The organism is Nonomuraea sp. B208 (genome assembly GCF_057536035.1).
Map to the genome: position 1 here is coordinate 227,089 of NZ_BAAJOU010000009.1, position 54,593 is coordinate 281,681.

Annotated in this window: 55 protein-coding genes and 1 pseudogene (2 of these 56 only partly in view); 31 read left to right on the forward strand and 25 right to left on the reverse strand. The window is 73.3% G+C overall.

What is annotated here, in order from left to right; genetic code table 11:
* On the reverse strand, positions 1–242 hold the 5' portion of the coding sequence (locus tag AC27IY_RS05225) for a hypothetical protein (RefSeq protein ID WP_487177259.1). It extends 28 nt beyond the left edge of the window; the window shows 242 of its 270 coding nt (coding positions 1–242); it begins with the start codon at positions 240–242; its stop codon lies beyond the left edge, outside the window.
* Positions 243–318: 76 nt separating this feature from the next.
* Between AC27IY_RS05225 and AC27IY_RS05230 the strand changes: the two genes are divergently transcribed.
* The 12 genes from AC27IY_RS05230 (at position 319) to AC27IY_RS05285 (ending at position 13,153) form a co-directional block, all read left to right on the forward strand.
* Positions 319–528 (forward strand): putative quinol monooxygenase, encoded by a 210-nt coding sequence (locus tag AC27IY_RS05230; RefSeq protein ID WP_487177260.1) that lies wholly within the window; start codon positions 319–321, stop codon positions 526–528.
* Positions 529–574: 46 nt separating this feature from the next.
* On the forward strand, positions 575–1,063 hold the full coding sequence (locus tag AC27IY_RS05235) for a hypothetical protein (protein ID WP_487177261.1): 489 nt from the start codon (positions 575–577) through the stop codon (positions 1,061–1,063).
* 90 nt (positions 1,064–1,153) lie between these two features.
* A complete protein-coding gene (locus AC27IY_RS05240; RefSeq protein ID WP_487177262.1) occupies positions 1,154–2,005 on the forward strand; it encodes a universal stress protein in 852 nt (283 codons plus the stop codon).
* Positions 2,002–2,835, forward strand: coding sequence for a universal stress protein (locus AC27IY_RS05245; protein ID WP_487177263.1), 834 nt, complete (start codon positions 2,002–2,004; stop codon positions 2,833–2,835). The genes AC27IY_RS05240 and AC27IY_RS05245 overlap by 4 nt, the downstream gene beginning before the upstream one ends.
* Positions 2,836–2,926: 91 nt before the next feature.
* Positions 2,927–5,440, forward strand: coding sequence for a cation-translocating P-type ATPase (locus AC27IY_RS05250; protein ID WP_487177264.1), 2,514 nt, complete (start codon positions 2,927–2,929; stop codon positions 5,438–5,440).
* Between the two features lie 91 nt (positions 5,441–5,531).
* Positions 5,532–6,008, forward strand: a complete 477-nt coding sequence (locus tag AC27IY_RS05255; protein ID WP_449945296.1) for a hypothetical protein — start codon at positions 5,532–5,534, stop codon at positions 6,006–6,008.
* Positions 6,005–7,036 carry a peptidoglycan-binding protein gene (locus AC27IY_RS05260; RefSeq protein WP_487177265.1) on the forward strand — a complete coding sequence of 344 codons (1,032 nt, stop codon included), beginning with the start codon at positions 6,005–6,007 and terminating at the stop codon, positions 7,034–7,036. The genes AC27IY_RS05255 and AC27IY_RS05260 overlap by 4 nt, the downstream gene beginning before the upstream one ends.
* Complete coding sequence (locus AC27IY_RS05265; protein WP_423452608.1) at positions 7,029–7,679, forward strand: ABC transporter ATP-binding protein; 651 nt, start codon at positions 7,029–7,031, stop codon at positions 7,677–7,679. The genes AC27IY_RS05260 and AC27IY_RS05265 overlap by 8 nt, the downstream gene beginning before the upstream one ends.
* Positions 7,676–8,845 (forward strand): ABC transporter permease, encoded by a 1,170-nt coding sequence (locus AC27IY_RS05270; RefSeq protein ID WP_487177266.1) that lies wholly within the window; start codon positions 7,676–7,678, stop codon positions 8,843–8,845. The genes AC27IY_RS05265 and AC27IY_RS05270 overlap by 4 nt, the downstream gene beginning before the upstream one ends.
* Positions 8,846–8,880: 35 nt before the next feature.
* A complete protein-coding gene (locus AC27IY_RS05275) occupies positions 8,881–9,534 on the forward strand; it encodes a response regulator transcription factor (RefSeq protein ID WP_487177267.1) in 654 nt (217 codons plus the stop codon).
* 11 nt (positions 9,535–9,545) lie between these two features.
* Entirely contained in the window at positions 9,546–10,658 is a 1,113-nt protein-coding gene (locus AC27IY_RS05280) for a sensor histidine kinase (RefSeq protein ID WP_423472185.1), read from the forward strand.
* 62 nt (positions 10,659–10,720) lie between these two features.
* Positions 10,721–13,153, forward strand: a complete 2,433-nt coding sequence (locus AC27IY_RS05285; protein WP_487177268.1) for a PEP/pyruvate-binding domain-containing protein — start codon at positions 10,721–10,723, stop codon at positions 13,151–13,153.
* Here the strand turns inward: AC27IY_RS05285 and AC27IY_RS05290 are convergent, their stop codons facing one another.
* Positions 13,154–15,415: a glycoside hydrolase family 65 protein gene (locus AC27IY_RS05290; RefSeq protein ID WP_487177269.1), complete on the reverse strand. Its 2,262-nt coding sequence runs from the start codon at positions 15,413–15,415 to the stop codon at positions 13,154–13,156.
* A 203-nt stretch (positions 15,416–15,618) separates the two neighbouring features.
* Between AC27IY_RS05290 and AC27IY_RS05295 the strand changes: the two genes are divergently transcribed.
* From AC27IY_RS05295 to AC27IY_RS05305, 3 genes are all read left to right on the forward strand, one after another.
* The gene (locus AC27IY_RS05295) at positions 15,619–16,344 is read left to right on the forward strand and encodes a universal stress protein (RefSeq protein WP_423452602.1); all 726 of its coding nucleotides are present in this window, start codon (positions 15,619–15,621) and stop codon (positions 16,342–16,344) included.
* A 68-nt stretch (positions 16,345–16,412) separates the two neighbouring features.
* The gene (locus AC27IY_RS05300; protein ID WP_364445337.1) at positions 16,413–16,619 is read left to right on the forward strand and encodes a PLDc N-terminal domain-containing protein; all 207 of its coding nucleotides are present in this window, start codon (positions 16,413–16,415) and stop codon (positions 16,617–16,619) included.
* A gap of 264 nt (positions 16,620–16,883) precedes the next feature.
* Entirely contained in the window at positions 16,884–17,831 is a 948-nt protein-coding gene (locus AC27IY_RS05305; RefSeq protein ID WP_487177270.1) for a helix-turn-helix transcriptional regulator, read from the forward strand.
* On the opposite strand, the gene AC27IY_RS05310 is transcribed toward AC27IY_RS05305, so the two are convergent.
* On the reverse strand, positions 17,809–18,231 hold the full coding sequence (locus tag AC27IY_RS05310; RefSeq protein WP_487177271.1) for a spore-associated protein A: 423 nt from the start codon (positions 18,229–18,231) through the stop codon (positions 17,809–17,811). The two genes, AC27IY_RS05305 and AC27IY_RS05310, sit on opposite strands and share 23 nt — an antisense overlap.
* A gap of 257 nt (positions 18,232–18,488) precedes the next feature.
* On the opposite strand from AC27IY_RS05310, the gene AC27IY_RS05315 reads away from it, so the two are divergent.
* Genes AC27IY_RS05315 through AC27IY_RS05325 form a run of 3 tightly spaced genes read left to right on the forward strand, consistent with a single transcriptional unit; the run spans position 18,489 to position 20,703 of the window.
* Positions 18,489–19,067 carry a dihydrofolate reductase family protein gene (locus tag AC27IY_RS05315; RefSeq protein ID WP_487177272.1) on the forward strand — a complete coding sequence of 193 codons (579 nt, stop codon included), beginning with the start codon at positions 18,489–18,491 and terminating at the stop codon, positions 19,065–19,067.
* A gap of 17 nt (positions 19,068–19,084) precedes the next feature.
* Positions 19,085–19,462, forward strand: a complete 378-nt coding sequence (locus AC27IY_RS05320; protein WP_423452597.1) for a YciI family protein — start codon at positions 19,085–19,087, stop codon at positions 19,460–19,462.
* Complete coding sequence (locus AC27IY_RS05325) at positions 19,444–20,703, forward strand: RNA polymerase sigma factor (protein WP_487177273.1); 1,260 nt, start codon at positions 19,444–19,446, stop codon at positions 20,701–20,703. Before AC27IY_RS05320 ends, AC27IY_RS05325 begins: the two co-directional genes overlap by 19 nt.
* A gap of 6 nt (positions 20,704–20,709) precedes the next feature.
* On the opposite strand, the gene AC27IY_RS05330 is transcribed toward AC27IY_RS05325, so the two are convergent.
* The 3 genes from AC27IY_RS05330 to AC27IY_RS05340 are packed head-to-tail and all read right to left on the reverse strand — an operon-like array spanning position 20,710 to position 23,592.
* A complete protein-coding gene (locus tag AC27IY_RS05330; protein WP_487177274.1) occupies positions 20,710–21,900 on the reverse strand; it encodes a PP2C family protein-serine/threonine phosphatase in 1,191 nt (396 codons plus the stop codon).
* A gap of 22 nt (positions 21,901–21,922) precedes the next feature.
* Positions 21,923–22,624: a glycosyltransferase family 2 protein gene (locus tag AC27IY_RS05335; protein ID WP_487177275.1), complete on the reverse strand. Its 702-nt coding sequence runs from the start codon at positions 22,622–22,624 to the stop codon at positions 21,923–21,925.
* A complete protein-coding gene (locus AC27IY_RS05340) occupies positions 22,621–23,592 on the reverse strand; it encodes an NAD-dependent epimerase/dehydratase family protein (RefSeq protein ID WP_487177299.1) in 972 nt (323 codons plus the stop codon). The genes AC27IY_RS05335 and AC27IY_RS05340 overlap by 4 nt, the downstream gene beginning before the upstream one ends.
* Positions 23,593–23,731: 139 nt before the next feature.
* Here AC27IY_RS05340 and AC27IY_RS05345 point away from each other — a divergent pair, with 139 nt between their 5' ends.
* The 3 genes from AC27IY_RS05345 to AC27IY_RS05355 are packed head-to-tail and all read left to right on the forward strand — an operon-like array spanning position 23,732 to position 26,427.
* Positions 23,732–25,144, forward strand: coding sequence for a glycosyltransferase 87 family protein (locus tag AC27IY_RS05345; RefSeq protein WP_487177276.1), 1,413 nt, complete (start codon positions 23,732–23,734; stop codon positions 25,142–25,144).
* Between the two features lie 12 nt (positions 25,145–25,156).
* Complete coding sequence (locus AC27IY_RS05350) at positions 25,157–25,819, forward strand: TIGR04282 family arsenosugar biosynthesis glycosyltransferase (RefSeq protein ID WP_487177277.1); 663 nt, start codon at positions 25,157–25,159, stop codon at positions 25,817–25,819.
* The gene (locus AC27IY_RS05355; protein ID WP_423452591.1) at positions 25,816–26,427 is read left to right on the forward strand and encodes a class I SAM-dependent methyltransferase; all 612 of its coding nucleotides are present in this window, start codon (positions 25,816–25,818) and stop codon (positions 26,425–26,427) included. Before AC27IY_RS05350 ends, AC27IY_RS05355 begins: the two co-directional genes overlap by 4 nt.
* 45 nt (positions 26,428–26,472) lie before the next feature.
* Here AC27IY_RS05355 and AC27IY_RS05360 read toward each other — a convergent pair whose 3' ends face one another.
* The 5 genes from AC27IY_RS05360 to AC27IY_RS05380 all read right to left on the reverse strand — a co-directional run bounded on the left by AC27IY_RS05360 (position 26,473) and on the right by AC27IY_RS05380 (position 32,606).
* Complete coding sequence (locus tag AC27IY_RS05360; RefSeq protein ID WP_364445327.1) at positions 26,473–27,333, reverse strand: LLM class F420-dependent oxidoreductase; 861 nt, start codon at positions 27,331–27,333, stop codon at positions 26,473–26,475.
* 49 nt (positions 27,334–27,382) lie between these two features.
* On the reverse strand, positions 27,383–29,767 hold the full coding sequence (locus AC27IY_RS05365) for a glycoside hydrolase family 65 protein (protein WP_487177278.1): 2,385 nt from the start codon (positions 29,765–29,767) through the stop codon (positions 27,383–27,385).
* Positions 29,764–30,510 carry a beta-phosphoglucomutase family hydrolase gene (locus AC27IY_RS05370; RefSeq protein WP_487177279.1) on the reverse strand — a complete coding sequence of 249 codons (747 nt, stop codon included), beginning with the start codon at positions 30,508–30,510 and terminating at the stop codon, positions 29,764–29,766. Before AC27IY_RS05370 ends, AC27IY_RS05365 begins: the two co-directional genes overlap by 4 nt.
* A gap of 57 nt (positions 30,511–30,567) precedes the next feature.
* Positions 30,568–32,196 (reverse strand): SulP family inorganic anion transporter, encoded by a 1,629-nt coding sequence (locus tag AC27IY_RS05375; RefSeq protein ID WP_423452877.1) that lies wholly within the window; start codon positions 32,194–32,196, stop codon positions 30,568–30,570.
* A 68-nt stretch (positions 32,197–32,264) separates the two neighbouring features.
* Entirely contained in the window at positions 32,265–32,606 is a 342-nt protein-coding gene (locus AC27IY_RS05380; RefSeq protein WP_329579802.1) for an ArsR/SmtB family transcription factor, read from the reverse strand.
* 100 nt (positions 32,607–32,706) lie between these two features.
* Here AC27IY_RS05380 and AC27IY_RS05385 point away from each other — a divergent pair, with 100 nt between their 5' ends.
* Positions 32,707–33,192, forward strand: a complete 486-nt coding sequence (locus tag AC27IY_RS05385) for an NUDIX domain-containing protein (RefSeq protein WP_423472159.1) — start codon at positions 32,707–32,709, stop codon at positions 33,190–33,192.
* Between the two features lie 2 nt (positions 33,193–33,194).
* Here the strand turns inward: AC27IY_RS05385 and AC27IY_RS05390 are convergent, their stop codons facing one another.
* The gene (locus AC27IY_RS05390; RefSeq protein WP_487177280.1) at positions 33,195–34,103 is read right to left on the reverse strand and encodes an SDR family NAD(P)-dependent oxidoreductase; all 909 of its coding nucleotides are present in this window, start codon (positions 34,101–34,103) and stop codon (positions 33,195–33,197) included.
* A gap of 59 nt (positions 34,104–34,162) precedes the next feature.
* On the opposite strand from AC27IY_RS05390, the gene AC27IY_RS05395 reads away from it, so the two are divergent.
* Positions 34,163–35,092, forward strand: a complete 930-nt coding sequence (locus AC27IY_RS05395) for an AraC family transcriptional regulator (protein WP_487177281.1) — start codon at positions 34,163–34,165, stop codon at positions 35,090–35,092.
* A gap of 9 nt (positions 35,093–35,101) precedes the next feature.
* Here AC27IY_RS05395 and AC27IY_RS05400 read toward each other — a convergent pair whose 3' ends face one another.
* Entirely contained in the window at positions 35,102–36,430 is a 1,329-nt protein-coding gene (locus AC27IY_RS05400) for a WD40 repeat domain-containing protein (RefSeq protein ID WP_364445315.1), read from the reverse strand.
* A 250-nt stretch (positions 36,431–36,680) separates the two neighbouring features.
* Here AC27IY_RS05400 and AC27IY_RS05405 point away from each other — a divergent pair, with 250 nt between their 5' ends.
* Positions 36,681–36,818: a hypothetical protein gene (locus AC27IY_RS05405; RefSeq protein ID WP_487177282.1), complete on the forward strand. Its 138-nt coding sequence runs from the start codon at positions 36,681–36,683 to the stop codon at positions 36,816–36,818.
* Between the two features lie 42 nt (positions 36,819–36,860).
* Here the strand turns inward: AC27IY_RS05405 and AC27IY_RS05410 are convergent, their stop codons facing one another.
* Positions 36,861–37,502, reverse strand: a complete 642-nt coding sequence (locus AC27IY_RS05410) for a response regulator (protein ID WP_344205515.1) — start codon at positions 37,500–37,502, stop codon at positions 36,861–36,863.
* Positions 37,499–39,601: a GAF domain-containing sensor histidine kinase gene (locus tag AC27IY_RS05415; protein ID WP_487177283.1), complete on the reverse strand. Its 2,103-nt coding sequence runs from the start codon at positions 39,599–39,601 to the stop codon at positions 37,499–37,501. The genes AC27IY_RS05410 and AC27IY_RS05415 overlap by 4 nt, the downstream gene beginning before the upstream one ends.
* Before the next feature lie 142 nt (positions 39,602–39,743).
* Here AC27IY_RS05415 and AC27IY_RS05420 point away from each other — a divergent pair, with 142 nt between their 5' ends.
* A complete protein-coding gene (locus AC27IY_RS05420; protein ID WP_487177284.1) occupies positions 39,744–40,412 on the forward strand; it encodes a hypothetical protein in 669 nt (222 codons plus the stop codon).
* Here AC27IY_RS05420 and AC27IY_RS05425 read toward each other — a convergent pair.
* From AC27IY_RS05425 to AC27IY_RS05440, 4 genes are all read right to left on the reverse strand, one after another.
* Positions 40,390–42,117: a glycoside hydrolase family 2 protein gene (locus tag AC27IY_RS05425; protein WP_487177285.1), complete on the reverse strand. Its 1,728-nt coding sequence runs from the start codon at positions 42,115–42,117 to the stop codon at positions 40,390–40,392. The genes AC27IY_RS05420 and AC27IY_RS05425 overlap by 23 nt on opposite strands.
* Positions 42,114–43,403, reverse strand: coding sequence for an MFS transporter (locus AC27IY_RS05430; protein WP_487177286.1), 1,290 nt, complete (start codon positions 43,401–43,403; stop codon positions 42,114–42,116). The genes AC27IY_RS05425 and AC27IY_RS05430 overlap by 4 nt, the downstream gene beginning before the upstream one ends.
* Before the next feature lie 72 nt (positions 43,404–43,475).
* Positions 43,476–43,688, reverse strand: coding sequence for a hypothetical protein (locus tag AC27IY_RS05435; protein WP_487177287.1), 213 nt, complete (start codon positions 43,686–43,688; stop codon positions 43,476–43,478).
* Between the two features lie 38 nt (positions 43,689–43,726).
* Positions 43,727–44,059, reverse strand: a complete 333-nt coding sequence (locus AC27IY_RS05440) for a YnfA family protein (protein ID WP_364445307.1) — start codon at positions 44,057–44,059, stop codon at positions 43,727–43,729.
* Positions 44,060–44,168: 109 nt separating this feature from the next.
* On the opposite strand from AC27IY_RS05440, the gene AC27IY_RS05445 reads away from it, so the two are divergent.
* The 3 genes from AC27IY_RS05445 to AC27IY_RS05455 all read left to right on the forward strand — a co-directional run bounded on the left by AC27IY_RS05445 (position 44,169) and on the right by AC27IY_RS05455 (position 46,852).
* Complete coding sequence (locus tag AC27IY_RS05445; RefSeq protein WP_487177288.1) at positions 44,169–44,969, forward strand: SDR family NAD(P)-dependent oxidoreductase; 801 nt, start codon at positions 44,169–44,171, stop codon at positions 44,967–44,969.
* Between the two features lie 98 nt (positions 44,970–45,067).
* Positions 45,068–45,634, forward strand: coding sequence for a TetR/AcrR family transcriptional regulator (locus tag AC27IY_RS05450; RefSeq protein ID WP_344205526.1), 567 nt, complete (start codon positions 45,068–45,070; stop codon positions 45,632–45,634).
* A gap of 3 nt (positions 45,635–45,637) precedes the next feature.
* Positions 45,638–46,852, forward strand: a complete 1,215-nt coding sequence (locus tag AC27IY_RS05455) for an FAD-dependent oxidoreductase (RefSeq protein WP_487177289.1) — start codon at positions 45,638–45,640, stop codon at positions 46,850–46,852.
* A 42-nt stretch (positions 46,853–46,894) separates the two neighbouring features.
* On the opposite strand, the gene AC27IY_RS05460 is transcribed toward AC27IY_RS05455, so the two are convergent.
* The gene (locus tag AC27IY_RS05460; RefSeq protein WP_487177290.1) at positions 46,895–47,398 is read right to left on the reverse strand and encodes a hypothetical protein; all 504 of its coding nucleotides are present in this window, start codon (positions 47,396–47,398) and stop codon (positions 46,895–46,897) included.
* 554 nt (positions 47,399–47,952) lie between these two features.
* Here AC27IY_RS05460 and AC27IY_RS05465 point away from each other — a divergent pair.
* Both AC27IY_RS05465 and AC27IY_RS05470 read left to right on the forward strand, forming a co-directional pair.
* Complete coding sequence (locus tag AC27IY_RS05465) at positions 47,953–48,399, forward strand: ester cyclase (protein WP_449945363.1); 447 nt, start codon at positions 47,953–47,955, stop codon at positions 48,397–48,399.
* 265 nt (positions 48,400–48,664) lie between these two features.
* A complete protein-coding gene (locus tag AC27IY_RS05470; protein ID WP_487177291.1) occupies positions 48,665–50,044 on the forward strand; it encodes an alpha/beta fold hydrolase in 1,380 nt (459 codons plus the stop codon).
* A 655-nt stretch (positions 50,045–50,699) separates the two neighbouring features.
* On the opposite strand, the gene AC27IY_RS05475 is transcribed toward AC27IY_RS05470, so the two are convergent.
* The 5 genes and pseudogenes from AC27IY_RS05475 to AC27IY_RS05495 form a co-directional block, all read right to left on the reverse strand.
* Positions 50,700–50,882 carry a hypothetical protein gene (locus AC27IY_RS05475; RefSeq protein ID WP_423447969.1) on the reverse strand — a complete coding sequence of 61 codons (183 nt, stop codon included), beginning with the start codon at positions 50,880–50,882 and terminating at the stop codon, positions 50,700–50,702.
* A gap of 208 nt (positions 50,883–51,090) precedes the next feature.
* Positions 51,091–51,282: a hypothetical protein gene (locus AC27IY_RS05480; protein ID WP_487177292.1), complete on the reverse strand. Its 192-nt coding sequence runs from the start codon at positions 51,280–51,282 to the stop codon at positions 51,091–51,093.
* 44 nt (positions 51,283–51,326) lie between these two features.
* Positions 51,327–51,680 (reverse strand): annotated as a pseudogene (locus AC27IY_RS05485) (transposase); the annotation flags it as partial.
* Positions 51,681–52,356: 676 nt separating this feature from the next.
* Positions 52,357–53,085, reverse strand: coding sequence for an ABC transporter permease (locus AC27IY_RS05490; protein WP_487177293.1), 729 nt, complete (start codon positions 53,083–53,085; stop codon positions 52,357–52,359).
* The gene (locus AC27IY_RS05495) at positions 53,082–53,795 is read right to left on the reverse strand and encodes an ABC transporter ATP-binding protein (protein WP_449957385.1); all 714 of its coding nucleotides are present in this window, start codon (positions 53,793–53,795) and stop codon (positions 53,082–53,084) included. Before AC27IY_RS05495 ends, AC27IY_RS05490 begins: the two co-directional genes overlap by 4 nt.
* A gap of 130 nt (positions 53,796–53,925) precedes the next feature.
* Here AC27IY_RS05495 and AC27IY_RS05500 point away from each other — a divergent pair, with 130 nt between their 5' ends.
* Positions 53,926–54,593, forward strand: partial view of a sensor histidine kinase gene (locus tag AC27IY_RS05500; protein ID WP_449957387.1) — the 5' portion only. It continues 460 nt past the right edge of the window; 668 of the gene's 1,128 nt are visible here — the first part of the coding sequence; its start codon is at positions 53,926–53,928; its stop codon lies off the right edge, out of view.

Sequence of the window (54,593 nt, forward strand, 5' to 3'; positions counted from 1 at the left end):
CGGGCTTCGTGGCCGGCGTTCTCCGCCTCGACCAGGTCGTATCGCAGGCCGGTGTCCGGGCCGCTGCCGAAGACAACGGCCACCTCGTCGAGGGTGAGTCCCTCACACCAGGTGATGCACAGAGTTTCGGAGAAGTAGCCGGCGATGTCCGAGTAATGCTCTTTCATGTCGTTCAACGGCATCCCCTGTTCGTGAGCGAGCGCCGACCAGCCCGTCCTGGTCGGCACCTTGTCGAGCATCACTCTGGCCGCCGGTTCCGGCTCGGTCGATGGTCACAGTTCAGGACGGTCACGTTCGGGCCTGGCAGAGGAGTGATGAATGGCGATCATCGCGGGGCATGTCGTCGTCGAGCCGCAACAGCGTGAGCGCTATCTCGCGGACTGCGTGGGCGTCATCGAGCTGGCCCGCCGGGCACCCGGCTGCCTGGACTTCGCCGTCAGCGCGGACCCCAGCCGCGCGCAACGTGCTGTGATGCTCGCCGCCTCGGTGGCCGAGTACGAGGTCGGGGCCGTGCGCTCGCTCACGTGAGGAGCGTGCGGCGAACCCGGCGGCCGGGTGAGCAGTCTCATCGATCATGGTAAAACTGACGCCGGCGCTGCTGTGCGCCCTGGCCGCCCCCGTGCTCTACCTGGTGGTCAACCTGGTCGCGATCCAGGCCGCGGCCCACCCGGCCGGGCCGCCTCCCGCCGTCGAGGATCCCTCGAACGACTGGATGCTGGGGTCTTTGGAGAGGGAGCTCGCGGCGGCGCGGGTGTGGGCGTTCAGCATCGCCTTCGTTCTCGCCGCCGAGGCGGCCTTCCTCGGTGCCCTGAACGGCTGGCTGAACCGCCGTCCCAGTGTCGCCCGGATCGTGCCGCGCGCGGTCGTGGGCGTCGGTTATCTGCTGACTCTCGCTCTCGCCATCGAGGTCAACCCCACGAGCCCGCTGTGGGAGCTCAACGACGACAGCGCTCTCGACCGCCTCGTCCCCGCGTGGCACTTTCCCGCGCTGGTCGCCGTCGGGGTGGTGACCCTGGTGGCGGTGGCGGGCTGGTTGGTCGGCGTGGGACGGGGCCGCTCCTGACACGGTGGTGGTTTCTGGTTGATCGTGTCTTCTTGTCCGTTCTGGGAATGGGGAGGTCGTGGGGGAGCCGGTCGGTGAAGGCGAGGGGCGATGCGTGGATCTGTCGTGGTCGGCACGGACGGCTCTCCATCGTCGGCGCCGGCCGTGAAGTGGGCCGCCGCCGACGCCCGCAGGCGGGGGTTGCCGCTGCGGATCGTGCACGTCTGTGAGCAGTGGTCGCATGGCGTGGACACGTCGAGGTACTGCGCGGGCGCGCTGGAGGCGGCGGCGGACAGAGCTCGCGCGCTGAGCACGGATGTCCAGGTCAGTACGGCGATGCTGGCCGGCAACGTGATCGACGTGCTGGTGGCCGAGTCGGCGTCCGCCGACAGCCTGGTGCTCGGCAGCAGGGGCGCGGGCGGGTTCGCCGGGATGCTGCTCGGCTCCGTGGGGCTGGCCGTGGCCGGTCACGCCGCCGGCCCCGTGGTGATCGTCCACGGCGACGCCGGCGGCGAGCACGGTCCGGTCGTGGCCGGTGACGACGGCTCGCCGCACGCCCGGGAGGCCGTGGCGTACGCGATAGAACAGGCCCGCGCGCGCCAGGCCCGCCTGCGGGTGATCTACGCCTGGCGGGTGCCGGTGGTGGAGTCCTCCTGGCCGGTTCAGGGCCCTCAGCTCGCGGCCTACTTCGAGGAGGACGCGCGGGCGGCCCACGAGCGGGCGGACCGCTGGCGGCAGGCGAACCCCGACGTCGTGATCGACGACGAGCAACTGCGCGACCACCCCGTGGCCGCGCTCTCCGACGCCACGGACACGGCGGACCTCGTCGTCGTCGGCTCGCGCGGGCTGGGCGGGTTCTCCTCCGCGGTGCTCGGCTCGGTCAGCCACGGCGTGCTGCACCACGCCAAGTGCCCGGTGGCCGTGGTACGGCCACGCGAAACCACCGGACAGGAGGGACCGTGACCGGCCTGATCGTCGCGGGCGTGGACGGTTCGGCGCCGAGCACCACGGCCGTCGAGTGGGCCGCCGACGACGCGGCCAGGGCCGGCGCGGAGTTGCGGATCGTGCACGTCCTGGACCTGCGGCCGTACGAGATCTTCGCAGGCCAGCAGGAACCCCTGCGGAGGGCGGCGGGCAGGGTGCTGGCGGCCGCGGAGGAGGCCGCCCGCGCCCGGCAGCCGGCCGTGGAGGTGAGCACCCGCCTGGTGGAGGGCGTTCCCGCGGCCGTGCTGCGCGAGCAGGAGGCGAGCGAGATGGTCGTCGGCAACCGTGGCGTGGGCGGGTTCGCCGGCGCCCTGCTCGGCTCGGTCACCATGGAGGTGGCCGCGCAGGCGCGCTGCCCCGTGGTCGTCGTACGCGCCGAGCCGTGCGAGGAGACCGGCGTCATCGGGGTCGGCGTCGACGAGTCCGACACCTGCGAGCCGGCCCTCGGCTACGCCTTCGAACGGGCCAGGTCGTACGGCGTCACACTGCGCCCGATCCACGCCTGGCAGGTGCCCGTGCACGCCTTCGCCCCCGAGATCTCCTACGACCTGGACGAGGTACGCGCCTCCCGGCACCGGCTCGTCAGCACCCGGCTCGCGCCCTGGCGGGCGAAATTTCCGGACGTGGAGGTCGTCGAGGACGTCCAGAACGCGCACCCGATCGACGCGCTCACCGGCGCCGCCTGCGACCTGATCGTGGTCGGCTCGCACGGGCGCGGCGCGCTCGGCTCGCTGTTCCTCGGGTCGGTCAGCCGCGGGGTGCTCCACCACGCGCGCTGCCCGGTCGCCGTGGTACGCCCCCAGGAGTGAACCGAAAGCTCGCCCCCCTCCGCGCAGGACCCCGGCCGAACCCCTCTGACCTGGGAGAATGGCACGACGCCTACGAGGGGGAGCAGGAGAGATGGGCGCTTCGGAGACCGGCCGCCGGTCGGGGTTGTCCTCGCGGGAGGCGGACGCCCGGCTCCGCAGGGACGGCCCGAACCTCCTGCCCTCCCGCCCCCCGGTGGCGCTCTGGCGGCGGGTGGCCGGGCAGCTCCGCGACCCGCTGATCATCGTGCTGCTGGTGGCCGCCGCGCTGACCGCGATCACCGGCGACTGGGCGGACATGGCCGTGATCATGCTGGTGATCGTGGTCAACACCGGCGTCGGCGTGACGCAGGAGGTCCGCGCGGACCGCGCCATCACCGCCCTGACCGAGCTCACCGCGCCCGTCGCCCGCGTCGTACGCGACGGGGCGCAGCGGCAGATCCCCGCGGCCGACGTCGTGACCGGCGACCTGCTGGTGCTGGCCGAAGGGGACATCGTGCCGGCCGACGCCCGCGTGGAGGAGGCCGCCGCGCTGCTGGTGGACGAATCGGCGCTCACCGGCGAGTCGGTCCCCGTGGACAAGGAGCCGGGCGAGAAGGTGTCGGCGGGCACGGTCGTGGCGCGCGGGCGGGGCCGGGCCGAGGTCACGGCCACCGGCTCGGCCAGCGCGGCCGGGCGCATCGCCGCGCTGATGACGAAGGGCTCCGGCCTGACGCCGCTGCAGCATCGCCTGATGGCGGTGGGACGGCTGCTGGCCGGGGTCACCGTGTTCCTGTGCGTGGTGGTCGGGGCGCTCGGCCTGATGCGGGGGCAGCCGGTCGAGCTGATGGTGGTGACCGCGATCAGCCTGGTGGTGGCGGCCGTGCCCGAGTCGCTGCCGGCCGTGGTCACGCTGAGCCTGGCGCTGGGCGCGCGGCGGATGGCCGCGCGGCAGGCTCTCGTACGCCGCCTGCACGCCGTCGAGACGCTCGGCTCCGTCACGGTCCTCGCCACCGACAAGACCGGCACCCTCACCGAGGGCCGCATGGTCGTCCGCCACCTGTGGACCCCCACGGCCGAGGCCACGCTCACCGGCACCGGCTACGATCCCGCCGGGCGGTTCGAGGGCGACCCGCCCGCCGCGTTCGCGGACCTGCTCACCGCCGCCGCCCTCTGCAACGACGCCCGCCTCCTCAAGGACGAGGACGGCCGATGGCAGGCGCTCGGCGATCCCACCGAGGCCGCGCTGCTGGCCGCCGCCGCCAAGGCCGGCCTCGACCGCGCCGACCTGCACGAGCGCTACGACCGCCTGGCCGAACGCCCCTTCGACAGCGTGCGCAAGCGCATGAGCACCCTGCACGCGCGGCCCGGCGGCGGCGGGGTCACGGTGATCTGCAAGGGCGCCCCGGAGGCCCTGCTGCGCCCGCCAGTGCTCACCGGCGACCCCGAATCCCGCCTCCGGGCCGCCGAACAGGCCGAACGCTACGCCCGCGCGGGCTACCGCGTGCTGGCCGTCGCCCGCGCCGACCTCGCGACCGCGCCCCGCGAGGTGCCAGAGGAGAGGCTGGACCTGCTCGGGCTGGTCGCCATCGTCGATCCGCCCCGCCAGGCCGCGGCCGGCGCGGTCGCCGACTGCCGCCGGGCCGGGATCCGGCCGGTGCTCATCACCGGCGACCATCCGGGCACGGCGCGCGCCATCGCCACCGAGCTCGGCATCATCGGCCCCGGCGACCCGGTCGCCGACTGCCGCGACCTGCCCGTTCCGGACGGCGTGGCCGTCTACGCCCGCGCCACCCCCGAGCAGAAGCTCGACCTCATCGAAGGCATGCGCGCGGGCGGCGACGTGGTGGCGATGACCGGCGACGGCGTCAACGACGGGCCCGCGCTGCGCCGCGCCGACATCGGCGTGGCCATGGGCCGGCGCGGCACCGAGGTGGCCCGGCAGGCCGCCGACCTGGTGCTGGCCGACGACGACCTGGACACGGTGGTGGCCGCCGCCGAGGAGGGCCGGCGCGTCTACGCCAACATCCGCCGCTTCCTCGTCTACGGCCTGTCCGGCGGCGCGGCCGAGATCGCCGTCATGCTGCTGGGGCCGCTCTTCGGGCTGGCGCTGCCGCTGCTGCCCGCCCAGATCCTGTGGATCAACCTGCTCACCCACGGCCTGCCGGGCGTCGCGCTCGGGGGCGAGCCCGCCGACCCCGCCGCGATGAACCGACCGCCCCGCCCGCCCGACCAGAGCATCCTGCGCGCCGGTCTGTGGCAGCGCGTCGTCCGCCTCGCCGTCGTGCTGACCGCCGTCACGCTCGGCGTCGCCGTCTGGGCCCTGCACACCGGCCGTCCCTGGCAGAGCATGGCCTTCTTCGCCCTCGGCGCCACCCAGCTCGGCGTGGCGCTCGGCTCGCGCGCCCGCCCCGGCTCGACGGCCAACCTCATGCTGCCGCTCGCCGTGGCGGGGGCCCTCGTGCTGCAGCTCGCGGGCCTGTACGTGCCGCTGCTGCGCGAGCTCCTCGGCACCGAGCCCCTGGCCGCCGGCGACCTGGTCGTCGTGGCCGTCCTGTCGCTCCTCGGCTACGCCGCCGCCCGCCTGGACCGGATCCTGCACCGCGAGCCCGTGCCGCCGGCGCCCTGACCACGGAATCGGCGGGATGTTCAGGGCGATAAACATCGCATAAACATATCCGCTTATCGCATGCTTAACGGCGGCTCGCTACAAATTCAGCATGACGACATGGAAATGTCTGGGCGCTGCCTTTTTCTTGACGTGCGTGGCCGCGTGCGGAGGCGGATCGGCCGCCCCGAGCCCGGCGCGTACGCAGGAGAGCGCGGTCAAGTACGCCCAGTGCCTGCGCGAGCACGGCGTCGAGACGGACGACCCCGGCGCCGAGGGAGGCGTACGCCTGAAAGTGCCCTCGGGCGGCGAGGCGACGTTGAAAAAGGCTCAGGAAGCGTGCAAGCCGTATGCCCCCGTGGCCACCGAAAAGGGCGCCGGTGAAATCCCGGCGGCCGATCAGGCGAAATTCATCGCGTACGCGAAATGCATGCGCGAGCACGGCGTCGATCTGCCCGATCCGCAATTCGACGGCGGGCGGGCCCGGATGGGCCTGCCCCGGCAGGAGGGGATGTCTGCCGACTCGCCGGTGATGAAGAACGCCGAGAAGGCGTGCCGCCCGCTGCTGCCGCAGGGCGGCGGGCAATGAGACGACGCGCCGGCCTGCTGGCCGCCCTGGTGGCCGGCGGCGCCGTGGTGGCCGCCGTCGCCGCCCGGGAGGACGGCCCCGCCGAAGCCGGCTCGGCCGCGCCGCCCGCCAGGACGGCCGCCATCACCCGTTCCGACCTCGTGGACGAGCTCACCGTGCCGGGCACGCTGGGTTACGCCGCCCGCCGCGCCCTGCCCAACCTGGCCCGCGGCGTGATCAGCGACACCCGGCCCGAGGGCGGCGTCGTCCGCAGAGGCGAATGGCTCTACGAGGTCGCCGGCAGGCCCGTGCTGCTCATGTACGGCGAGACGCCCGTCTACCGGCGGCTGTCGCGGGGGTCGCGGGGCAAGGACGTCAAGCAGCTCGAACGCAACCTCAAGGCCCTCGGCCACGACCCCGGAAGGGTCGACGACGTCTTCACCGCCGAGACGGAGAAGGCGGTCGAGTCCTGGCAGGGCGCGAGCGGCCTGCCCAGGACCGGCCAGGTGGACGGCGCGCAGGTGATCGTGGCGCCCGGCCCTGTCCGCGTCGCCGAGGTGACCGGCGCCAAGGGCGCGCCGGCCGGCGCGACGGCCGTCACCGTGACCGACACGACGCTGATCGTGCACATCGACCTGCCGGTCACCAGCCGGCGCCTGGTGACGCCGCGGGCGGAGGTCGGCCTGGAGAGCCCGTCGGGCGAGCGCGCCACCGGCCGCGTCACGTCGATCGGCGGCGTCGCCCGCCGGCCGCGGGAGCAGGGCGGCGTGCCGACCCTCGACGTCGAGGTGACCCTGGACGGCGAGCTCGACGGCTACGACCAGGCGCCGGTCGCTGTGGCGCTACGCGGCGAGACGCGGCCCGGCGTGCTGTCCGTCCCGGTCGAGGCGCTGCTCGCGGTACGCGAAGGAGGGTACGCCGTGCGCGTCGTCGACAACGCGGGCCGGCGCCTCGTCAAGGTGACGACGGGCCTGTTCGCCGCGGGGCGGGTGGAGATCACCGGCGCCGGGCTCCGGGCCGGGACGAACGTCGAGGTGCCCGGTGATTGAGCTGATCGGCGCGGAGAAGACGTACGCGGGCGGGGTCCGCGCGCTGCGCGGCGTGGACCTGCGGGTGGCGGCGGGCGAGCTGGTCGCCATCGTGGGCCCGTCCGGCTCGGGCAAGTCGACCATGCTGCACCTCATCGGCACCCTGGACCGCCCGTCGGCGGGGACGGTGCGCATCGCCGGGAGCGACGTCGCCGCCCTCGACGACGCCGGCCTGGCCGAGCTGCGCGCCCGCCACATCGGCTTCGTCTTCCAGTCCTTCCACCTGTCGGAGCACCTGAGCGCGCTCGGCAACGTGGCCGAGGGCCTGCTCTACGCGGGCGTACGGCGGGGCGAGCGCACTCGCCGCGCGGCCGAGGCGCTGCGGCGCGTGGGACTCGGCCATCGCCTGGACCACCGGCCCGGCCAGTTGTCCGGCGGCGAGAAGCAGCGGGTCGCCGTTGCCAGGGCGATCGTGGGGGAGCCCGCGCTGCTCCTGGCCGACGAGCCCACGGGCAACCTGGACAGCGCGGCGGGGGCCGAGATCCTGGCGATCCTGCGCCGGCTGCACGGCGACGGCACCACGGTCGCCGTCATCACCCATGACAGCGAGGTCGCGGCCGCCGCTCCCCGGCGGATCCGGCTGCGGGACGGGCGGATCGTATGAGGCTCGCGGCGTCCGACGTCGTCCGGGTGGGGGTGGAAGGGTTGCGCTCGCGCCCCGCCCGCGCGCTGCTGTCGGCCTTGGGGGTCGCGATCGGCATCGCGACCATGGTGGCCGTCGTCGGCATCTCCGCCAGCAGCAGGGCGGACCTGCTCGATCAGCTCGACCGGCTCGGCACCGGTCTGCTGCGGGTCGCGCCCGGCGACACCGTGTTCGGCGGGGCCGCCCGGTTGCCGAAGACCGCCACCCGGATGGTCAGGGCTGTCGACGCGGTGGAGGCGGTGGCGTCCACCGGCCTGACCGGCGTGCCCGCCTACCGCACCGGCCACATCCCCCCGGGCAGAACGGCCGGGCTCCTGGTCCAGGCCGCCACGGCCGACCTGCTCAGGACGCTCAAGACCCCGCTGCGGCAGGGGCGGTGGCTGAACGCGGCGACCGAGCGGCAGCGGGCCGTCGTCCTCGGGGCGCTGGCCGCCGGGCGGCTCGGCGCGGGGGCCGGGGATCAGGTGTGGATCGGCGGACAGTGGTGGACCGTCGTCGGCGTCCTGGACAACTCCACGCTGGCGGCGGAGATCGACCGGTCGGTGCTGATGGGCTTCCCGGCGGCGGAGCGATATCTGGCGTTCGACGGCCACCCGACCACCCTCTACACGCGGGCCGCCGACGAGCACGTCCTCGACGTCCGCGCCGTGCTGGCCAGGACGGTGAGTCCGGAGCATCCGGAGGAGGTCAAGGTCAGCCGCCCCTCCGACGCACTGGCCGCGCGGGCCGCGGCCACGGACGCCTTCACCGGCGTCCTGCTCGGCGTCGGGGCGGTCGCGCTGCTGGTCGGCGGCGTCGGCGTGGCCAACACCATGGTCATCTCGGTGCTCGAACGGCGACGGGAGATCGGCCTCCGGCGGGCCCTGGGAGCCACCCGCGGCCAGGTGCGCACGCAGTTCCTGACCGAGTCGCTGCTGCTGTCCGTCCTGGGCGGCGCGGCCGGCGCCGTCTGCGGCGCGGCGGTCACGCTCGGCTTCGCGGCCTGGCGGGACCTCCAGGCCGTGATCCCCTTGTGGGCCTTGGGCGGCGGCCTGGCGGCGACGCTCCTCGTGGGAGCCGTGGCGGGGATCCTCCCGGCGATGCGGGCGGCCAGGCTTCCACCCACCCTGGCCCTCGCGACCGCTTAACCACCTCTTACGCCCTGAGAGAGAACATGTCCGGCATGCGGGTGCTGATTGCCGAAGACGAGCGCGTCCTCGCCGAGGTCGTGGCGAGCGGGCTGCGGAAGGAGGCGATGGCGGTGGACGTCGTCCACGACGGCTCCGCCGCCGTCGAGCGGGCCATGACCCATGACTACGACGTGATCGTCCTGGACCGGGACCTGCCGGCCGTGCACGGCGACGACGTGTGCCGCACGCTCGCCGCCGGACGGGTCCCGGCCCGGATCATCATGCTGACGGCGGCGAGCGACCTGCGCTCCAAGGTCGAGGGGCTGGGCCTGGGCGCCGACGACTACCTGACGAAACCGTTCGACTTCCCGGAGCTCGTGGCCCGTCTGCGCGCGCTCGCCCGCCGCGTCCCGCAGGCCGTGCCGCCCGTCCTGGCGCGGGCCGGGGTCACCCTGGACCCGGGCCGCCGCCAGGTGTTCCGCGACTCCCGGTACGTCGCACTCAGCCCGAAGGAGTTCGCCGTGCTGGAGGTCCTCATGCGGGCCGAGGGCACCGTCGTGAGCGCCGAGGTCCTGCTGGAGAAGGCATGGGACGAGAACGTCAACTACTTCACGAACTCGGTGCGGATGACCGTGATGACCTTGCGGAAGAAGCTCGGCCACCCGCCCGTGATCGAGACCGTGCCCGGCGCGGGCTACCGGCTCTGACCACGGGGCGGATGCCGATCCGCCGGCGGCTGACCCTCACCTACGGAAGCGTGTTCTTCCTCGCCGCCGCCATCCTGGTGGCGATCAACTACGTCGTGGTCGACCAGATCGTCAACCAGCAGGTCCTCGCCGAGGGGGTGATGATGCAGCCGGCGGGGGAGGCCGGCCCCAGGCCCGGCCCGTCCCCGGGCGGCGCGTTCTTCGCCTCGTCGGTGAACGACCAGATCGGCCGCTACCGGGAGCTGGTGATGAGCTGGCTGCTGCGCTGGTCCCTGCTGGCGACCGCCATGGTGGGGCTGGCCGGGCTGGCGACCGGATGGCTCATCGCCCGCAGGGCGCTGAGGCCGCTGCAGACCGTCACCGAGACGGCGAGGAAACTGTCGGGGGAGACGCTGCACCGCCGCATCTCCCTGGGCGGCCCGCCCGACGAGATCAGGGAGCTCGCCGACACCTTCGACTCGATGCTGGAACGACTGGACCGCGCCTTCGACGGCCAGCGCCGGTTCGTCGCCAACGTCTCCCACGAACTCAGGACGCCCCTGGCGATCAACCGGGCGCTGCTGCAGGTGTCCCTCTCCGACGACGCGCTCCCGCGGCCGCTGCGCCCCGTCCGGGACGAACTGCTCGCCGCGAACGGCCGGCAGGAGCGCCTGATCGAAGGGCTGCTCCTGCTGGCCCAGAGCGAGCGGGAGGTGACCGTCCGGGAGCCGGTGGACCTGCGCGACCTCGCCGACCGGCCCGACCTGCCGCCCGCTCCCACGGCCGGCGACCCCGTCCTGCTGGAGCGGATGGTCGCCAACCTGCTGGACAACGCGGCCAAGTACAACGACGAGCGCGGCCTCATCGAGGTCCGCACCGCCGCCTCCGCCGACCAGGTCGCCATCACCGTCGAGAACACGGGGCCCGTGGTGCCGGCCGCGCAGGTCGCCCTGCTGTTCGAGCCCTTCAGCCGGCTCGAACGCGACCGCGTCGGGTCGGCCTCGGGCGCCGGACTCGGGCTGTCGATCGTCCGGGCGATCGTCCGGGCGCACGGCGGCACGGTCGCCGCCGCGCCGCGCGAGGACGGCGGCCTGGCCGTGACCGTCAGGCTCTCTCGCGCGGCGCCCGGCGGAGTTACCGTCTGAAGCGGGTGCGGTGAGGCCCGGTCGGCACGGTCGTGGTGAGGTCGGCTTCGAGGAGATGCGCGATGCAACTGGTCTGGCTGTCCGACGTCGACGCTTCGATGATCGACGTCGTCGGAGGCAAGGGCGCCGGTCTCGGAGAGATGATCAGGGCAGGTGAGCGCGTCCCCGACGGCTTCTGCCTGACCGTCGAGTCCTACCGGTCGGGGGAGGTCCCGGAGCGGGAGCTCGTGGACGCCTACGAGCGGCTGGGCGGCGGGCGGGTGGCGGTCCGCTCCAGCGCCACCGCCGAGGACCTGCCGGAGGCCAGCTTCGCCGGCCAGCAGGACACCTACCTCGGCGTCGAGGGCGCCGGCGAGCTCGTCGACGCGGTACGCCGCTGCTGGGACTCGCTGTTCACCGAGCGGGCGGTCGCCTACCGCGCCGCCGCCGGAGTGGACGACGCCGCCATGGCCGTGGTGGTGCAGCGCATGGTCGAGCCGGTCGCGGCGGGCGTGCTGTTCACGGCCAACCCGATCACGGGCTGCCGTACGGAGATGGTCCTCGACGCCGCCCCCGGACTGGGCACCGCCATCGTCGAGGGCACCGTCGTGCCGGACCACTACGTGCTGCGCGAGGGAACGCCGGCCGCCGCGAACCCCGGCGGCTGCCTGCGCGCGGACCACCTCGAACGGCTGCGCGCGGCCGGCCTGCGGCTGCAGGAGCACTTCGGCTCGCCGCAGGACGTCGAGTGGGCGATCGACGCCGACGACACGGTGTGGCTGCTGCAGTCGCGCCCGGTCACCACGCTCTTCCCGCTGCCGCCCGACACCGGCGACACCCGGCTCTACCTGGAGTTCGGTCACATGCAGGGCATGCTGCGCCCGTGTACGCCGATGGGCGTCTCACTGCTCAAGACGGGCGCGAGCCTGTGGTTCGCGGGCGTCGGGGCCAAGATCGACCAGCGTGACCCGCTGCCCCGGCTGGTGCCCATCGGCGGCCGGATCTTCTATGACATGACGGACTTCCTGCGCAGCAAGGCCATGCGCCGGCGGCTCGGACCCGCCCTGGAGGTCTACGGGCCGCGGGTGCAGACGGCCGTGCTGCGGATGATGGACGATCCGCGGTTCGCGCCGCGGCCCGGCCTGCCGTTCCGCGTCGGCAGCGTGCTCAAGGGCACGGCGCGGCTGCTGCCGCGTACGCTCGCCGGAGTGGTGTCGAGCCTGGCCGACCCGGTACGGGCCCGCGCCCGCGCCCGCCGGGGGCTCGCCGAGATCAGGCGGCTGATCACGCCGCCCGGCCCGTCGGCGACCGCCGCCGAGCGGCTGCGCTGGGTGATCGAGGACTCGCACCGGCCGATCATGAGCCCCGACCTGCACGGCATCCTCGGGCCGCTGGTGGCCGGGATGCTCGCCAGTACGCTCCCGGCCGGGCTGCTCGGCGGCGTCGCCACCCGCGAGGAGCTCGACACCGTGCTCGGCGGCATGCCGCACAACGTGACCACGGAGATGGACCTCGCGCTCTGGGGCCTGGCCGTACGGGCGCGCGAGCACCGCGAGCTGTTCCTGGACACGCCGCCGGAGGCGCTGGCCGCCGCGTACGCCGTGGGTGAGCTCCCGGACATCGGCCTGGCGGGCTTCCTGGCGAAATATGGCATGCGCGCGGCGGCCGAGATCGACGTCGGCGTCCCCCGCTGGGAGGAGGACCCGGCGCCGCTGTTCGCCACGATGGCCAACTACCTGCGCGTGGACGATCCCGGGCAGGCGCCCGACGTGCGGTTCGAGGCGGCGGCGGCCAGGGCCGAGCGGATGGTCGGGACGCTGGCGCGGCGCGCGCGGGCCAGGCGGCCGGTGCGCGGACGGCTCGCGGTGTTCCTCATGCGCCGCTCGCGTGAGCTGACCGGGCTGCGGGAGATCGGCAAGTTCGCCTGGCTGCCGACCCTCCAGGCGGCCCGGCGCCAGCTCCTCCTCGTCGGCGCGGACCTGGTGAGGGAGGGCCGGCTGGAGCAGGCCGGCGACATCATGTTCCTGACGCTCCAGGAGGCCCGAGCCGCCGTGGACGGGCTCGACGTCCGGGCGACGGTCGCGACCCGGCGCGCCGAACACGAGCGGGAGGCGAGGCGCCGTACCGTTCCCGGAGCGCTGCTGTCCGACGGGACCGACGTGGAGACGCTCGCCCCCGCGCCACCGGCCCGGGACGGCGTGCTGACCGGCATGTCGGGGGCCGCCGGCCAGGCGACCGGCCCGGCGCGGGTGATCCGCGACCCGATGGGCGCGCATCTCGAACCGGGCGAGATCCTGGTGGCGCCGACCACGGATCCGGGCTGGACGCCGCTGTTCATGACGGCGGCCGGACTGGTGACCGAGACCGGCTCGCCGGTGGCGCACGGCCCCACCGTCGCCCGCGAGTACGGCATCCCCGCCGTCATCTGCGTCCGCGACGCCACCTCCCATATCAGGACGGGCCAGGTGATCACGGTGGACGGCACGGCGGGGACGGTGCGCGTGGAACCCGGATGATCAGGGCGGGAAGGGGATCCTGGCGGCGGCGCCGCGCGGCAGGGTGAGGCCGTCCACGCGCGTCCGCTCGTGGTCGGCCTCGACGAGGAGCCGGCGGCCCCGGAACTCGATCGGCATCGACAGCGACCCGAGCCGTTCCGGCAGGCACGGGTCGAGCCGCAGGCCGTCGGGGCGCGGCTCCAGGCCCAGGTAGCAGCGTTGCAGCATGTCGAGGGTGCCGCCCATGGCGCCCAGGTGGATGCCCTCGGCCGTGGTGCCGCCCTGCACGTCCTTGATGTCGCTGAGCGCCGCCTCGGCGAAGAACTGCCAGGAGCGGGCCCGGTCGGCGCGGGCCAGGACCCAGGCGTGGACGACGGCGCTGAGTGTGGAGCCGTGGCTGGTCCGGTCCAGGTAGTAGGAGATCGTGCGGGGGATCAGCTCGGGATCGGCGGGGTAGCCGAGCCGGCGCAGCAGGTCCAGCAGCTCGTCGGCGGTGAGCAGGTAGCACAGCATCAGCGTGTCGGCCTGCTTGGACGCCTTGTAGCGGTTGACGTCGTCGCCGTCCGCCTCCAGTGCCCGGTCCAGCCGCCGTACGCCCCGGTAGCGGCCCCAGTCGAGCTCGGCCAGGCCGGCGTAGCCGGTGAACTGGCTGATGACGCCGTCGTGGAAGTCGACCCGCATGCGCCGGGTGATGTCCGCCCAGCGGGCGCTCTCTCCGGGCCGGGCGAGGCCGAGCTCCAGGGCGCGGGCCAGCAGCCACACGGTCATGACGTTGGTGTAGGCGTTGTTGTCCAGGCCGGGGGCGGCGGCGCCGGGAAGGGCGGTGTGGTACTCGTCCGGTCCCATGACGCCGCGGATCTCGTACCTGCCTGAGACCGGGTCGAGCACGGCGAGCGAGGCGAAGAAGCGGGCGATGTCCGTCAGCAGCTCCGCGCACCACGACGCCATGGAGCCGGTCGCCAGGTGGTGCTGCCACACGTTGTAGGCGATGGCCAGGCCGACGTGGCGTTGCAGGTGGGAGACGTCCGGCAGCCAGCGGCCCGAGGCGGGGTTGAGGTGGAAGGTCTGGGTCTCCTCGCGGCCGTCGCTGCCGCTCTGCCAGGGGAACATCGCGCCGTCGAACCCGGCCGCCCGCGCGGCGGCCCGCGCCTCCGGCAGCCGCCGCCAGCGGTAGCGCAGCAGGCCGAGCGAGATGTCGGGGAAGCGCAGGTTCAGCCACGGCAGCACGAACAGCTCGTCCCAGAACACGTGACCGCGGTACGCCTCGCCGTGCAGGCCGCGGGCGGGCACGCCGGTGTCCAGGTCGAAGGTGTGCGGGCTGAGCGTCTGCAGGAGGTGGAAGACGTGCAGGTGCACGAGCTGCGCCAGCTCCGGGCCGCCCACCTCCAGCCGGGCCCGTTCCCACAGCCGCTCCCATGCGGCCTCGTGCGCGGCCAGCAGCTCCCCGAAGCCGGGGGCCTGCCCGGCCCGGCGCAGCGCGGCCGAGCGCGGGTCGTGGACGGCGGGGTCGCGGGACGTCACCAGCGCGACGATCTTCGTGACCGTCACCGGCACGCCCTCCTCCAGGCGCGGCACGTGCTCGGTGCCGATCCGGCCGCCCTCGCGCTCGGGCCGGCCGGGAACCGGGGCGTCGATCCGGGCGGCGAGCGCGGCGGTGATCCGGGAGGAGCGGGTCGTCGCCGTCAGCCAGGTCAGCCCGTCCCCGTCCCCGGCCGCGTGGTCGGTCAGGTGGTCGCCGCGCAGGTCGCGGTAGCGGGCGACGCCGTGGTTGGTGACCGTCCCGTCCAGCGTGGCGCGGACGCGGAGCGGACCCGACCAGTTCTCGGCCGTGAAGGTGGTCTCCAGCGCGGCCAGGGCCGGATCGGCCATGGAGACCAGGCGGCGCTGCCGTACCCGGGTGACCCGGCCGGCGTCGTCGCGCCAGGCCAGCTCCCGCAGCAGCACCCCGCGCCGCAGGTCGAGCTCCTGGCGGTAGTCCAGCAGCTCGGCCGCGTCCGGGTGGAACCAGTCCGACCCCGGCGTGGCGAAGGTCAGCGGCAGCCAGTCGGGCAGGTTGACCAGGTCCTCGTTGACGACCGTACGGCCCGCGACCCGCGAGGCGAGCCGGTCGTAACAGCCCGCCCGGTAGGTGCCGGGCGTGCGGTGCAGGCCGTCGGGCGTGGCGCCCCGGGTGGCGAAGCGGCCGTTGCCGAGCGTGCACAACGCCTCCCGCAGCCCCTCGGCGGCGGGATCGTAGCCCTCGTAGACGAGCGTCCAGGGGTTGGCCGGAGCGAGAGTGGCCATGGCGGTGACGCTACCCACGCGCCGCCGGCCCAGACAGGGGACGAAGGTCCTGGCGGCGGAGGGCGTACGGCACTGCCGCCGCACTCGCGCGACTGGTGTGCTGGGTACGGCACGGAGCCGCTGGAGCGCGCCGGCCCGCCGACCACGTGTGTGGTGGTAGGGCCACCCTGACGTGGGCAGGCGTACGGACAGGAGGCAGTGGCATGAAGCACATCGTTCTCGGCTACGACGGATCGGCCTTCTCGATGCAGGCGCTGGACTGGGCGCTGGACGAGGCCGAGCTCCGCGGACTGTCCCTGACCGTCGCCCACGCCTGGCAGTGGCCGTACGGCGAGGCCCCCGAGGAGGCCAGGTCCCACCTGCGCAAGGCGGCCGAGCACGTGCTGTGGCACGGCGCCGACTGCGCCCGCCACACCAGCTCCGGCCTGACCGTGGAGACGGACCTGCACGAGGGGCCCGCGGCCGAGCGCCTGGTCGAGCTCTCCCACGAGGCCGCGCTCGTCGTGGTCGGCTCGCGCGGGCTCAGCGCGCTGCCGCGAGCGGTCGTGGGCTCGGTGGCCGGGTACGTCGCCACGCACGCCCACTGCCCCGTCATCGTGGTGCGGGGGCCGGGGCCGCTGCCCGCGGCGTCGCAGCCGGGGCCGGTCGTCGTGGCCGACCGCGACCCGGACGGCGTCGTCCTGGACTTCGCGTTCGAGGAGGCCGCCCTGCGCCGGCTGCCCCTCGCGGCCCCCGCGGAATTGAGCGCGGATCTGAGCGCGGACCTGAGCGGGCGGGCGGCCCGCCATCCCGGCGTGCCGATTCAGCAGGCCGCCGACTTCGGGACCGCGACCCTCGTGGTCGTCGGCCGCCGGCGGGCCGCGCCCGCCGGCGTCGCCGCCTCGCTCCTCCAGCACGCGCCCTGCCCCGTGGCGGTGGTGGGAGGCTGAGCTCCAGCTCGGCCTCGCAGGCGAACCGTCACAATGGGGCCGGTACGAACGAGCGAAGGGAGCCCTTGATGCGCTGGGACGACATGTCGGGCAAGCGGCGGGGGGTCGTGATCGCGCTGGCGTCCGTGGAGATCGCGCTCACCGCCGCCGCCGCGGTCGACCTCTGCCGGCGGCCCGCGGCGGACGTGCGGGGCCGCAAGGGACTGTGGTGGCCAGCGATCTTCGTCCAGCCGGTGGGGCCCGTCGCGTACCTGCTGTGGGGACGGCGGAGCTGACCGGAACAATTGTGCCGTGATTCCACCGTCCTCCCGCAATGTGAGAGGACGATGGAATCGTGCGGCATTGGAGGTTTTGATCCCTCCGACCGCAGGAAAGGGGCAAACCGATCCCACGGCCCCCCTCCAGTGTTCCGCAGGTCCCGCTTGCCACCCTTTCCCCCTCTACCGTGGCCGATGGACTCGGGAAAGCGGAAGGATCAATTGTTCCTAGGAATTCTTTTCCCCGGAAGTTCGGCCGCTCGGATGCCATCATCGGATGATATGGATGCGCACAGCCCGTCCTTCGACCTCGCCTCGCCGAAAGGACCGCTGGCCGATTTCCTGATCGCCCGGCGTGCCGCGGTCACCGCGGCCGAACACGGCCTGCCGGAACCGGCCTACCCGCGCCGGGTCCCGGGGCTGCGCCGGGAGGAGGTGGCCCAGCTGGCCGGCATCAGCACCGACTACTACACCCGGCTGGAACAGGGCCGGGTCCGCACCGCCTCCCGTTCGGTGCTGACCGCCATCGGCCGGGCGCTGCGCCTCGACGACGACCAGCAGCGGCATCTGTGCCAGCTCGCCGACCCGTACACGGGGGAGCAGGCGGACGAAGGCGAGCAGCGGGTCACTTCGCAGACCGTACGGTTGCTCACCAACCTGGTCGACACGCCCGCTCTGGTGCTGGGCCGTTATCAGGACATCCTTGCCTGGAACAGGCTCGCCGCCGCCCTGCTCGGCGACCTGGCCGCCATGCCGCCCGCGCACCGCAACTACGTCCGCATGATCTTCCTGGACCCGCAGGTCCGCGCCATGCAGGACGACTGGCCGGAACGGGCCCGCGAAGCGGTCTCCAGCCTGCGCATGGCGGCCGGCACCTACCCTGGCCAGCCGCGGCTGCAAGAGCTCGTGGGCGAGCTGCTGCGCCGCGACGACGACTTCCGCGTCTGGTGGAACCAGCACCTGGTCACCATGCACCCGTTCGGGCACAATCGCGTGCACCACCCCGTCGCCGGGTCCTTCGAGCTCGACTGGCAGGCACTGAACACGGTGGACGACCAGGAGCAGATCATCATCCTCGTCACCGCGCCGCCCGGCAGCCCCGGCCACTTCGCCCTCCGCCGGCTGGCCTCATGGGCGCAGCGGCAGGCCCTGCAGCCCAGTCACCTAACCCCCGGCCCAGGAGAACCTGAGCCGGGGGGCGCGCGGTTCAGCCGCAGTGCACGTTGTTGAGCTTGACGGTCACCCAGTCCGGGACCGTTCCCTGGACGTCGATGCACTGGCCGGCCGCGGAGACGTAGACGGGGCCGGCGTAGTACGTGAACGTCCCGGAGTTGGAGACCTTGCCGCTGCCGTCGCCCCGGGAGATCACGACGCTCTTCCAGCTCGGGGTGTTGGCGTAGGCGCCGTAGCCATAGGTCAGGGCGCAGTTCTTGCCGGTGCTGGAGCTGTAGTGGACCTCCAGGGTGCCCGTACGGGTCCCGTCTCCTCGCTTGATGGGGTAGACGCCGACGCGGGTGTAGCTGCTGCCGCAGGGTCCGGCCGCGGCGGCGGGGGCGGCACTCGCCACCATGGTGGTGGAGGCGGCCAGGGCCGCACCGGTGAGGAAAGTCGCCAGCTTGCGTGTACGCACGAAGATCCTTTCGGCTTCCGACAAGTCCGATCATGGATATCACCGGCATCAGCCCCGCCACCCGTGAGACGGGCGCGATGTGATCATTGACACAAAGATCCGTTATATCCGGTAAGACCGAAGGTCAGGCCACGAGCGCGGCCGGTGCCAGGCCGAACCTGGTACGGCTCCCCGTGTCTGTTCGGGCCGGGCGGGCTCGTCATCACTGTGCCGGGCCGGAACGTGGCCCCGGTGACCAGTGAGATGAGGAGTTCGCGGTGGGCACGATCAGTGTTTTCGTCAACGTCAGTCTGGACGGCGTCATGCAGGGGCCGGGCCGGGCGGACGAGGACCCCAGGGGCGGGTTCCGGCACGGCGGGTGGGCCTCCGGGTACGCCGACCAGGTGACCGGGAAGTACGTCGCCGAGCAGGGCGGGGCGGCGGCCATGCTGTTCGGGCGGCGGACGTACGACGACGTGCTGGGCTACTGGACCTCCGTGGCCGAGGCCAACCCGTTCACCGAGATCCTGGTGAACACGCCCAAGTACGTCGCCTCCCGCCGGGCGGACACCGCGCTCGCCCACCCCAACTCCACGCTGCTGGCGGGGGAGGCGGCCGGCGCGGTCGCGGGGCTGAAGGAGCGGGTCGACGGCGTGATCAGGGTGCTCGGCAGCGGCGAGCTGGTGCGCTCCCTGCACGCGGCGGGCCTGGTCGAGGAGTACGTCCTGCTGATCCACCCGATCGTGCTCGGCTCGGGCACGCGGCTGTTCGGCGAGGGGGAACGTACCGGCCTGACGCTTCAGGAGGCGATCGCCACCACGACCGGTGTCGTGATCACGCGCTACCGGACCAAGTGACAAGAGAGGATCGGGACATGCGTTACATGTTGTTGTTCCATCACGCCGAGGCGACCGAGGAGACGGCCGGGGCCGAGGCGATGGCCGAGGGGATGCGGGCCATGGCCAGTTATGCCGCGACGCTGGAGCAGGCCGGCATCCTGGTGAGCGGCCAGGTGCTGCGGCCGTCGGCCGATTCGACCACGCTCACGCTGGTGGACGGCGAGCCGCGCATCCAGGACGGGCCGTTCGCCGACACCAAGGAGCAGCTCGGCGGCGTGGTCGTCATCGACGTGCCGGATCTGGACGCGGCCCTGGAGTGGGCGCGGCAGGCGCCGCCGCTGGCCTGGGGGAGCGTCGAGATCCGGCCCGGCGGGATGCACATCGAGGCCGGGAAGTGGGTCCCGTCCTGGTGAACCCCGGTGAGCGGGCCGCGCGGGTGGCCGAGCGGGCCGCGCGGGAGTCCTACGGCCGGCTGGTGGCCCTGCTGGCCGCCCCGGCCGGGGACCTCGAACTCGCCGAGGACACCCTCGCGCAGGCGTTCGAGCGGGCGCTGACCACGTGGCCGCGCGACGGCGTCCCCGACAACCCGGAGGGCTGGCTGCTGACGGTGGCCCGCAACCGGCAGCGGGACCTGTGGAAGTCCGCCGCCCACCGCCGCAGCCGGTCGCTGGAGGCGGCCGTGGACGCCGGCGCCGACCTCGGCGCGGGCGTCGTCACGACCCTGGACGACCTCGACGCGGACCGGATCCCGGACCGGCGTCTCGCCCTGCTGTTCGTCTGCGCGCACCCGGCCATCGCCGCCGACGTCCGCACTCCGCTGATGTTGCAGGTCGTGCTCGGGTTCGACGCGGCGGCGATCGCGCGGGCCTTCGCTGTGCCCGCCGCGGCGATGTCACAACGGCTGGTACGGGCCAAGCGGCGGATCAGGGACGCCAGGATCCCGTTCGCCGTTCCCGGGCGGCAGGCGATGCCGGAGCGGCTGCCGTGGGTGCTCGAGGCGGTGTACGGCTGCTACGCGCTGTCCTTCCACGACCGGGGGGAGGGAGACTCGCCCGCGGGCGAGGCCCGCTACCTGGCCGTCACGACCGCGCGGCTGCTCGGCGACGAGCCCGAGGCGTGGTCGCTGGCGGCGCTGCTCACCCTCACCTCCGCCCGCGCCGCAGCCCCCGGCGGCCCCTACCTGCCGCTGCAGGACCAGGACCCGGACACGTGGGACCGCGGCCTCATCGCCGAGGGCGAGGCGTACCTCCGCCGGGCCGGGCGGCCGGGCCGGGCCCCGGGACGGTTCCAGCTCGAGGCGGCGATCCAGGCGGTCCACTGTGACCGGGCCCGCGTCGGGACCACCGACTGGGAGGCCCTGTGCACTCTCTACACCGCGCTGGTCGCGATCGCGCCGAGCCTCGGCGGCCGCGTCGCGCACGCCGCCGTCATCGGGCGGGCCCGCTCGCCCGGCGCGGGGCTGGAGCTGCTGGAGGACCTTCCGGTCGAACGGGAGCGGTTCCAGCCCTATCACGCGGCACGCGGCGACCTGCTCGCCCGGCTTGGCCGGCGCGAGGGCGCGGCCGCCGCCTACACGCGGGCCGCCGACCTCAGCACGGACCCGGCCGTCCGGGCCTTCCTCAGGCGGCGCGCCGAAGAAGCGGGCGGACCCTGACGTCCGCTAGGTGTCGGCCCCCGCGTGGGTGCGGCGGCTCCGGTGGCCGGAGCCGTGCCAGTCCAAGCAGAGGACGCTGGCGTCGTCCTCCAGATGGCCGTGGCAGACGTCGAGGACGGCGGCGGTCAGCGTCCGTACGAGCTCGCGGGGATGCTGATCGGCCGTGTCCCGGATGAGTCCGGGCAGGTCGAGGCCCGCCGCCCGGCGTTCGCGCATGCCGTCCGTGTAGAACACGAGCCGGTCGCCGGGCCGCAGGTCGAGGTCCTGCACCCGGTACTCGACGGGGAACGGGAAGCCGAACGGCGGGTCGATGTGCAGCGGCACCTCCCGCACCGTGCCGTCGCGCAGGCGCAGCGGCCACGGGTGACCGGCGTTGACGAGCCGCGCGCCGGAGCCGTCCAGGGAGACGCGCAGCAACTGGCCGGTGGCCAGGGCCTGCCGGCCGTGGTCCAGGAGCGACTGGTGGATCTCCCGCGCCTGCTCGGCCAGGCAGCGGGAGGCGCGGCGGGCGCCGCGTGAGGCGTTGACCAGCAGGGTGGCCAGCAGGGCGGAGTCGACGTCGTGCCCCATCGCGTCCGTGACGGACAGGTGCAGGGTGTGCCTGTCGAGCGTGTAGTCGTAGGTGTCGCCGCCGATGTTGTCGGCCGGCACCAGGGCTCCGGCCAGCACGAACTGGGCGGCCTCGCAGGCGGAGGACGACGGCAGGAGCTGGTTCTGGATCTCGGCGGCCAGGCTCACCGGGGTGGTGCGCTGTCCCCAGAGGTAGAGGTCGGTGAAGCGGCGGTCGGTGACCACGATGTACGCCAGCGCGTGCGCGGCCTGGCTGATCTGCTCCAGCACCTCCTCGTCGAAGCGCGGCAGGGTCAGCTCCAGCAGGCCGATCGCGTCGCCCCGGTTGGTCACGGGGGCCAGCACCCGCTGTCCCTGGCTGTCATCGGGCGCCAGGGTCAGCTCCTGGGTGCGCAACGCCTCGTCGTAGACGCTGCCGGGCAGGTGGATCCGCTCGCTCTGCGGCGCACCGTCGTCGCGGATCATGCGCACCATCGCCCGGCCGACGAGGTCGAGGAACAGGAACGACACGGCCGTGGCCCCGAACCGGTCGCGCAGGTCGGCGGCGATCACGTCGATGGAGTCCGCCGGTGCGGCGTTCTCCGCCTCCGTGAGGAGCTCCTCCAGGCGGAGCCGGTCGTGGGTCATGCGCCCTCCTCGATCCCCGCACCTATTCCCTCCGCCGACCCGGGTATGACGAATCGCTTGAGGACGCCGGCCGGAGCTCGGCCATCACCCGGCGCATGTCGGAGACGGCGCGGAGCGTGCCGCGCAGCGTGCCGGTGACCTTGGAACGCCCGGTCCGCGGCAGGTAGTCCACCTCCACCTCGGCGATCCGCCAGCCGGCCGCGTCGGCGCGCAGCACCATCTCCAGCGGGTAGCCGAAGCGGCGGTCGGTCAGCCCCAGCTCCAGGAGGGCCGCGCGCCTGGCCGCGCGCATCGGGCCGAGGTCGCGGAGCGGCGCACCCGTACGGCGGCGCAGCACACCGGCGAGCACCGCGTTGCCCAGCCGCGCGTGCCACGGCCAGGCGCCCGCCGTCCGCGGCAGCCTCCGCCCCAGGACCAGATCGCCGTGCCCGCCGAGCACGGCGGCGCTCACCCGGGGGAGCTGGCGGGGGTCGAGCGAGGCGTCGGCGTCCATGAAGCAGACCACCTCGGCGGTGGCCGCGCGCAGCCCGGCGTGGCAGGCCGCGCCGAAGCCGCGTACGGGCTCGTGGACCACCCGCGCGCCGAGGCTCTCCGCGACCGCCGCCGAGCGGTCGGTGGAGCCGTTGTCGACCACGATCGGGCGGTGGCCGTCCGGTATGCGCCCGAGCACCCAGGCGAGCGCGGCCTCCTCGTTCAGGCAGGGCAGGATCACGTCGACCGTCATGACCAGGCGAACTCCTTCATCCCCGCGTCGAACTCGACGCCCGCGTGGAACCCGAGCTCGGCCCGCGCCCGCTCGGGCGAGGCCACGATGTGGCGGACGTCGCCCAGCCGGTAGTCCCCGGTGACCTTCGGGGCGGGACCGCCGCGCGCGGCGGCCAGCGCGGCCGCCATCTCGCCCACGGTGCGCGGGGTCCCCGAGGCGATGTTCCAGGCGCGCAGCTCGCCGGGACGTACGGGTGCGGACATGGCCGCGAGGTTGGCCCGGGCGACGTCGCGCACATGCACGAAGTCGCGGAGCTGGCGGCCGTCCTCGAACACCTTCGGCGCCCGGCCCGCCTCCAGCTCCGAACGGAAGATCGCGGCCACCCCGGCGTACGGGGTGTCGCGCGGCATGCGGGGACCGTAGACGTTGTGGTACCGGAGCGCCGCCGCGCGGCCGCCCGTCTCCCTGGCCCAGTTGGCGGCCAGGTGCTCCTGCGCGAGTTTGCTGGTGGCGTAGGCGTTGCGCGGATCGGGCTGGGCGTCCTCGCCGATCGGCGCGCAGGCCAGGGCCGCGCCGCAGCGCGGGCAGAGCGGCTCGAACGAGCCCAGCTCCAGGTCCCGCACGGTGCGCGGGCCCGGCCTGACGTGGCCGTCCGTGGCGCACTCGTAGTGGCCTTCGCCGTAGACCACCATCGAGGACGCCAGCACCAGCCGGTCGATCTCGTGCCTGGCCATCGCGGCCAGCAGGACGGCGGTGCCGTACACGTTGACGGAGGCGTAGCCGGGCAGGTCGGCGACGTCCACGCCGAGCCCCACCATCGCGGCCTGGTGCACGACCACCTCGACGCCGGGGAGCAGCGCGTCCAGCACGGCCGGGTCGCGGACGTCCGCGCCGGTCCGCAGGTCCAGGCCGACGACGTCGTGACCCGCGGCCCGCAGCGCCTCCGCCACGTGCCCGCCGATGAAACCGGCCGAGCCGGTGACCATGACTCTCACGCCGCCGACGCTAGCCCGGCGGGAGGCGCGCCCGGAGGAGACGTTCGCGGTTCGTAAGGCTTCTTACGAAGCGCGGACGGCGGGCCTCGCGGCGGTCCCGGACGGGGCCGGGGATGTCAGGCTGCGGGCTGTGAGCCGAAACCTGATCTTCACCGGGGCGGTGCTCGCCGCGCTGGGGGCCGTCGTGCTCAGGATGGTGCTCGGGCCGCCGGGCCTCGGCTGGTATCTGCTGGCCTGGGCGCTGTTCGCGGCGGCCGTGTGGCTGGCCCGGCGGGTGCAGGGGAAGCGGCTGGACGTGCTGGTCGTGGCCGGCGGGATCGCGCTGGCCGCGATCGGGTCGGCGGCGCCGCCGAGCAGCAGCACCGACTCCTTCCGTTACGCCTGGGACGGCCGGGTGCAGGCGGCGGGCGTCTCGCCCTACGCGCACCCGCCGGCCGACCCGGCGCTCGCCGGCCTCCGTGACGACTGGCTTTTCCCGGCCGGCTGCGCCGATTCGCTCCTGTGGCCGCTGCCGGAGGGCGGCTGCACCCGGATCAACCGCCCGACCGTGTCCACGATCTACCCGCCGCTCGCGCAGGGGTACTTCCTGCTGGTCGAGTGGCTGTCCCCGGAGGGGTCGCGGCACAAGGGCCTGCAGCTGGGCGGCTTCGCGCTGGCCGTGCTCGCGCTGCTGGCGCTGTGGCGGCTCGCGGGGGCGCGGCGGGCGGCGTACTGGGCGTGGTGCCCGGCGGTGCCGGTCGAGGCGGTGAACAACGCGCACGTCGACATGCTCGGGGTGCTGCTGGTGGTGCTGGCCTTCGGCGCGGTCCGGGGGCGCGGCGGGCGGGCGGGGGCGGGTGCGCTGCTGGGGGCGGCGGTGGCGGCCAAGCTGCTCCCGGTGACGGCGCTGCCCGGCGCCCTGTCCGGCGTGCTGGCGGGGAACGGCAGGGTGGCGGGGAACGACGCGCAGGCCGGGAACAGCGCGCAGGCCGGGAACGGCGGGGTCGCGTGGCGGCGGCTGCTCGTGGTCGGGGTGCCCGCGCTGCTCGTGGTGGCGCTGTCGTACCTGCCGTACGCGCTGGTCTCGGGCAGCTCGGTGGCCGGCTACCTGCCGGGCTACCTGCGGGAGGAGCGCTACGACGGCGGCGGCAACCGGTACGCGGTCCTGCGGCTGCTGATGCCGGACTCCTGGGCCCCGTACGCCGCGATCGCGCTGCTCGCCCTGATCGTCCTGGCCGTCCTGCGCCACGGGGACGCCGAGCGGCCGTGGCAGGGCGCGCTGCTGGTCAGCGGTTCGTTCCTGCTGCTGCTCACCCCCGGATACTCCTGGTACGCCCTGCTGGTCGTGGCGCTGGCCGCCATGACCGGCTGGTGGGAGTGGCTGGGCGTGGCCGTGGCGGGCGCCGTCGCCTACACCGACGGCCCGGCCGCCCCCGACAACCTCGGCACCCCCTTCTACGCCGTGGCCGCGCTGGCTGCGCTGGCCGGCTGGGCCGCGCGCCGCTCCGCCGGCCCGCGCCGTCATCGCCCCACCGGCGGAACACCCGTCGTCCGCAGCCCGTAAGGAACGTCTCCGTTGAGTCACCGTCTGAGTCCTCGTCATCCCGATCGCCTGCCGCAGCTCCTGGTCATCGCCAAGGAGCCGGTGCCGGGCCGGGTGAAGACCCGGCTGACCCCGCCGTTCAGCCCGGAGCAGGCCGCCGTCCTGGCCGAGGCCGCGCTGCGCGACAGCCTGCGGGCGGTCGCCGCCACGCCCGCCGCCCAGCGGGTGCTGGCGCTGGACGGGCTGCCGGGAAGCTGGCTGCCCCCGGGCCTGGTGGTGATCCCGCAGCGCGGCGCGGGACTGGACGAGCGCCTGGCCGCCGCCTTCTCCGACGCCTGCCGGCTCCGGCCGGGCCCGGTCGTCCTCATCGGCATGGACACCCCGCAGGTCACCCCCGCCCTGCTGGACGAGGCCGGCGCGGCGCTGACGGAGCACGACGCGGTGTACGGCCCGGCGGCCGACGGCGGCTTCTGGCTGCTCGGCCTGCGCAGGCCCGACCCCGCGCTGCTGCTCGGGGTGCCCATGTCGCGCCCGGACACCGGCAAGCTCCAGCTCGACCGGCTCGAACGCGCCGGGCTGAACGTGCGCCTGCTGCCCGAGCTGACCGACGTCGACACCGCCGCCGACGCCGCCACGGTGGCGGGCCAGGCGCCGGGATCCTGCTTCGCCGCCGCGCTGCGGGAGCTGGGCCGATGATCGGGGAGCTCTACGCCGACGCGCTCGCCGGGGAGAGCGCCGAACTCGAGTACGTGGACGGCACCCGCGTCCCCCTGGAGGCCGCCCGCTGGTTCGAGCCCATCGACGGCGACGAGGAGCTGCTGAGCCGCTGCGCCGGCCCCACGCTCGACATCGGCTCCGGCCCCGGGCGCCTGACGGCGGCGCTGACCCGGCGCGGCGTGCGTTCGCTCGGCATCGACATCACCCCGCGCGCCGTCGCCCTGACCCGCCGCGCCGGAGGGTTCGCCCTGCTCAGGGACGTCTACGACGACGTGCCCTTCAGCGGCCGCTGGGCGACGGCACTGCTCGCCGACGGCAACATCGGCATCGGCGGCCACCCCGAGGCACTGCTGCGGCGGGCCGGGCAGCTCATCAGGCCCGGCGGCACGGTCCTGGCCGAGGTCGCGCCGCCCGGCACGACGAGCCGGGTCGACCGGGTACGGCTGCGCCGCGGACCGGTCACCGGCGCATGGTTCGCCTGGGCGACCGTCTCGGCGAGCGACCTGCGCCGGGTCGCGCTGGCCGCCGGGTTCACCGAGGCCCGCTGCTGGCCGGCGCACGGCCGCTGGCTGGCCCTGATCCGCTGAACCCGGCGCACGGCCGCTGGCTGGCCCTGATCCGCTGAACCCGGCTCACATGAGCGCGACGGCGAGGGCGCGCCACTCGCGGCGCGGCAGGGCGTCCGCGTCGGCCGTGAGGACCTGGAGGCAGACGTGGTCGGCGCCGGCGGCCCGGTGCTCGTCCAGCCGCCGCCGGATCGCCTCTTCGTCGCCCCAGGCGATCAGGCCGTCGAACAGCCGGTCGCTCACCGACTCCACGTCCTCCTCGGTGTAGCCGAGGCGCAGCAGGTTGTTGGCGTAGTTCGGCAGCGACAGGTAGCGCCGCAGCCATTCCCCGCCGATCGCGCGCGCCTCGTCCTTGCCCGAGCAGAGGATCACCGTCTGCTCGGGGAGCAGGAGCGGGCCGTCACCCAGCGCCTCCCGCGCCTGCCGGGTGTGCTCGGGCGTGACGAGGTACGGATGCGCGCCCCGCGCCCGCTTCGCGGCGAGGTCCAGCATCTTCGGGCCGAGCGCGGCCAGCACCCGGCTGTCCTCCGGCACGGGCTGATCCGCCCGGTCCAGCGCGTCGAGGAACGCCGTCATCGCCGCCAGCGGCTTGCGGTAGCGGCCCGGCTCCTGCCGGTCCACCGCCACCGCGTGGCTCACCCCGATCCCCATGAGGAAGCGGTGGTGGTGGCCCGAGGAGAGCGCGGCGAAGGAGGCGGCGACGTCGGCGGGATCGTGCATCCACAGGTTCAGGATCCCGGTGGCCACGACGATCCGGCGGGTGGCCGTCAGGAGGTTGCCGACGGCCTCGAAGACCGGTCCTCCCGTGTCCGGCACCCACAGCGCGCTGTAGCCCAGCTCCTCCAGCTCCGTGGCCGCCTCCGCGGCCTCACCCGGGTCGCCGTAGCGCAGGTGATGGCTCCACACGCCCACACCGGAAAGATCCATGACGTCTTCTCCCTTCGTCTGGCACTGACCTGCCCAGATCGAACGCCGGTCACCCACCCGGTGACCGACGTGATGATCCGCCGGCATCCGGCCGGCGCGGGCGGGGCTCGCGGCCGGGTGGCTGGTGGACCTGCTGCTCCGGCGCGGGAGGCGGCGGGTTGGGCCGGGTGACCTCCTCGCCGCCCAGGTCGAAGCGCTCGCCGTGATGGGTCAGGGTGATCGGCGGCCCCTGGAGGAGCCGGTAGGCCGTCGCCTCCCGCGTGGCGCTGACGCTCAGCAGGCTGCCGCGGTAGCGCAGCCGGAAGGCGAGCCGGGTGATGCCGGCGGGCAGGGCGGGCGCGAAGCACATCCGCCCCCCGCCCGCGCGCATCCCGCCGAACCCCGCCACGAGGGCGATCCACGCCCCGGCCAGCGCCGCCATGTGCACGCCGTCCACGGTGTTCTTCTCCAGGTCGGCGAGGTCCATCAGCGCCGCCTCGCCCAGGTAGCGGTAGGCCAGCTCCAGGTGTCCCACCTCGGCGGCGATGACCGCCTGGGTGCAGGCCGACAGGGACGAGTCGCGTACGGTCAGGGCCTCGTAGTAGGCGAAGTTGCGAGCTTTCTGGGCGGGGGTGAAGGCGTCGCCGCGCAGGTGCATCGCGAGCACGACGTCCGCCTGCTTGACCACCTGCCGGCGGTAGAGATCGAAGTAGGGGAAGTGCAGCAGCAGCGGGTAGCGCTCGGGACCGGTGGTGGCGAAGTTCCAGAGCGCGTGCTGGGTGAAGCCCTCGCTCTCCGGGTGCACCCCCAGCCGCTCGTCGTAGGGGACGGTCATCGCCTCCGCCGCCTCGCGCCAGCCGCGGGTCTCCTCCGTGGTGACGTCGAGCGCCGCCGCGAGCGCCGGATGGCGGGCCACGGCCTCGGCCGCCTCGCGCAGGTTCCGCTGGGCCATCAGGTTCGTGTACACGTTGTTGTCGGCGACGGCGGTGTACTCGTCCGGCCCGGTCACGCCGTCGATGCGGAACCGCCCGGCCGCGTCGTGGTGCCCGAGCGCGCGCCACAGCCGGGCCGTCTCCACGAGCACGTGCAGGCCGGTCCGGCCGTCGAACGTCTCGTCCTGGGTGGCGTCGACGTACTGGGCGACCGCGTGCGCGATGTCGGCGTTGACGTGGAAGGCCGCGGTTCCGGCCGGCCAGTAGCCGGAGCACTCCTCGCCGTGGATGGTCCGCCAGGGGAAGGCGGCGCCGCGCAGTCCGAGCTGCCCGGCGCGGGCCCGGGCGAGGGGAAGCGTGGAACGCCGCCACGACAGGGCGTCCGCGACGGCTCGCGGATAGGTGTAGGTGAGCACGGGCAGCACGAAGATCTCGGTGTCCCAGAAGGCGTGCCCGTCGTAGCCGGACCCCGTCAGGCCCTTGGCCGGCAGGGGGCGCTCCTCCAGGCGCGCGGCGGACTGCAGCAGGTGGAACAGCCCGAACCGTACGGCCTGCTGCACCTCGGCGTCGCCCTCCACCTCCACGTCCGCGCCGTCCCAGAAGCCGTCGAGGAACCGCCGCTGGTCGTCGTACAGGCCCTCCCAGCCGACCAGGCGGGCGGCCGCCAGGGCCGCGGCCACCTGATCGTGCAGGGCGGGCCGCGAACGCCTGCGCGACCACCCGTAGGAGAAGAACTTGACCATCCGCAGCGTCCCCCCGGGGGCCAGACGCGTGGCCACGGTCACCCGGCTGACGTCGTCGCTGCCCTGCGCCTCGGTCAGGGTGCCGTCCGGCCCGTCGATCTCGTGCCACATGCCCGCCGCGACCCGCAGACCGCTGGCCCGGGTGCGGTGCACCATGATCGACAGGCCGTCCCCGAGGACGCTCTCCTCCGCCACCAGGGGGGAGCGCAGCACCGCGGCGGCCCGCGGGTCACCGTCCTGCGACGTCTGCGTCTCGTTGGCGACCAGCTCCGACTGCACGACGAGGTGGGTCGGCCGGTCGACGGCCTCGACCTCGTACCGGATCGCGGCGATCGCGCGATGGGTGAACGACACCAGCCGCGTGGACCTGACCCGCACCGAGGTGCCGGTCGGCGAGCTCCAGTGCGCCGTGCGCGTGAGGGTGCCGGCGCGCAGGTCGAGGACCCGTTCGTGCTGGTGCAGCGTCCCGTACCGCAGGTCGAAGGGCTCGTCGCCGACCATCAGCCGGATCAGCTTGCCGTTGGTGACGTTCACCACCGTCTGCCCCGACTCCGGATAGCCGTAGCCGCCCTCCGCGTACGGCAGCGGCCTCAGCTCGTAGAACCCGTTGAGGTAGGTGCCCGGCTCCCCGTGCGGCTCGCCCTCGTCCAGGTTGCCGCGCAGGCCGATGTGGCCGTTGGACAGCGCGAACACCGACTCGGTCTGCGCCAGCACGTCCAGGTCCAGCCGGTTCTCCCGGAGCGCCCACGGCTCGACCTCGAACGCGGGGTGCCGGATCATCCCGCGTCCCGGGAGCGCGCCCCGTGCTCCAGGAGCTCGGCCAGGTCGGTGACCACGACGTCGGCGCCGTGCTGTCGCAGCGCCTGCGCCTGCCCCGCCCGGTCGACGCCGACGACGAAGCCGAACCCGCCCGCGTGGCCGGCCGCGACCCCCGCCAGGGCGTCCTCGAACACGGCCGCCTCCGCCGGCTTCAGCGCCAGCGCCTCGGCCGCCGCGAGATACATGTCCGGGGCCGGCTTGCCCGCCAGCCGCCGCTCGCGGGCCACGACGCCGTCGATCCTGGCCCCGAACCGCGAGGCGAGCCCGGCGGCCGCCAGGACGCGAACGGTGTTGACGCTCGACGACACCACGGCCGTACGCAGCCCCGCTTCCTGGACCGCGTCCAGGAAGCGGACGGAGCCGGGGAACACCTCCACGCCGTCCCGGTCGATGATGGCCTGCACGAGCTGGTTCTTGCGGTTGCTCAGCCCGTTGACGGTCATCGCGCCGGGCGGGTCGTCCGGTGTGCCCTCCGGCAGGCTGATGCCCCGCGCCCGCAGGAAGCTCCTCGCCCCGTCCACGCGCTTCTTGCCGTCCACGTAGCGGTCGTAGTCGGCCTTCGCGTCGAAGGGCACGAACGCGGCCCCGTCCCGCTCGCGCAGGAACTCGTCGAACATCGTCTTCCACGCCGCGGCGTGCACGGTGGCGGTGCGCGTCAGCACGCCGTCCATGTCGAACAGGCACCCGCGAATCCCGTCAGGCATCCCCAGCATTCGTCCCCCTGAGGGAGGTGAATACCCCGGTTGACCTGCGAATACCCGTCAGCCGTCGGCCGGGACGGCGGGCAGGACGCCGTCCAGGCAGAGGCGGTGGCGGGCGGCGGCGATCGCCTCGGGGGTGGTGGCGAACACCTGCCCGGCCTCGTCGAGCCGCGAGACGACGCCGAGGGCGCGCAGCGGCCGGTGGTGGCCGTCGCGGATGCCGGAGACGTACACGGTGATGCCGCGCCGTTCCAGGCGGGAGATGGCGTCGCCGAGCACCAGCGCGCCGCTCGCGTCCACGGTGGTGACCCTGGACATTCGCAGGACGACCACCGAGACGTCGGCGACCTCGGACAGCTCCAGCAGGAACCGGTGCGCGGCCGCGAAGAACAGCGGCCCGTCCAGCCGGTAGGCGACGATGTGCTCGGCCAGCAGCGCGTGCTCCTCGGCGTCGTGGTCGCCGGGCAGGTCCGGGTGCAGCGGCATCGCGTCCAGCCGCACGTCGCGGGCGATGGCGCGCAACGCCAGCGCGCCGGCCACGACCAGGCCGATGATGACGGCGGCGACCAGGTCGAGCGCGAGGGTGGCGATCGCGGTCAGCGCGAGCACGAGCGCGTCGGCCCTGGTGGAGCGGAGCATGGCCGCCACCGAGCCGACCTCGACCATCCGTACGGCGGTGGCCAGCAGCACCCCCGCCAGCGCCGCCAGCGGGATGCGGGCCACGAGGTCGGCGGCGGTGAACACGATCACCCCGAGGATCGCCGCGTGGGCGAGCGCGGCCAGCCGGGAGGAGGCGCCCGAGCGTACGTTGACGGCGGTGCGGGCGATCGCGCCCGTGGCCGGCACGCCGCCGAACAGCGGCGCCACCAGGTTGGCCAGCCCTTGGCCGAACAGCTCCCTGTCGGGGTCGTGCCGGTGGCTGACGCTCATGCCGTCGGCGACGGCGGCCGACAGCAGCGACTCCAGCGCGGCGAGCGCGGCCACCGCGACGGCGGGGGCGATCAGCGAGCCCAGCGCGCTCACGTCGAGGAAGGACAGCGAGGGGGCGGGCAGCCCGGAGGGCAGGGCGTCGATGCGTGTCACCGGCAGCCCGGCCAGCTCGGCGACGACGGTGGCGGCGGCCACGGCCAGCAGCGAGAACGGCACGCCCGGCCGCAGGCGTCCCCCGGCCAGCATCACCGCCGCGACCGTGACGGCCATCGTGAGCGCGATCCAGTCGGGGTGGGCGGCGAAGGCGAGCACCGCCTGCCAGGCCACGGCCAGCACCTTGTCGCCTTCGGGGGTGGGCACGCCGAGCGCGGCCGGCACCTGCTGCAGGCCGATCACGCACGCGATGCCCAGGGTGAAGCCCTCCACCACCGGCGCGGGGACGAGCGCCATGTAACGGCCGGCCCGGGCGAGGGCCAGCCCCACCAGCAGCAGCCCGGCCAGCACGCCCACCGTGAGCACGCCGGACGCGCCGTGCGCGTGCATGATCGGCACCAGCACCACCGTCATGGCCCCGGTCGGCCCGGACACCTGCAACGCGGACCCGCCGAAGACGGCGGCGAGGGCGCCCGCCACCACCGCCGTGGCGAGCCCGGCCTCGGCGCCGAGTCCGGAGGAGATGCCGAACCCGAGCGCCAGCGGTAGTGCCACGATCGCCACCGTCAGCCCGGCGAGCAGGTCGCGCCGCGGATGACGGCCCATCGCGGCCAGGTCGGCGCGGGCGGGCAGGACGGAGCGCAGGCGGCCGAGGCCCGCCGCGAGCACGGGATTCACCGGTGGTCGGTCTCTTCTTCGAGCAGTTCGCTGAGCAGCGCGTGCCGGCCCGACAGCTTGGCGCTCAGCAGGGCGCGGGCCGCCCGCAGCAGCTCGGCGACGTCGCCGCCGGACAGCGCGTAGACCACGGTCGAGCCGTCGCGGCGGGCGGTCACCAGCTCGGAGCGGCGCAGCACGGCCAGGTGCTGGGACAGCCCGGTCGGCTCGACCTCGATCGCGGCCAGCAGGTCGCGGACCGGCTTCGGCCCGTCCTGCAGCAGCTCCAGGACGCGAATGCGCACCGGATGGCCCAGGAGCCTGAACAGCTCGGCCTTGGCTTCGTACAAGGGCACCGACATCACGTTCGCCATTCTGCACGCAATTGCGAAAGTTCGCAATTCGTCAGCTGCGAAGACTGGCCCGCGCCCTCGACCGGCTCCCTGCGGCATAAGATGCCGGATGCCTGAGATGAACCTGCGCCATGCCGTCCGCGCGATCGTCCTCGACGACGACGACCGCATCCTGCTCTGCCGCCTGGCCTTTCAGAAGACGATCGTGTGGGCGGCCCCCGGCGGTGGCGTCGAACCGGGGGAGGCGCCGCTCGCCGCGTTGCGGCGCGAGCTGGATGAAGAGGTGGGGCTGGCGGTCGAGGCCGACCCGCCGCACGTGTGGCACCAGCGGGTGGTCGCCTCCGGGCACGCGGCGGGCTACGACGGCGTGGTCAACGACTACTTCCTCGTCCGCGTCCCGGCGTTCGCGCCCCGGGGCGCGCGGTCGGACGAGGAGCTGGCCGCCGAGCACATCGACGCCTTCCGCTGGTGGACGCTCCAGGAGATCGCCGGCTGTCGCGGGCCCGAGCAGTTCTCGCCCCGTGACCTGGCGACACCGCTGGCGGCGCTCCTCGCCGGTGGCCCGCCGGTCCGGCCGGTGCCCCTCGGCCTGTAGGGCTACGGGCGGCAGGCGGCGGTGGCGAGGTCCCAGAGCCGGTCGGCGGCGCCGGGGTCCACGGACCAGGCCGCGACGCCGCCGGTCGCGTCCGGGCCGCCCGGCACGACCTCGGCCTCCTGGTTGTCGTTGGAGAAGTAGCGGCCGGTTACGCCGTCCAGCAGCGGGGACGCGGCGAGCAGCACCGAGGTGGCGGCCCCCTGCTCGGGCGTCTTGAAGTAGCCGGGGGTCAGCAGGTTCCCGTCGTCGTCCATCGCGCCCATCGCCCGCATGGTGGCCTGGTCGACGTGCCGCTGCAGGTTGGTGTGGACGTAGCCGGGCTCGTGGGCGTTCGCGGTGACGCCGTCGGCGGCCCAGCGCCGGGCGACGGCGACCGCGAGCAGCACGTCGGCCGTCTTCGACTGCGCGTACGCGGCCCACGGATCGTACGGGCGGCGCTCGAAGTGCGGGTCGTCGAAGTCGAACGGCGCGCGCAACTGGGCTCCCGAGCTGACCATGACCACCCGCGCGCCGCCCGCCTGCCGCAGGTGCTCGCGCAGGCCGTCGATCAGGGCGAAGTGCCCGAGAAAGTTCGTCGCGAGCTGGAGCTCCCAGCCGTAGGGGGTGGTCCGGCGGGCAGGCAGCGCCATGATCCCGGCGTTCGCCACGATCGCGTGCACCGGCCCGCTCCACTCGGCCACGAAGCGCCGTACCGACCCGAGATCGCTCAGGTCCAGCGCCCGCTGCCCGTCGGCGGGACGGCGGGTGGCCACCGTGACCTCGGCTCCGGCTCCCTCCAGGGCCCGTACGGTCTCCGCGCCGATCCCGGAGGCGCCGCCGGTCACGATGACGCGCCGCCCGGTGAGGTCGACGCCGGCCAGGATCTCCGTGGCCGTGGTCCTGGCGGTGAAAGGGGTGCTGATGCGTGTCATGAGGCCAGCCTAGGAACGCCCGGCTGGACGTGGAATGAGACAGCGTCGAGAATAGTTGCGTGAGCGTCCAGCAAGCTGATCCTCTCGAAGAGGTTCTCACCCTCGTCGGCACCACCAGCCGCCTCTCCGTCGGGCTGGCCGCCGGAGGGGAGTGGGCGCTGGCGTTCGACCCGCCGGAGGGGGTCAAGTTCAACGCGGTCCGCCGCGGGCGCTGCCTGCTCACCGTCGAGGGCGTGCCGGAGCCGATCGAGCTGGCCGAGGGCGACTGCTTCCTGCTCGTCCAGCCGCGCGCCTTCACCCTGGCCGGCGGCGCGGGCGTGCGCCCGGTCCCGGCCGGGCCGATCTTCGCGGCGGCCGCGGACGGCGTGGCCCGCGTCGGCGACGGCGCGGACGTGATCCTCCTCGGCGGCCGGTTCGACTTCGGCGAACGGGCCAGGGAGCTGCTGCTCGACGCCCTGCCACCGCTGATCCACGTGCCCGGCCACACCGCCGAGGCCGCCACCGTCCGCTGGGCGCTGGAGCAGATCGCCGCCGAGCTGCGCGCCCGGCCGCCCGCCTCGACCCTGGTCACCGAGCATCTCGCCCTGGTCATGCTGATCCACCTCCTGCGCCTCCACCTGGCCACCGCCGGCCCTGGCGGCACGTCGGGCTGGCCGGCCGGGCTCACCGACCCGGTCGTGGCTCCCGCGCTGCGGGCCATGCACGCCGACCCCGCCCGTGCCTGGACCGTGTCCCAGCTCGCCGGGGTCGCGGCGGTGTCCCGCTCGACGCTGGCCGCCCGGTTCAAGCAGGTCGTGGGGCAGGGGCCGCTGGAATACCTGACCGGCTGGCGCCTCGAACTGGCCGCCGCCCGGCTGCGCCGCGGCGACGAGACGCTGGAGGCGATCGCCCGTCAGGTCGGCTACGGGTCGGTGAGCGCGCTGAGCAACGCGTTCAAGCGCCGCCTCGGACTCTCGCCCCGCGACTACCGCCGGCGCGCAGGACGGTGACCTCTTGTCTCAGCCGTTCCCGGGCCTCAGCGCCTCGGCACGAATCGGACGATCAGCGGTTCTGAGCCGTTGGACGAGTGCGGCAAGCTCGTCGCGTTCTCGTTCCACGGCCTCCAACCGGGCGCGCAAGCCGGCGATGCGCTGACGCAGCACCTGCTCGGTCTCCGGTTCGGTGCTCTTCCAGAGCCGTACGGACCTGTCGTCGGCACTGGCCAGCAGGATCCCCTCCGGATGGAAGGCGATGGTCCTGACAGGAACGCCGTGGTCGACGACCGGACCACGCACCAGCCGCCCCGTGGAGACGTCCCACATGTGCACCCCCTCGTCACGGTCGACGCCGGCCACCAGGTGCCCATCCGGGTGGAAGGCCACTGCCACGACCCTGGCGGTCTTCGCGACGAGCGGATGACCCTCGGTCCGCCAGGTTCTCGTGTCCCACAGCCGCACGGCTCCGTCGTAGCCGGCGCTGGCCAGCAGGTGTCCGTCCGGGTGGAACGCGAGGGCCCGGATGCCCGCTGGGTGATCGGTCAGCGGCTCGCCCAGCGGCCGCCACGTCATGGCATCCCAGAGCCGGATGGTCTTGTCGTAGCCGGCGCTGGCCAGCAGATGCCCGTCCGGGTGGAACGCCAGCGCCCACAGACCTGCGGCATGGCCGGTCAGCGGCTCGCCCAGTGGGCGGCCGGTCCTCGCGTCCCACAGCCGCACCATTCTGTCGTCGCCGGCGCTGGCCAGCGCATGCCCGTCCGGGTGGAACGCCACGGCCATGATGGCGTTGGTGTGGCCCGCCAGCGGACTGCCGACCGGCCGCCCATTCCCGGCATCCCACAGCCTGACCGTGGTGTCGTCTCCGGCGCTGGCCAGCAGGTGTCCGTTCGGATGGAACGCCAGTGCCCGCAGAGCAGCAGTGTGGCCGGTCAGCGGGTCGCCCAGTGGGCGGCCGGTCTTCGCGTCCCACAGCCGCACCATTCTGTCGTCGCCCGCGCTGGCCAGCGTGTGCCCGTCCGGGTGGAAGGCGACGTCTCTCACCGGAAGAGCGTGGTGGCCCAGCTCGGCCACCGGCTGATACTGCGGCGCTTCCTCGCGCGGGACGGATGCTGCGGCCGGCGGCTCGGGCCGCGTCTTCCTGGCGGCCAGCCACAGGGCGTGGAAGGTCGCGACATCGCCGTTGAGGGCTTCGACGACGAGTTCCAGGTTGCCCCACTGCGGCAGCCTCCGGCAGCGGATCACCGTATGCGCAGTGGTGTGGCTCATCGCCTGGGTCCGGTGGGCCAGAGCACGGAAGCTGGGCTCCCCGGCATGCAGATGCAGCTCCCGCAGGCGGGAGCGCAGGATCGCCAAGGCGTCCCCGCTGCCCGGAGCAGGCGTCTGTCGGATCACCCTTCGATCATCGCAAGACGCCAGGAGCGACGTGTCAGGAATCGTCAAGCACACCCGTGTCGTCATCCACGTGTACGACGCCGTACGGCTTGGTCAAGTCGCGTCAGAGTTCGGAACACATCGTCAGCGGGGCTCGCACGGGGCACATCCTGGTCTCACACCACCGGCACCCACATGGGGTCCCCCGCGCACTCACGGAAACGAGATCGCGATGATGCTGCACTTGACCGCGTTCGCCGCGCTCGGCACTCTGCTGCTGATCGCGCTCGCGTCGACCTATCTGTTCTCGGCCGATTCCGGCCGCCGTTCGCGGGCCCTGCGCCTGCTGAAACTCCTCCTGCGACGCTGATCTCCGGCCCTCCCGGACGGGCTGCTTCCTGCCGGGTGCGGGTCAGAGACCCGCCTCGCGGGCGCGGAGGATCGCCTGGGCGCGGTCGGCGACCTGGAGCTTGGCGAGGACGGCCGAGACGTGGTTGCGTACGGTCTTCTGGCTCAGCCCGAGCCGGGCGGCGATCTGCGGGTTGGTCAGGTGGCCGGCGATCAGGGCGAGGATCTCCCGCTCCCTGGGGGTCAGCGCGGGCAGGGGCGCGGCCGTCTCGGCGCGTCCCCCTGACGGCGGGGAGAAGTAGGCGGCCAGGCGGGAGGCGAGCGCGGGCCCGAAGACGGCGCCGCCCTCGGCCACCGTCTGCACCGACCGGACGAGCTCGGCCTTGCGCGCCCCCTTGACCACGTAGCCGCGGGCCCCGGCCCGGACGGCGGCGAATACCGAGTCGTCGTCGTCCGACATGCTGAGCACGAGCACCCTGATGTGCGGGTGGTCGCGGGTCAGCCGCTCGGTCGCCGCGATGCCGCCCATGCCGGGCATGTCCAGGTCCATGAGGACCACGTCCGGCTGGATCCGGCCGGCCAGCGCGAGCGCCTGCTCCCCGCTGGCCGCCTCGTCGGCGACGTCGATCCCCTCGGCCGTCGCCAGCAGAGTGCGCAGCCCGGCACGGAAACCCGCGTGGTCGTCGGCCACCAGAATCCTGATCATCCCCCGTCCCCTTCCCCGTTCGCGGGCAGCTCGACCCGGACCCGGGTCCCGCCGCCGGGGCGTTCGTCGATCGTGCACGAACCGCCCAGCTCGGTGGCCCGCTCGCGCATCGACGCCAGCCCGACCCCGCCCTCGCCGGGGGCGTCCCGGGGGAGGCCGCGGCCGTCGTCGGAGATCTCCAGTCCCAGCGTCCCGTCCGCGAGTTCGACCCGCAGCCACGCCCGCGCCGCGGCGGCGTGCCGGCGGGTGTTGGCCAGGGCCTCGGTCGCGATCCGGTACGCGGCCGCCTCGGTGGCGGCGGGCAGCGCGGGCAGGTCGTCCGGCGCGCGCACGTCCACCCGTAGCCCGGACGGCTGCCTGGCCGCGTGCGCGCGCAGCGCCCCGATCAGGCCGAGGGAGTCGAGCGCGGGCGGGCGCAGCCCGTCGACCAGCGTCCGGACGTCGGCCAGCGCGGTCTCGGCGTCGTCCACGATCTCGGCGAGCAGTTTCCGCGCGTCCTCGTCCGCGACCAGGTCGTGCGCCGCCTCGGCGCGCATGGTCAGCGCGGCCAGGGTGGGGCCGAGGCCGTCGTGCAGGTCGCGGCGCAGCCGGCGGCGCTCCTCCTCCCTCGCCATGACCAGGCGTTCGCGGGAGCGGCGCAGGTCGGCGGAGAGCCGTACGGCGTGCACGGCCACCGCGACCTGCCTGGCCAGGTCGGCGAGGACGCGCAGGTCGCGGGGGCCGAACCCGCTGTCGCCCGGCCGCGGCGCGAGCACCAGGCCGCCGACCCGCTCGCCGTTGTGCGTCAGCGGCAGCCGCAGCGGCTCGGCGGACGGGCCGCCCCCGAGGCTGTGCTCGTGGCGGGCGCCGTGCGCGGTCTCGACCGCCACGTACGGCAGGCGGAGCGCCTCGGCGACCGACCGCGCGATGCCGGGCAGCACGGCGTCGGGGTCCGCGGCGCTCTCCAGCCGGCGGCCGAGCCGGGTGAGCGCGGCGTACGGGTCGTCGCGCTCGCCGTACGTCAGCAGGTTGACCCAGGACTGCAGCCGCTGCCGCAGCGGCGCGAAGGCGAGCGCCACCAGCCCGGCCGCCAGCACCGACACCGGCAGGTCGCCGGAAGGGAAGAGCGCGCCGAGGTAGCCGACCACGAGGATGTAGCCGCCGGTCACGCAGCCCGACAGGAGCACGTACACCAGCGTGCGGTTGATCACCAGGTCGATGTCGAGGAGCCGGTGGCGCAGGACGGCCACGCAGATGGCGACCGGGATGAGCGTGGCGCCCCCGATGCCGACCACTTCCCACAGCACGCTGTCCGACGGCCACGGCGAGCCGGGATGGTCGTCGGTGAGCCCGGCCGCGAGCCTGGCGCCGATCACCACGGTCTCCAGGCCGACGACGTACACGAGCCAGGCGATCTGCCGGCGTTCCGCGCCCTCGCTGCGCCGGGCCCGTACGGCGAGGTCGGCGGCGCCCAGCAGGAACACCGCGGGCAGCAGCAGGGTCAGCACCGTCTCCGTCACCTGGGCCGCGCCCGCCAGCGCGGGGACGCCGAGCGGGTTGGGCACCCCCGGCCCCAAGCCGACCTGCTGGTTGCTTCCCGGACGGAACGCGTTGGCGACGGCGGCCAGCGCGGCCACGGACGCCGCCACGGCGACCGGCGCGCGCAGGCGCGGGGAGGAGAGCCGGCCGGTGGGGAAGTACAGCGGGATCAGGGTGGCCGCCAGGTTGGCCGGGATCCACAGCCAGGTCTGCGGCCAGGCCAGCGCCGCCGCGAACGGCAGCCCCGTGCGCGAGCCGAGGATCGCGTAATGGCCGCACGCCTCCATCAGCGCGAAGCAGAACGCGCTCAGCGCGAGCAGCCGTCCCACCCGGTGGCCCGGCCGGTGCGCGCCGATCAGCCCGCCCGCCACCGCGCATCCCGTCACGAACAGCAGGTGGACGATGGAGAGCGGGGCGGTGCCGTCGGCGAAGGCGAGGACGCAGGCCACGGCAGCCAGGGTCAGGGTCAGCGCAGTCAGGGGCAGCGCGGTCAGGGTCAGCGCGGTCAGGGTCAGCGCGGTCAGGGTCAGGGCGCGCCATGCCCGCGCGCCCGCCCGTACGCCCCGCGCCGTCGCCGCCATTCGCCCCTCCTCGGGCCACACCGTATCCGCACCTGGTCCCGGTCCGGCCGGGACAGTGTCCCGGGAGGTCCGGGCGTTCCTCCCGGGGAGGCGGGGACGAGCGCCCGCGCGGCGCGGGACGGGGCCTCGCTTCTCTGGACGGGTGCTGAAAAATCCTGACGCGTTCCGCCGGACGGTCGCCGGTGTCGCCCTGCTCGCCTGGCCGGTCTTCCAGTTCCTCGCCTTCCTCACCTCGCCGCCCGGCGCCGAGCACGACCCCGAGGTCTTCCGTACACACGCGACGACCGTCCAGGTCAGCGCCCTGCTCTACGTCTGGGCGGCGCTCAGCCTCATCCCGGTCGTCCTGGGGCTGGCCCACCTCCTGCGCCGGCGCGCCCCCCGCGCGAGCGGGATCGGGGCGGCGCTCGGCCTCGTCGGCGCCGGTCACGGCCTGACGCTGTTCACCACCGACTTCTACGACCTCGCCCTCGCCCAGTCCCTGCCCGCCGACCAGGCCGAGGCCGTCACGCGGCGGGCGAACGAGCTGTGGGGCTTCGTGTACGGGATGCTGCTGCCCGGATTCCTGCTGCACGTCGGCCTGATCACGCTGCTGGTGACCCTGGCCGCGGTCAAGCTGGCCCCCTGGTGGGTGCCGGTCGCCGCGGTGGCGGGCACGATCGTGCCGTTCGTGACCATGACGCAGGCCCCGGTCGTGCAGTCCACCGGCTCCCTGCTGCACCTGGCCGCGTACGGCTGGATCGCGCTCAGGGTGCTGCGCATGCCGGACGCCGAGTGGCACGGCCTGACCGTCACGGGGCCTGGCCGAGCGTGAGCCGTCGGTTGACCGCGCGGACCAGGTCCTCCGGCAGCTTGAGCACCTCACGGTCGTAGGTGAGCAGGCCGTTCAGCTCGTCCTCGACGTCGGAGAGCTGGGTGTAGACGGTGGCGCTCAGTCCGTGCCGGATCGCCGGGACGATCTGCTCGGCGTGCAGCCGGGCGAACGCGGCGCCGAGCCGTTCGGGGGTGTCGTAGCGGCGGTAGCCGAAGTTGCGGTCGTTGAAGGTGTGGCCGTCGACCCGCAGGCCGTACCCGCCGTACTCCGACAGCACGAGCGCCCGCCGGTCGCGGCGGCGGCGCGGCGCGCGGAACCGGCGGAAGTAGACGTGCAGGCTCCGCAGGTCGCCGGCGCCCTGGTCGTGCCAGCCGCTGGCGTGGTCGACGGTCCTGGTCGGGTCGAGCGCGGCCAGCTCCCGGGCGACGCGGGCCGCGTCGAACTGGCCCCACCCCTCGTTGAAGGGCACCCACACGGCGATGCTCACCACGTTGCGCAGGTGCTCGACCGTCTCGCGCAGCTCGGCCATGAACCGGTCCCGGTGCGGCCGGCCGAACCAGCGGTCGGGCAGGTGGAACGGGACGAACGCCGGAGCGGTGACGAGCAGCGGGTGGTAGCGGCCGCCGGCGTTGACCATGTCCTGCCAGACGAGCATGCCGAGCCGGTCGCAGTGGTAGTACCAGCGCAGCGGCTCGATCTTGATGTGCTTGCGCAGCATGGTGAAGCCGAGCCGCTTCATGGTGACGATGTCGTGGATCATGGCCTCGTCGGACGGCGGCGTGTACATGCCGTCGGACCAGTAGCCCTGGTCGAGCACCCCGGCGTGGAAGTAGGGGCGGCCGTTGAGCATCAGGCGCGGCACCCCGCCGGCGTCCGTCCCCACCCCGAACGAGCGCATGCCCACGTAGCCGCGCACCCGGTCGGCGCCCAGCTTCACGGTGACGTCGTACAGGAAGGGGTCCTCAGGGCTCCACGGCCGGACGTCCGGGATCGGGACGCGCACCGGCCGCCCGGCGGGGACGGTGGCGCGGGCGACGACGGACCCGGCGGCCAGGATCTCGACGTCCGCCTCGCCCTCGGCGGCGTGCACGGTCACCTCGACGCAGGATTCGGCCAGGTGTGGGGTGAGGGTGAGCCGCTCCACGTGCACGCCGGGCACCCGCTCGGCCCACACGGTCTGCCAGATGCCGGACTGCGGGGTGTACCAGATGCCGCCCCGCTCCAGCTTCTGCTTGCCGCGGGCGTGCGGGCCGGTGTCGGTGTCGTCGCGTACGGCGACGGTCAGCACGTTCGCGCCGTCGCGCAGGGCGGCGGTGACGTCGCAGCTGAACGGGAGGTAGCCGCCGGTGTGCGCGCCCACCTCGACGCCGTTGAGCAGCACCCGGCAGGTCTGGTCCACCGCGCCGAAGTGCAGCAGCACCCGGCCGCCCGTGCCGAACCCGTCGGGGAGCATGAGGGTGCGGCGGTACCAGAGGGTCTGGCCGGGCATGAGCTGCCGGCCGACGCCGGACAGCTCGGCCTCGGGCGAGAACGGCACCACGATCTGTCCGTCGTAGGCCGCGGGCTCAGCGTCGTCCTCGGTGATCGCGTAGTCCCACCGGCCGTTGAGGTTGAGATAGCTGTCGCGGACGAGCTGCGGCCGCGGATACTCGGTCAGGACGGCGTCGGGATCGAGCTCCCTGCCCCAGCGGGTGAGCATGCTCATGCGGCCTCTCTCTTGCGCAGTGCCAGGACGGGAACGGCGATCAGCAGCAGCACCGCGGCGGCCGCCAGGAAGATCGCGGGCGTGGGCACCTGCCTGAGCACGCCCAGATCCTCGTAGTAGGCGTCCGCGCCGCGGATGACGAGCGCCCCCACGTACGGCCCGATCAGCATCGGGATCAGGATCGCGAACACCATCCGCAGCCCCTGCACGTGCCCCGCGTGCTCCGGCGGCGTGTGGTCGCGGACCAGCGCGCCGATCGTCGCGGCGACCAGCATGAACCCGGACATCATCACCAGACCGGCCGCGATGACCGGGACCGGGCCGCGCGCCGGCCACATGGCCAGCAGCCCGATGGCGTAGATCCCGAGGGCGGGCAGCAGGAAGCGCCGCTTGCCGACGCGGTCGATCAGCCGGCCGCAGCCGACGGTGACCGCCGACGCGCCGGTCAGGACCACGCCGAGGACGACCGCGTACGCCTCGATCTGGAGGTAACGCTGCACGTAGATGATCAGGTAGGGCAGGAAGATCTGTGTGGAGACGCCCCAGATCGCCCACGCCGCCAGCAGCAGGTAGAGGCCCGGGTTGGCGCGCATCGCGCTGGGGCGCAGGCCGTGGAAGATCGCGTCCAGCGCGCCGCCGCGCGCCCGGGGCAGGGCCGGGCGGTCCCGTACGAGGAACCACGCCACCACCCCGACCACGGCGATGACCGCACCGATCAGCAGGAAGAACTCCCGCCACCGCCCGGCCCGGGTGAGCGGGTCGAGCGCGCCGAAGACGGCCAGCATCGACACCAGCGGCATGATCGCGAGCACCGACTCCACCCGGCCGCGGACGGCCGGCCACGTCACGTCGGTCACCCACGCCTGGAAGGCGGCGTCGTTCGCGCCGGAGCCCAGGAACGACATCACGCAGTCGAGCACGATGACCGCGATCATGGCGATCAGCACGGCGTTCGCGGCCGGTGCGAGGCTTCCCACGGTGTCCACGGTGACCAGCCCGAACGCCGCCGTGGCGAGGCCCCACAGGACGTAGCCGGCGGCGATGAAGGCCCGCCGCCGGCCCGTCCGGTCGGACAGCGCGCCCACCAGCAGCGTCGCGACCGTGGCGGTGAACGCGCTGGCGGCGACCATCGTGGCGATGGCGGTGGGGTCGTCGGTGATCGTGTCGTAGAGGAAGACGTTGAGATACATGTTCTCGACGGTCCAGGCGAGCTGGCCGACGAAACCGAGCACGATCATGGCCGTCCAGCGGCGGGGGCCCAGCCGGGCGGTGACTGGTGTGATCACGGGCGACAGCGTACGGCCGTCGGATCGTCGTCGGGTGGCCGCCCCAAGGCGAGGGCGGCCACCCGATCGGTGTCATCGCTCGGCTTCACGCGCCGCCACGCAGGTGTCGTCGCCCGCGCGGCCGTCGAGCCGGTGCGTCACCACGTCGGCGGGGGCGCGCGGGGTGTCGTCCGCCTTGCCGCCGAGGATGTTCTCCACGCCGGCGGCGACCCCGTCGAGGGTCACCGGCAGCCTGCCGGCGCGTGAGGTGTAGTCGGCGGAGTCGACGTCGCAGAACACGGACAAAGACGCCCTCATTGGGTTGTCCGCGGCACAGCCCTGCTTCAGCCGCGGGGCGCGTACATGATGACCAGGACGCCGACCAGGCAGACCACCGCTCCGACGATGTCCCACCGGTCGGGGCGGAACCCGTCCACCACCATGCCCCAGGCCAGCGACCCGGCGACGAACACCCCGCCGTACGCGGCCAGGATGCGGCCGAAGTTCGCGTCCGGCTGCAACGTGGCGACCAGTCCGTACAGGCCGAGCGCGACGAAGCCGGCGCCGATCCACAGCAGGCCGCGCTGCTCGCGCACCCCTTGCCACACGAGCCACGCGCCGCCGATCTCGGCGAGCGCGGCCAGGGCGAACAGGGCGAGGGAGCGGACGATCGTCATGCCTGTAGTGAACCGCATCGCGGCGCCCGCTCTGACCTGCAACGGGACGGTTGGGTGGGGCCGTCGTGGGCAGCCGGTCAGGCGGAGACCGACGAGAGGAACCGCCATCATGAGGGAAGTACATGCCCGGCCGCTCGCCCTGGTGACGGGCGCGTCCAGCGGCATCGGGTACGAGCTGGCCAAGCAGTTCGCCGGGCACGGCTTCGACCTGATCGTCAACGCCGAGGACCCGGGCATCGCCGACGCGGCCCGTGAGCTGCGCGAGCTCGGTGCGTCCGTCGAGGCCGTCCAGGCCGACCTCGCCACCCACGACGGCGTCGAGCGTCTCTACGAGCGGGTCACGGCCGGCGGCCGTCCCCTGGGCGCGGTGGCGATCAACGCGGGGATCGGCGCCGGCGGCCCGTTCGCCGAGACGGACCTGGCCGGGGACCTGGAGGTCGTGGACCTCAACGTGCGTTCCGCGGTGCATCTGGCCAAGCTCTGCCTGCGTGACATGGTGCCCCGGGGGGAGGGGCGGGTGCTGTTCACGTCGTCCATCGCCGCCACCCAGCCGGGGCCGTTCGAGGCCACGTACGCGGCCTCGAAGGCGTTCCTGCTCTCCTTCTCCGAGGCGCTGCGCAACGAGCTCAAGGACACCGGCGTGACGGTGACGGCGCTGATGCCGGGCCCGACCGACACCGAGTTCTTCGAACGGGCGGGCATGGAGGACACCCGGGTCGGCTCCGGTAAGAAGGACGATCCCGCGCAGGTCGCCGAGCAGGGGTTCGAGGCGATGATGAAGGGCGAGGCGTCCGTCGTCGCCGGGTCGTTCAAGAACAAGGCGATGGCCGGCGCGGCCAAGGTCATGCCCGAGAAGGCCAAGGCCGCGGCGCACCGCCGGATGGCGGAACCGGGCTCCGGCGACCACTGAGCGGATCTTCTTGTACGTCCCCTCTAGCGATCTTTGCAGCATGCAACTATCGTGAATTTGGGCAAATGCCCAAGGCGGTCGTACAAGAAGGGTCCGTGATGCCGGAGACGTCGCTCGAACGCGGCCGCGCCACCAGGGAACGCCTGCTGCGCGCGGCCGTGGCGCTCATCGGCGAGGCCGGCTGGAACGGCGTCACCACCCGCCTGGTCGCCGAACGGGCCGGCGTCGCGCCCGGTGTCGTCCACTACCACTTCGGCTCCGTCACCGAGCTGCTGACGGCGGCCGCGCTCGGTTTCGTCCATGAGCTGATCGGCCAGATCGGCGAGGAGCTGTCCCGCCGGCCCGACCCCGAGGCCGGTCTCGACTGGCTGATGGGCGCCGTCGCGGTCTACGCCGGCGACGATCCGGCCTCGCTGCTGGTGGCGGAGACGTACCTGGCCTCGACCCGCGTCCCCGAGCTGCGCGACCGGCTCGCCGAGCTCGTCCTCGGCTTCCGCCGCACCCTGGCCCGCTGGCTGGCCGGGCACGGCGTCGAGGACCCCGACGCGGTCGCCGCCCTGCTCGCCGCCGCGATCGACGGGCTGATCCTGCACCACCGCCTCGACCCGGGACTGGACGTCGCCGCGCTGGCCGGGCCGGTACGGCGGCTGCTGCGAAAGGAGTGACCCATGAAGGCCCTCATCTGCGGAGCCGGCATCGCCGGCCTGGCGCTCGCCTGGCACCTGGAACGCGACGGCTGGGACGTCGAGCTCGTCGAGCGAGCGCCGGCCTTACGCACCGGCGGCTACATGATCGACTTCTACGGCGCGGGCTACGAGGTGACCGAGCGCATGGGCCTGGCCACCCGCCTGCGCGAGCTGCGCCACCCGGTGCGCGAGCTCGACTACCTCGACCGCGACGGCCGGCGCACCAGCCGGTTCGTCCTGCCGCCCGGCTTCTCCCGCGTGGTCAGCCTGCCGCGCGGCGACCTCGCCAGAACCCTCGCCGAGGACGTCGTCGCACCGGTCCGCTACGGCGTCACGATCGAGACGATCCGGCAGGACGCCCACCAGGTCGAGATCACCCTCACCGACGGCACCCACCGCACCGTGGACCTGCTCGTCGGGGCCGACGGCGTGCACTCCCGCGTCCGCGAGCTGGTCTTCGGCCCCGAGGAACGCTACCTGCGCCACCTCGGCCATCACGTCGCCGCCTGCGTCCTCACCGATGCGGAGCTGAGCGCGCAGGTCGGGCTGCGCTACCGGATGCTGACCGTGCCCGGGCTGATGGCGGGCGCGTACGCGCTGGCCGAGGACCGGCTCGCACTGCTGTTCCTGCACCGCGAGCCCGACCCGGCCCTGCCGGCCGACCCCGCTGCGGCGCTGCGCCGGCGCTACGGCGACCTGGGCTGGATCCTGCCGGAGACGCTGCCCCGGCTGCCCGCCGACCTGTACTACGACCAGGTCACCCAGGTGCAGATCGGCTCCTGGAGCCGCGGCAGGGTCGTGCTGCTGGGGGACTCCTGCCAGGCGGTCTCGCTGTTCGCCGGACACGGCGCGTCGATGGCGGTCGCCGCCGCCTGGGTCCTGGCCGACGAACTGGCCGCCGGCGACCTGCCCACGGGGTTGACCCGGACCGCCGGCGATCTGCCCACGGCGCTGACCCGGTACGAGGAGCGCATGCGGCCGACGATCGACGAGGTGCAGGCGTTCGGCCGCCGCTTCATCGAGTGGATGGCGCCTTCCAGCCGCCGCCGAATCGCCGCCCGCGACTGGCTCCTGCGCGTCGCCGCCCTGCCCGGCGTCAACCGCCTGTTCCTCAACTCACTCACGCCCGGCGGCCACGACCTGATCACCAGCAGAACCGACCAGCTCACCGCCCGCGGACAGCGCCGCACGGCGTGACGGCCCCCGGATCGCTCTCACCGGGACCGGAGTCATCCGGTGTCATCCGGCGTCCTGACGCGGGCCGGTCCACGACTCCGTGACCTGGCCGCCGGGCAGCGCGATGTCCAACTCCCTGCACCAGGGTCCCACCGGCGTCCACACCTCGGGCGGCGTGAAGCTCAGCCGAAGCCGACGGGCCGAACGGGGGACCGGTCCGCCCAGGTTGCGAGTCCCGTGCGCGGCCGCCTCGCCGTCCGGATCGAAGGCCCCGCTGTTGTGGTCGTCGTAAGAGGTGCCAAGGTCATCTTCGGCGAACATCATCCAGAACCAGAAGAACCGCCCTTTGGTGTCCTCCTCGTGTTGCCGTATTCCGGGAACGAACTCGTAGTGCAACGCGGCAGCGGCGTCCGCCAGCTCCAGCCCGCGGGCGACCACGTGGTGACCTTCCACCAGTTCCCCGAGATCGATGTCGAAGACGATGTCGAGACGCCTCCGCCCGCCCATTCCGGCGAGGTAGGCGTCGGTGGCGGTCCGCGGCGGAATGTTGAACACGCCCTCCAGCATCGGGCTTGATCGAGCCGGCCGGCCACTCGATATCCAACCTCCGCCACCGCCAGCATGATCTCGACGCGCGGCGATCGAACCGGGCGTTTACCTCGTGCTTCCATCAGACCCCGCTGTCGAGGCCGATTTTGACGGCTGCTTGGCACCGTTGTGCGTGCCATGGCGCGGACACTGAAAGGAGGGATGAAAGCGTCGGCAATGACACGAGTTGGCGCGGGCGCTGTCCGCACCGCACGAGGCCATGAGCACATTCGGCACGTCTGCATCAGCCGGCTCCCACACTCGAGCCGCAGAGGAACGAACGCCGTGTCCCGTCACCGCGACCCCGGCCAGCAGTACGGCTGCCCACCCCTCCCCATCAACGGCCACGTGGCGTACACACCGCCACCAGGCCCGTCGCGAAACACCTGGTGCAGCGGGCTCCCCACCGGAACGGCCATCGCACGGGGAAGCAGCCAACGCGCCGGCCACCAGCCGCCCGACCCCAGACTTCGCCGTACTGCCCGCCCACCCACGATGCTCGCCGGAACGAACCGACTCGCTTGGAGGTGCCCATGTCGACCCAATGGGATCTCAGACACCGGCTGAACAAGGCCATCAACGCGCACGACGTGTCCAGCGTGCTCGCCTGCTACAGCGAGGACGCCGTCTTCGTCTCACCGGCGGGCGTCGCGCAGGGACACGACGAGATCGGCTGGGTCTACCAGCAGAACTTCAGAGCGTTCCCGGACTTCCACATGGCGGCGTGGTTCGAGCTGGGCGACTGCGACAACCCGGTCTGCACCGAATGGACCTACACCGGCACCCACACCGGCCCGCTCCTGATGCCGGGCGGGCGTGAGATAGCGGGCACGGGCCGCCGCATCACCATCAGAGCGAGCTGCGCCGCCCACATCTCCAACGACAAGATCGACTCCCATCGTGAGTACTTCGACCAACTCGAGCTCTACAGTCAGCTCGGCTTCGGACTGGTGGAGCTGGACCAAATCGATGTGCGATGACCACCCGGGAGTGTCAACTTAACGGCTGATCTTGGTTGTCGATGTGGTCAGAGGTTGGCAGGGGTGAGGCGGCGCGACCACCCAGGCAGGCCGATCGACTAGCTGGGGACCGCCCGGGGCCCACACGGTGTGCGTGGGTCGGGACGGCGCGCCGGCCCCTCTCTGTCAGACTGCGGTACGACATGCCACGGTCTGATTTCCCCCCTCGCAAGATCAGACCCAGCTCCGATGTGGCCCAGCCCTGCTCTGCGAGATCGTCGTGGCCATGTTCACGCCACTCGTTCTCTCCCTGACGCTCCTCGGCTCCGGCTTCCAGACCCAGCAGACCCCCGCCTTTGACTGGGCCGCCTGCCCCGGCGACAAGGTCGGCATGGCCTGCGCCGATCTCCAGGTCCCTGTCGACTGGCAGAAACCCGACGGCCGCAAGATCGCCCTCAAGCTGGGCCGGCTGAAGGCCACCGGCGTCTCCGAGGGCTCGGTCCTGATCGCGTACGGGGGTCCCGGCGCCCCCGGCATCGCCATGACGCAGGAATACGCCCACTGGTGGGCCAACCTGCGCAAACGGATGGACATCGTCACCTGGGACACCCGCGGCTACGGCGAACAGTTCGGCGGCCTCAGCACCGGGCTGCCCTGCGTCTGGACCCGCGTCCCCTTGCCCGAGTTCCCCGCGGACGACGCCGACTTCGGCCGCCTGTCCGACACCAACCGCGGGCACGCCGAAACCTGCCGCAACAAGGACCCCGAGCTGTTCGCGAACATGAGCTCGGCCGACCACGCCAGGGACATGGAGGCCATCAGAAAGGCGCTCGGCGGGTCCCAGCTCAACTTCTACGGCGCCTCATACGCGGGCATCTACGCCCAGGACTACGCTCGGCTGTTTCCCAGCAAGGTGCGCACGATGGTGATCGACGGCACGATCAGCCACGTCGGCGACGACTGGACCGCCGAGATGATCGAAACGGCCAAGCTCAACGAGAAGGTCTTCGCCCGCTTCTTCGACTGGTGCGTCGGAGAGGGCAAGTGCCCGGGAACGCCCGCCCAGTGGCGTGGCCTGATCGCCAAGGCCGAGCGCTCCCCGATCCCCGTCAAGCCCGTCGGCATCGCCTACACCAGCGGCGACCTGCAGGCACTGGCTCTCGGGCTCGCCATGCGCGGAAAGGACAACTACCCCAAACTGGCCGCGGCCATCGGGAAGGCCGTACGCGGCGACGCCTCCGGCTTCGTGCCGGACCGCGGCGCCCGCTACCCCGACCAGACGACCGGCGTCACCGAGTGCACCGACTGGCCACGCGCTGCCAACCGGGCCGACCTCGACAAGGCACTCGCCCGCGTCCGCAAGGTCGCCCCGAACGCGGGCGCGGCCAACACGCTGTTGACCGGCACCCTGGCGTGCATCGGCTGGCCGGTGACCGTCACCAACCCGCCCGCCCCGCTGCCCAAGGGCCTTCCCCCGATGCTCGGCGCGGGCGCCTGGCGCGAGTCCGACACGGTGGCCCGCGTCCTGAAGCAGGTGCCCGGCAGCGCCACCATTCACGACGACGAGCCGGGGCACACGCTGTACGGGTTCAACGCGTGCGCCCGTGACCACATCGACCGCTACTTCACCGACCGCACCCTGCCCGCCGAGAGCACCTCGTGCTGATCGGCAACGTCTGCGACGCGGCGCGTCGGGGTGCGCGCTACCAGTGCGGTACATCGCGGTTGAGGAACCGGGAACTGCACGCCACCATTCTGTTGTCCCATCCGGATCGCCGCCCTGACAGCCCTCTCCAGGCCGGCCGGCGGACGAGGGGTGCCGGTAGCGCTTGAGGCAGGCTGAGGCGCCCCGCCAGTTCTCCGCTTGTCCGCTCGTGTCGAACGCCTCCGACCTCGACTTGCGTTTCTTGCCGGCGGGATCGATCCAGCGCACGCGGGCACGGTAGGCGGACGAGCGATCCGGCCTGTGCTCGATGCCGGTCGAGAACGACACTCCCTGGGGGACTGTACGGTTCCGGCCCTGGCCCACTTCCGGTGGTGACGGAACGTGATCAGCCAAGCAGGATGCGGTGGCGGAGGAGGGCAGGCCAAGTACGCCGGAATAGTGAAGCGGGCCGGTGAGGCGCCGTTCCGCGCGGGAGGCGAGGCGACGGCCCTTGGCCGTGCAGACCGGTCTGCGGAATCCGGCGGCCGGTGCCAGGCGTGGCGTCGGGTGTCCCTGTGTCGCGCCGGCGCTGCGCCGGGCCGCCGCAGCTCTGAACCCGCGGCACCTCGCCTTTCGATGCCCGTGGCAGGGACGCCGTACCCTTGTGCGGTCGGGTTCAGGCAGGTGCAACGACCTCTGCCTGGCAGGCGAAGCACATCAGTGTGTGCTCCACCACGTGGCCCTGCTCGAACCGCTGACCCAACTCGACGGTGTACTCGTCGCACTCAGGGCACGTCCAAGGGCCGGACTCGCCCTGCTTCGCCGAACGAATGATGTGATTCCACTCATCGTCATTCATCCCGGGATCCTACAGCTCTCCGGGGCGTCGGCTGAGGCTGAGATGCCGGCTCCCATGAGCGACGGCCTCGTGTACGTCGATCTGGCGGGCGGTCCCTGCGATGGCGGGACGCTTCCGATGGAGCGGTCCGCGCTTGCCGAGGCAGGACCGGGGTTCGGCTTCGTGCCAGAGGACGGCGGCCACGCTCGGATGTCGACCCGCGTGACCGTCATCCGGAGCTGGCGGCGTGGGCCGCTGGGGATCGCCGCGACGTCGAGCGCCGGGGCCAGGTCGTCGTCAGGTTCGTCCCCACCTGGCGGCGGCACCGGTCCAGCGGGCCGACGCGGCGGCCGTACTCGCCAACCGCGGCTGCCAGAACCAGTCCGCCGTTCACGACGGCGGTGAGGTCGACGACGGCCAAGCCCGGGGACTGTAAAACTAACGGCAGATCTGATGATCAAGGAAGAGCCCCTTGGCCGACAGCGACAGGACCATCTCGTCCACGCCGGACAGCCGGCGCTGCCGCTTGCGCACCAGCTGGGGCTCGAACGTGCCCGCCACATCGCGCGGCACCCGCACCTGGACCGGGCGGACGTCGGTCACCACGGTCTTGGCGCGACTGCCGTTGCGGCCGTTGCGGCTGTCCTTCCCGACCGGGTCGTGCCTGTCATAGCCCAGGTGATCGGTGATCTCGCCGTCCAAGGCCGACTCCAGCACCCGCTTGGTCAACTGCTGCAGCAGCCCGCCCTCACCGGTCAGCTGCAGCCCCTCGCTACGAGCCCGGGTCACGAGCATCGAGATCAGCTGCTCGTCCGTCATCGAGCGGTCCGGCTCGACAGGCAGTTCGTTCATGGACAGCGACTCCACGGCGGTCTCGGACATCAGGCGTCTCTTCCTTGATCATTAGATCCGCCGTTAGTTTCACAGTCCCGGGACGGGCGGAACCGGATGGTTGGACGGAACCGGTGGTCCGACAGGACCTCATGGTTGAGCGGAACCGGTGGCGACGGGACCTGATGGTCGGGCGCGATCGGTGACCGTGGGGAGGCACATGGTTGGGCGGGACCGGTGGCATGGCGGGGTGCTGGTGGTGGGGCGGGACCGGTGACCGTGGGGAGGCACATGGTTGGGCGGGACCGGTGGCATGGCGGGGTGCTGGTGGTGGGGCGGGACCGGTGACCGTGGGGAGGCACATGGTTGGGCGGGACCGGTGGCATGGCGGGGTGCTGGTGGTGGGGCGGGACCGGTGACCGTGGCGAGGCACATGGTTGGGCGGGACCGGCGGCATGGCGGGGCGCTGGTAGTCGGGCGGGACCGGTGACCGTGGCGAGGCATTGAGCGGCGCAGGACCCGTGGTTCTGGCGGGGTGCTGCGGGTTGCGGGACGGGATGGTCGGGTGCGGCCGCCACGCCCAGGCCCCCACTGGACTGTCGTCGCAGCTGCCTGCCGGGCGTCCGCCGTGAGTAGCGAACGGCGGGGACGATCGGAGACCGGCCTATCTCACCTCCTTGCGAGACGCACGGACGACTCCGGCCAGCAGCGGGAACACGATCCACAGGGCGGTCGATGCGGCGAGCCGCAGGAAGTCGACGCCGGCCCAGTCGCCGGCCGCGAGGGGAGCGGTGGTCCTGTTGAAGTCGAGCCATTCGGCGAGCGTCCGGCCCGTGGTGCCGAGCAGGGCGACGGCGCTCCACACGGCGGTGCCGCCCAGGCAGACGACGATGGCGGCTGGCGCGTTGAGCAGGAGCGCGCCTAAGGCGGTGCCCATCATGACGAAGAGCACGTTCGTCGCCGTCCAACCCGCCATCGTGGCGAAGGTGAGGTCCCAGTGGGCGGGGGTGCGTTGCGCGGCGCTCGTCAGCGCGGTCGCGGGGACCGCGACGAGCAGCGCGAACAGGCTGGCCACGACAGCCGTCAGCGCCGGCGGGATCGCTTTGGCGACCATCACCCGCCATCGCCGGGGTTCCAGCACGAACGTGGTCAGCGCCGTGCGATGGCTCCATTCGCCCGTCACCGCGAGGACGCCGAGCACCGGCAGGAGAGTGGCGTAGCCGATGCCGGCCGTCCACACCAGCCGCTGCAGGCCGGGGCCGCTGTAGAGGCCCCGGCCGACGATCGCCGCGACGGTGAGGCAGAGCAGGCACGCGGTCAGGATCTTGGCGCTGCGGGTGTCGAAGAGCTTGCGGAGCTCGACGGCCAGCAAGCGGTGAAAGGGGATCGTCACTTCTGGCTCCGGTCTGCGGATGCGGTCAGTTCGAGGAAGGTCTGCTCCAGGCTGCGGCCCTGGTTGAGCTCGGTCACGGTGCCCTGGACGAGCACCTTGCCGTCGCCGATCACCACGATGTGGTCGGCGACCTGTTCCACCTCGTGCAGCAGGTGGGAGCTGAGCAGCACGGCGCAGCCGGCGTCGGCCAGGTCGCGCAGCAGCTCGCGCAACCACCGGATGCCCTGGGGGTCGAGGCCGTTGGCCGGCTCGTCGAGTATGAGCGCGCGTGGCCTGCCGAGCAGCGCGTGCGCGAGGCCGAGCCGCTGCCGCATGCCGAGGGAGTAGGAGCCGACGGCCCGCCGCGCCTCCTTGGCCGACAGGCCGACCAGCGAGAGCACCTCGGCGACCCGCGACCTGGGCAGCCCTAAGGAGATGGCGCCGAGGGTCAGTGTCTCGCGCCCGGTGCGGCCCGGATGGAACGCGCCGGCGTCGAGCAGCGTGCCCACCTGGCAGGCGGGACGCTCCAGCTCACGGTAGGGACGCCCGAGCACGGTGGCCGACCCCGAGGTGGCGCGGGCGAGCCCCACCAGGATGCGCAGCGCGGTGGACTTGCCCGCGCCGTTGGGGCCCACGAACCCGGTGACGCTGCCGGGCCCGACCGTGAAGGACACGTCGTCGAGCGCCCGAACGTCCTGGTAGGTCTTGCTGACACTGTTGAACTCGATCACGGGCTCAAGTTCATCGCGAGCGGGGCGGTCCGTTCATCGGATCCAGGTCGATCGTCGTATAGACCCAGGGTGGTAAGGCGATCGACCCAGGTAGCTGGAGCAGGGCCGAAGAATTCCTAGGCTTGGACGCGTGCACGACCGCCCTGACTATCAGCCGCCCCTCGACGGATGGGGCGTCGCGCTGCGTTACCTCGCCGCGCTGGCGCCGATCCTCTTCTACGGCACGGTCTGGGTCTGGGTCGTCGTGCACCATCCGGAGCGGCTGTCGCGCGCCCTGGTCGACGCCGGCCTGAGCCTCGTGGGGCTGGTCCTCATGCGGTGGAGGCGCCGGTGGCCGTGGCAGGTCGCCGCCGTGACCGCGCTGCTCACCGCGCTGTCCAGCATGGCGACCGGCCCCGCTCAGGTGGCGTACGTGTCGCTGTGCACGCACCGCCGCTGGCGGCAGATCATCCCGATCGGGGTGCTGCTGTGGGCCAGCATGGGCCTGTACGCCGTCTCGAACGGCATCACCCAGCAAGGCGTCATCGGCCTCGCCACCGGGACGGCGATCCTCGCCGGGCTGACGGTCTTCGGCCTCTACCTCCGTTCCCTGCGCGACGCCGACCTCGCCGCCGAGCGGGCGGAGCGGCAGCGCATCGAGCAGGCCAAACTGACCGAACGCGCGAAGATCGCCCAGGAGATGCACGACGCCCTGGCCCATCGCATGTCGCTGCTGGCGATGCTCGCCGGAGGTCTGGCCTTCCGCACCGACCTCGGTCAGGAGGAGATGCGGCAAACCGCGCACGCCATCCAGCACAA

What these genes read in the sequence shown, in the direction of transcription:
- AC27IY_RS05230 (WP_487177260.1), top strand. Translation starts at nt 319, where the DNA reads ATGGCGATCATCGCGGGGCATGTCGTCGTCGAGCCGCAACAGCGTGAG.
- AC27IY_RS05235 (WP_487177261.1), top strand. Translation starts at nt 575, where the DNA reads ATGGTAAAACTGACGCCGGCGCTGCTGTGCGCCCTGGCCGCCCCCGTG.
- AC27IY_RS05240 (WP_487177262.1), top strand. Translation starts at nt 1,154, where the DNA reads ATGCGTGGATCTGTCGTGGTCGGCACGGACGGCTCTCCATCGTCGGCG.
- AC27IY_RS05250 (WP_487177264.1), top strand. Translation starts at nt 2,927, where the DNA reads ATGGGCGCTTCGGAGACCGGCCGCCGGTCGGGGTTGTCCTCGCGGGAG.
- AC27IY_RS05255 (WP_449945296.1), top strand. Translation starts at nt 5,532, where the DNA reads ATGACGACATGGAAATGTCTGGGCGCTGCCTTTTTCTTGACGTGCGTG.
- AC27IY_RS05260 (WP_487177265.1), top strand. Translation starts at nt 6,005, where the DNA reads ATGAGACGACGCGCCGGCCTGCTGGCCGCCCTGGTGGCCGGCGGCGCC.
- AC27IY_RS05270 (WP_487177266.1), top strand. Translation starts at nt 7,676, where the DNA reads ATGAGGCTCGCGGCGTCCGACGTCGTCCGGGTGGGGGTGGAAGGGTTG.
- AC27IY_RS05275 (WP_487177267.1), top strand. Translation starts at nt 8,881, where the DNA reads ATGCGGGTGCTGATTGCCGAAGACGAGCGCGTCCTCGCCGAGGTCGTG.
- AC27IY_RS05280 (WP_423472185.1), top strand. Translation starts at nt 9,546, where the DNA reads ATGCCGATCCGCCGGCGGCTGACCCTCACCTACGGAAGCGTGTTCTTC.
- AC27IY_RS05285 (WP_487177268.1), top strand. Translation starts at nt 10,721, where the DNA reads ATGCAACTGGTCTGGCTGTCCGACGTCGACGCTTCGATGATCGACGTC.
- AC27IY_RS05290 (WP_487177269.1), bottom strand. Translation starts at nt 15,415, where the DNA reads ATGGCCACTCTCGCTCCGGCCAACCCCTGGACGCTCGTCTACGAGGGC.
- AC27IY_RS05295 (WP_423452602.1), top strand. Translation starts at nt 15,619, where the DNA reads ATGAAGCACATCGTTCTCGGCTACGACGGATCGGCCTTCTCGATGCAG.
- AC27IY_RS05300 (WP_364445337.1), top strand. Translation starts at nt 16,413, where the DNA reads ATGCGCTGGGACGACATGTCGGGCAAGCGGCGGGGGGTCGTGATCGCG.
- AC27IY_RS05305 (WP_487177270.1), top strand. Translation starts at nt 16,884, where the DNA reads ATGGATGCGCACAGCCCGTCCTTCGACCTCGCCTCGCCGAAAGGACCG.
- AC27IY_RS05320 (WP_423452597.1), top strand. Translation starts at nt 19,085, where the DNA reads ATGCGTTACATGTTGTTGTTCCATCACGCCGAGGCGACCGAGGAGACG.
- AC27IY_RS05330 (WP_487177274.1), bottom strand. Translation starts at nt 21,900, where the DNA reads ATGACCCACGACCGGCTCCGCCTGGAGGAGCTCCTCACGGAGGCGGAG.
- AC27IY_RS05335 (WP_487177275.1), bottom strand. Translation starts at nt 22,624, where the DNA reads ATGACGGTCGACGTGATCCTGCCCTGCCTGAACGAGGAGGCCGCGCTC.
- AC27IY_RS05340 (WP_487177299.1), bottom strand. Translation starts at nt 23,592, where the DNA reads ATGGTCACCGGCTCGGCCGGTTTCATCGGCGGGCACGTGGCGGAGGCG.
- AC27IY_RS05355 (WP_423452591.1), top strand. Translation starts at nt 25,816, where the DNA reads ATGATCGGGGAGCTCTACGCCGACGCGCTCGCCGGGGAGAGCGCCGAA.
- AC27IY_RS05360 (WP_364445327.1), bottom strand. Translation starts at nt 27,333, where the DNA reads ATGGATCTTTCCGGTGTGGGCGTGTGGAGCCATCACCTGCGCTACGGC.
- AC27IY_RS05365 (WP_487177278.1), bottom strand. Translation starts at nt 29,767, where the DNA reads ATGATCCGGCACCCCGCGTTCGAGGTCGAGCCGTGGGCGCTCCGGGAG.
- AC27IY_RS05370 (WP_487177279.1), bottom strand. Translation starts at nt 30,510, where the DNA reads ATGCCTGACGGGATTCGCGGGTGCCTGTTCGACATGGACGGCGTGCTG.
- AC27IY_RS05375 (WP_423452877.1), bottom strand. Translation starts at nt 32,196, where the DNA reads ATGGGCCGTCATCCGCGGCGCGACCTGCTCGCCGGGCTGACGGTGGCG.
- AC27IY_RS05380 (WP_329579802.1), bottom strand. Translation starts at nt 32,606, where the DNA reads ATGTCGGTGCCCTTGTACGAAGCCAAGGCCGAGCTGTTCAGGCTCCTG.
- AC27IY_RS05385 (WP_423472159.1), top strand. Translation starts at nt 32,707, where the DNA reads ATGCCTGAGATGAACCTGCGCCATGCCGTCCGCGCGATCGTCCTCGAC.
- AC27IY_RS05390 (WP_487177280.1), bottom strand. Translation starts at nt 34,103, where the DNA reads ATGACACGCATCAGCACCCCTTTCACCGCCAGGACCACGGCCACGGAG.
- AC27IY_RS05405 (WP_487177282.1), top strand. Translation starts at nt 36,681, where the DNA reads ATGATGCTGCACTTGACCGCGTTCGCCGCGCTCGGCACTCTGCTGCTG.
- AC27IY_RS05410 (WP_344205515.1), bottom strand. Translation starts at nt 37,502, where the DNA reads ATGATCAGGATTCTGGTGGCCGACGACCACGCGGGTTTCCGTGCCGGG.
- AC27IY_RS05415 (WP_487177283.1), bottom strand. Translation starts at nt 39,601, where the DNA reads ATGGCGGCGACGGCGCGGGGCGTACGGGCGGGCGCGCGGGCATGGCGC.
- AC27IY_RS05425 (WP_487177285.1), bottom strand. Translation starts at nt 42,117, where the DNA reads ATGAGCATGCTCACCCGCTGGGGCAGGGAGCTCGATCCCGACGCCGTC.
- AC27IY_RS05440 (WP_364445307.1), bottom strand. Translation starts at nt 44,059, where the DNA reads ATGACGATCGTCCGCTCCCTCGCCCTGTTCGCCCTGGCCGCGCTCGCC.
- AC27IY_RS05445 (WP_487177288.1), top strand. Translation starts at nt 44,169, where the DNA reads ATGAGGGAAGTACATGCCCGGCCGCTCGCCCTGGTGACGGGCGCGTCC.
- AC27IY_RS05450 (WP_344205526.1), top strand. Translation starts at nt 45,068, where the DNA reads ATGCCGGAGACGTCGCTCGAACGCGGCCGCGCCACCAGGGAACGCCTG.
- AC27IY_RS05455 (WP_487177289.1), top strand. Translation starts at nt 45,638, where the DNA reads ATGAAGGCCCTCATCTGCGGAGCCGGCATCGCCGGCCTGGCGCTCGCC.
- AC27IY_RS05460 (WP_487177290.1), bottom strand. Translation starts at nt 47,398, where the DNA reads ATGCTGGAGGGCGTGTTCAACATTCCGCCGCGGACCGCCACCGACGCC.
- AC27IY_RS05465 (WP_449945363.1), top strand. Translation starts at nt 47,953, where the DNA reads ATGTCGACCCAATGGGATCTCAGACACCGGCTGAACAAGGCCATCAAC.
- AC27IY_RS05470 (WP_487177291.1), top strand. Translation starts at nt 48,665, where the DNA reads ATGTTCACGCCACTCGTTCTCTCCCTGACGCTCCTCGGCTCCGGCTTC.
- AC27IY_RS05475 (WP_423447969.1), bottom strand. Translation starts at nt 50,882, where the DNA reads ATGAATGACGATGAGTGGAATCACATCATTCGTTCGGCGAAGCAGGGC.